Annotated in this window: 32 protein-coding genes; 19 read left to right on the top strand and 13 right to left on the bottom strand. The window is 64.3% G+C overall.

Annotation, left to right across the window (positions count from 1 at the left end; translation table 11 throughout):
* Positions 1-404 precede the first annotated feature (404 nt).
* A complete protein-coding gene (gene tyrS, locus RT460_RS04460) occupies positions 405-1,619 on the bottom strand; it encodes a tyrosine--tRNA ligase (RefSeq protein ID WP_313317398.1) in 1,215 nt (404 codons plus the stop codon).
* Between the two features lie 166 nt (positions 1,620-1,785).
* Between tyrS and RT460_RS04455 the strand changes: the two genes are divergently transcribed.
* Together RT460_RS04455 and RT460_RS04450 are read left to right on the top strand one after the other, a co-directional pair.
* Entirely contained in the window at positions 1,786-3,261 is a 1,476-nt protein-coding gene (locus RT460_RS04455) for a peptidoglycan DD-metalloendopeptidase family protein (RefSeq protein WP_313317397.1), read from the top strand.
* A gap of 74 nt (positions 3,262-3,335) precedes the next feature.
* Positions 3,336-4,460, top strand: coding sequence for an anhydro-N-acetylmuramic acid kinase (locus tag RT460_RS04450; protein WP_313317396.1), 1,125 nt, complete (start codon positions 3,336-3,338; stop codon positions 4,458-4,460).
* A 105-nt stretch (positions 4,461-4,565) separates the two neighbouring features.
* Here RT460_RS04450 and RT460_RS04445 read toward each other — a convergent pair whose 3' ends face one another.
* The 3 genes from RT460_RS04445 to RT460_RS04435 all read right to left on the bottom strand — a co-directional run bounded on the left by RT460_RS04445 (position 4,566) and on the right by RT460_RS04435 (position 7,195).
* Positions 4,566-4,793: a hypothetical protein gene (locus tag RT460_RS04445; protein WP_313317395.1), complete on the bottom strand. Its 228-nt coding sequence runs from the start codon at positions 4,791-4,793 to the stop codon at positions 4,566-4,568.
* Between the two features lie 78 nt (positions 4,794-4,871).
* Positions 4,872-6,398 carry an MFS transporter gene (locus RT460_RS04440; protein WP_313317394.1) on the bottom strand — a complete coding sequence of 509 codons (1,527 nt, stop codon included), beginning with the start codon at positions 6,396-6,398 and terminating at the stop codon, positions 4,872-4,874.
* Entirely contained in the window at positions 6,395-7,195 is an 801-nt protein-coding gene (locus RT460_RS04435; protein WP_313317393.1) for an exodeoxyribonuclease III, read from the bottom strand. The genes RT460_RS04440 and RT460_RS04435 overlap by 4 nt, the downstream gene beginning before the upstream one ends.
* Before the next feature lie 197 nt (positions 7,196-7,392).
* Here RT460_RS04435 and pyrE point away from each other — a divergent pair, with 197 nt between their 5' ends.
* The 8 genes from pyrE (at position 7,393) to RT460_RS04395 (ending at position 17,188) form a co-directional block, all read left to right on the top strand.
* Positions 7,393-8,052: an orotate phosphoribosyltransferase gene (pyrE, locus tag RT460_RS04430; protein WP_313317392.1), complete on the top strand. Its 660-nt coding sequence runs from the start codon at positions 7,393-7,395 to the stop codon at positions 8,050-8,052.
* Positions 8,053-8,100: 48 nt separating this feature from the next.
* Positions 8,101-8,781, top strand: coding sequence for a hypothetical protein (locus RT460_RS04425; protein WP_313317400.1), 681 nt, complete (start codon positions 8,101-8,103; stop codon positions 8,779-8,781).
* Between the two features lie 474 nt (positions 8,782-9,255).
* The gene (locus RT460_RS04420) at positions 9,256-9,348 is read left to right on the top strand and encodes a potassium-transporting ATPase subunit F (RefSeq protein ID WP_054660392.1); all 93 of its coding nucleotides are present in this window, start codon (positions 9,256-9,258) and stop codon (positions 9,346-9,348) included.
* A gap of 11 nt (positions 9,349-9,359) precedes the next feature.
* Positions 9,360-11,078: a potassium-transporting ATPase subunit KdpA gene (gene kdpA / locus RT460_RS04415; RefSeq protein ID WP_313317391.1), complete on the top strand. Its 1,719-nt coding sequence runs from the start codon at positions 9,360-9,362 to the stop codon at positions 11,076-11,078.
* 8 nt (positions 11,079-11,086) lie between these two features.
* Positions 11,087-13,183 carry a potassium-transporting ATPase subunit KdpB gene (kdpB, locus tag RT460_RS04410; protein ID WP_313317389.1) on the top strand — a complete coding sequence of 699 codons (2,097 nt, stop codon included), beginning with the start codon at positions 11,087-11,089 and terminating at the stop codon, positions 13,181-13,183.
* Complete coding sequence (kdpC, locus tag RT460_RS04405; RefSeq protein ID WP_313317388.1) at positions 13,180-13,791, top strand: potassium-transporting ATPase subunit KdpC; 612 nt, start codon at positions 13,180-13,182, stop codon at positions 13,789-13,791. Before kdpB ends, kdpC begins: the two co-directional genes overlap by 4 nt.
* Before the next feature lie 36 nt (positions 13,792-13,827).
* The gene (locus tag RT460_RS04400; RefSeq protein ID WP_313317387.1) at positions 13,828-16,488 is read left to right on the top strand and encodes a sensor histidine kinase KdpD; all 2,661 of its coding nucleotides are present in this window, start codon (positions 13,828-13,830) and stop codon (positions 16,486-16,488) included.
* Complete coding sequence (locus tag RT460_RS04395; RefSeq protein ID WP_313317385.1) at positions 16,478-17,188, top strand: response regulator transcription factor; 711 nt, start codon at positions 16,478-16,480, stop codon at positions 17,186-17,188. Before RT460_RS04400 ends, RT460_RS04395 begins: the two co-directional genes overlap by 11 nt.
* Before the next feature lie 285 nt (positions 17,189-17,473).
* Here the strand turns inward: RT460_RS04395 and RT460_RS04390 are convergent, their stop codons facing one another.
* Genes RT460_RS04390 through coaBC form a run of 3 tightly spaced genes read right to left on the bottom strand, consistent with a single transcriptional unit; the run spans position 17,474 to position 21,543 of the window.
* A complete protein-coding gene (locus tag RT460_RS04390; protein ID WP_313317384.1) occupies positions 17,474-19,816 on the bottom strand; it encodes a phosphomannomutase/phosphoglucomutase in 2,343 nt (780 codons plus the stop codon).
* A 15-nt stretch (positions 19,817-19,831) separates the two neighbouring features.
* Complete coding sequence (dut, locus tag RT460_RS04385; protein ID WP_313317383.1) at positions 19,832-20,305, bottom strand: dUTP diphosphatase; 474 nt, start codon at positions 20,303-20,305, stop codon at positions 19,832-19,834.
* Positions 20,302-21,543 (bottom strand): bifunctional phosphopantothenoylcysteine decarboxylase/phosphopantothenate--cysteine ligase CoaBC, encoded by a 1,242-nt coding sequence (gene coaBC / locus RT460_RS04380; RefSeq protein ID WP_313317382.1) that lies wholly within the window; start codon positions 21,541-21,543, stop codon positions 20,302-20,304. Before coaBC ends, dut begins: the two co-directional genes overlap by 4 nt.
* A gap of 97 nt (positions 21,544-21,640) precedes the next feature.
* Here coaBC and radC point away from each other — a divergent pair, with 97 nt between their 5' ends.
* The 4 genes from radC to RT460_RS04360 all read left to right on the top strand — a co-directional run bounded on the left by radC (position 21,641) and on the right by RT460_RS04360 (position 26,457).
* Positions 21,641-22,315 carry a DNA repair protein RadC gene (gene radC, locus RT460_RS04375; RefSeq protein WP_313317381.1) on the top strand — a complete coding sequence of 225 codons (675 nt, stop codon included), beginning with the start codon at positions 21,641-21,643 and terminating at the stop codon, positions 22,313-22,315.
* 119 nt (positions 22,316-22,434) lie between these two features.
* A complete protein-coding gene (gene argS / locus RT460_RS04370) occupies positions 22,435-24,123 on the top strand; it encodes an arginine--tRNA ligase (RefSeq protein WP_313317380.1) in 1,689 nt (562 codons plus the stop codon).
* 20 nt (positions 24,124-24,143) lie between these two features.
* The gene (locus RT460_RS04365) at positions 24,144-25,025 is read left to right on the top strand and encodes an SPOR domain-containing protein (protein WP_313317379.1); all 882 of its coding nucleotides are present in this window, start codon (positions 24,144-24,146) and stop codon (positions 25,023-25,025) included.
* A gap of 682 nt (positions 25,026-25,707) precedes the next feature.
* On the top strand, positions 25,708-26,457 hold the full coding sequence (locus RT460_RS04360) for an SDR family NAD(P)-dependent oxidoreductase (RefSeq protein WP_313317378.1): 750 nt from the start codon (positions 25,708-25,710) through the stop codon (positions 26,455-26,457).
* 77 nt (positions 26,458-26,534) lie between these two features.
* On the opposite strand, the gene speA is transcribed toward RT460_RS04360, so the two are convergent.
* On the bottom strand, positions 26,535-28,424 hold the full coding sequence (gene speA, locus RT460_RS04355; RefSeq protein WP_313317377.1) for an arginine decarboxylase: 1,890 nt from the start codon (positions 28,422-28,424) through the stop codon (positions 26,535-26,537).
* 233 nt (positions 28,425-28,657) lie between these two features.
* Here speA and speE point away from each other — a divergent pair, with 233 nt between their 5' ends.
* Both speE and RT460_RS04345 read left to right on the top strand, forming a co-directional pair.
* Positions 28,658-29,515 (top strand): polyamine aminopropyltransferase, encoded by an 858-nt coding sequence (gene speE / locus RT460_RS04350; protein ID WP_313317376.1) that lies wholly within the window; start codon positions 28,658-28,660, stop codon positions 29,513-29,515.
* A 267-nt stretch (positions 29,516-29,782) separates the two neighbouring features.
* The gene (locus tag RT460_RS04345; RefSeq protein WP_313317375.1) at positions 29,783-30,439 is read left to right on the top strand and encodes an RIO1 family regulatory kinase/ATPase; all 657 of its coding nucleotides are present in this window, start codon (positions 29,783-29,785) and stop codon (positions 30,437-30,439) included.
* 140 nt (positions 30,440-30,579) lie between these two features.
* On the opposite strand, the gene RT460_RS04340 is transcribed toward RT460_RS04345, so the two are convergent.
* Positions 30,580-30,918, bottom strand: a complete 339-nt coding sequence (locus RT460_RS04340; protein ID WP_313317374.1) for a P-II family nitrogen regulator — start codon at positions 30,916-30,918, stop codon at positions 30,580-30,582.
* A gap of 156 nt (positions 30,919-31,074) precedes the next feature.
* On the opposite strand from RT460_RS04340, the gene RT460_RS04335 reads away from it, so the two are divergent.
* From RT460_RS04335 to RT460_RS04325, 3 genes are all read left to right on the top strand, one after another.
* The gene (locus tag RT460_RS04335) at positions 31,075-31,332 is read left to right on the top strand and encodes an accessory factor UbiK family protein (protein WP_313317373.1); all 258 of its coding nucleotides are present in this window, start codon (positions 31,075-31,077) and stop codon (positions 31,330-31,332) included.
* Positions 31,333-31,342: 10 nt separating this feature from the next.
* Entirely contained in the window at positions 31,343-32,857 is a 1,515-nt protein-coding gene (locus RT460_RS04330) for a YifB family Mg chelatase-like AAA ATPase (protein WP_313317372.1), read from the top strand.
* Positions 32,858-33,057: 200 nt separating this feature from the next.
* Positions 33,058-34,584: a hypothetical protein gene (locus RT460_RS04325; RefSeq protein WP_313317371.1), complete on the top strand. Its 1,527-nt coding sequence runs from the start codon at positions 33,058-33,060 to the stop codon at positions 34,582-34,584.
* Positions 34,585-34,643: 59 nt separating this feature from the next.
* Here RT460_RS04325 and RT460_RS04320 read toward each other — a convergent pair whose 3' ends face one another.
* From RT460_RS04320 to RT460_RS04305, 4 genes are all read right to left on the bottom strand, one after another.
* Positions 34,644-37,760 carry a hypothetical protein gene (locus RT460_RS04320; protein ID WP_313317370.1) on the bottom strand — a complete coding sequence of 1,039 codons (3,117 nt, stop codon included), beginning with the start codon at positions 37,758-37,760 and terminating at the stop codon, positions 34,644-34,646.
* A gap of 703 nt (positions 37,761-38,463) precedes the next feature.
* On the bottom strand, positions 38,464-41,019 hold the full coding sequence (locus tag RT460_RS04315; protein WP_313317369.1) for a GEVED domain-containing protein: 2,556 nt from the start codon (positions 41,017-41,019) through the stop codon (positions 38,464-38,466).
* A gap of 246 nt (positions 41,020-41,265) precedes the next feature.
* Entirely contained in the window at positions 41,266-44,982 is a 3,717-nt protein-coding gene (locus RT460_RS04310) for a hypothetical protein (RefSeq protein WP_313317368.1), read from the bottom strand.
* On the bottom strand, positions 44,979-48,688 hold a 3,710-nt coding region (locus tag RT460_RS04305), incomplete at its 5' end, for an Ig-like domain-containing protein (RefSeq protein WP_313317367.1). The genes RT460_RS04310 and RT460_RS04305, both read right to left, overlap by 4 nt.

The following is a 48,688-nucleotide window of genomic DNA, read 5'->3' as shown; positions in this document are numbered from 1 at the left end:
AGCGAGCCGCCTATTATGTCAGGCTTTTCGTTTCCGTCAACACCTTTTTTCGAGGCGCTGACTGCAAACTTTCCCTTCGCTGCGCCTCTTGCGAGGCCCCTGCGTCGGGGGAGGGAAAGTATGTGCCTCTTTGCGCCCTTTGTGAAGGGGTTGTGCACGATTTCTTGCAACTTTTGTTCATGCCCCCGCTGGCGGGCGCTGAATCGCTCGCTTTGCACCTTATTAGTGTGCGGAAGACCAAGCGCAGGTGGAGCAGCGAGACCTTCCCCCCTCGCTCGCCTCCTCCGGCCACCTCGGCCCTCCCGCCCCGCCCTTTCACCTGCATGAAGGCGCTCAAAGAGAAGCGAACCCATCATTCGTTGCCCTCTGAACGCCACCAGCAAACGGAGGCCTCAAGCGGTCCTTCAGTTGGCCGCAACCAGCAGGACGCGGGCGAAGGTGCGCTTGCCAACCTGCAGCAGACCTTCAAACCCAGGCTGCAGCATGGTCTGTGCGTCTTCTACCACTTCGCCATCTACCTTTACCGCACGCTCCTTGAGCTTGCGCGAGGCTTCGGAATTGCTGGGGGTCAGGCCTGCCGCCGTAAGCAGGGCGCCAATCCGCAGGCCTTCTGCCGGGATTGCTACTTCCTGCAACGGCAACTGGGTGATGTCACCCTGCCCGGTGACGGCGGCGTTCCAGCCAGCGATAGCCTGTTCGGCAGCGGCGGCATCATGGAAGCGCGTGGTCAGCTCCCGGGCCAGGCGGAGCTTGATCTCGCGCGGGTTGATCTTGCCCGCTTCGACGTCGGCGCGCAGCTGCTTGGCCTCGTCGATGGAGATATCGAAGCTGAGCAGGTCGATCCAACGCCACATCAAGGTGTCGTCCACCTTCATGGTCTTGGTGACCATGTCGATGGCCGGTTCGCTGATGCCGATGTAGTTGTTCAGCGACTTGGACATCTTGTTGACGCCGTCCAGGCCTTCCAGCAGCGGCATGGTCAATACGATCTGCGGCTTCTGCCCGTAGTGCTCCTGCAGGCCGCGGCCCATCAGCAGGTTGAACTTCTGGTCGGTGCCGCCGAGTTCGATATCCGCTTCCAGCGCCACCGAGTCGTAGCCCTGCACCAGCGGGTAAAGGAACTCGTGGATGGCGATGGACTGCTGCGCGGCATAGCGCTTGGCGAAGTCGTCGCGTTCCAGCATGCGCGCCACGGTGTGCTGGCCTGCCAGGCGGATCATGTCGGCGGCGGCCATCTTCCCGAACCACTCGGAATTGAAACGGACCTCGGTCTTGGCGCGGTCCAGCACCTTGAACACCTGCTCCTCGTAGGTGCGGGCGTTGGCCAGCACGTCTTCACGGGTCAGCGGCTTGCGGGTCAGGCTCTTGCCGGTGGGGTCGCCGATCATGCCGGTGAAGTCGCCGATCAGGAAAATCACCTGGTGGCCCAGGTCCTGGAACTGGCGCAGCTTGTTCAGCAATACGGTGTGCCCCAGGTGCAGATCGGGGGCGGTGGGGTCGAAGCCAGCCTTCACACGCAGCGGACGACCGCTTTCCAGACGCTGGCGCAGTTCTTCCACTTTGAGGATTTCGTCGGCTCCGCGGCCGATCAGGGCAAGGGCTTCATCAATCGAGGACACGCTAAAACTCCCGGCTTCGCCGTCAAATACATGAATGGTGTTAAGTACAAGTTAACCACGTCGGGAGATCGAAAAGCCATGCGGCTCAATGGTTTGACGCGGTATTGATAGGTGACTATGTTACCTGCGTTTGGGCCCGCGATCCGGGCCGTCAGAGAACTGAGCGATGCCACAACCCGATCATGGCCCCGCGCGCAAACAGCGCTTCCAGGAACGCCTCAATGTCCTGCACGACACCGCCCTGCATCGGAAGCTGAAAGAACACCTGCCGGCCGCGTTCAATGAACGCTGGAACCGGCGGCATTGGATCCACGCCAGCCTGTTCCTCACCATCGGCGCACTGGCAGCGACCATCGTTCCCGGCTTTTCCAACGCAATCGATACGCCCCTGCCCATCTCGCACGCGACGCTGGCCTTGCCGTTGCCGCCGTTGTCGTTGGCGCGCCGCGGTGAAACCCCCGGCGACAGCTGGCAGATCCTGCGCGTTGAGCGCGGCCAGACCCTGAGCGACTTGTTCGAAGCCGCTGGCGTCCCCGCCACCACCATGCAGCGCGTGCTTGACCATCCCGGCAGCCGTGAGGCGCTGACCAAGCTGCGTCCCGGCACCGAGATCGCCTTCGATCTGCCGGTCAACGGCACCCTGCGCACCATCCGCTTCGACCGCGATGGCAACCATCGCGTGGAGCTGAGCCTGCAGAACGACCAGATCCGCGAAAAGGTCACCGAGCGCGCCACCAGTACCCGCACCGTGGTGGCCAGCGGCGAGATCACCAGTTCGCTGTACAACGCCGCGCGCCGCGCCGGCCTCTCGCCTTCGGCCATCGCCACGATGACCGATGAAATCTTCAAGTACGACATCGACTTCTCCAAGGACCTGCAGCCGGGCGACCGCTTCAGCGTGGTGATGGATGAAACCTGGCGCGAAGGCGAACGCATCGATACCAGCAAGATCCTGGCGGCGACGTTCCAGACCGGCGGCAAGACCTATACGGGCTTCCGCTTTGATCGCAACGGCAAGGAGGAGTATTTCGACCTCAATGGCCGTTCGTTGAAGAAGAGCTTCATCCGCTCGCCCATCCAGTTCGCGCGCCTGAGCTCCAACTTCGGTTCGCGCCGGCACCCGATTCTGGGCACGATGCGCATGCACAAGGGCGTGGATTACGCCGCGCGTACCGGCACGCCGATCATGGCCGCCGGCGACGCGCGCGTGCAGTTTGCCGGCAACCAGCGCGGTTACGGCAATGTGGTGATCCTGGACCATGGCCGCGGCCACACGACGCTGTACGGGCATATGTCGCGGCTGGGTTCCTACCGCACCGGGCAGCGCGTGGCCCAAGGCCAGGTGATTGGTTACGTGGGCTCCACCGGCATGGCAACCGGCCCGCACCTGCACTACGAATTCCGCGTCAACGGCGTGCATCGCAACCCGCTGTCGGTGACGATGCCGCCACCGGAGCCCTTGAAGGGTGCCGAACTGGCTGCGTTCCGCGCGCAGACCGCACCGGCAATGGCGCGTATCCAGGGCATGGAAGAACTGATCTACGCCGATGCCGGCGGCACCAAGAAGCCGGCGCAACAGACGCAGACTGCTGCGGCTACGCCGGCAGCACCGGCACCGGCGCCAGCAGGCAAGCGTGGCTGAGCCGGTACGCCAACGTTGACGATAGGGGCAGGGAGCTTGAAGCTTCCCTGCCCTTTTCTTTTCTGGCCTTTGCGATGACGTCTGTTGATCCCCGGCTGCCTCTGTTCCTCGGCCTGATGTCCGGCACCAGTGCCGACGGCATCGATGCGGCGCTGGTGCAGTTTCCGCAGGGCGGCGGATGCCATTTCGTGCATGGGCATACGCATCACTGGGATCCCGCGCTCCGCGAGCGATTGATCGCGCTCGGCCAAGGTGGTGAGCCGGCCTCGATGGATGCGCTGGGGCAGCTGGACGCCGAGGTCGGCATCGCCTTCGCCGCTGCCGCCAATCAGTTGCTGGATGAAGCGGGCATACCACGCACGCAGGTGCAGGCCATCGGCTCGCATGGCCAGACCATCCGCCATCGCCCGTTGAGCACCCCCGCCTTTACCTGGCAGATCGGGGACCCCAATCGCATTGCCGAACGCACCGGCATCACCACCGTTGCCGATTTCCGCCGTCGCGATGTGGCAGCCGGCGGGCATGGTGCACCGCTGATGCCGGCATTCCACCTGGCGATGCTCGGCAGTGCCGACGAGGACCGAGCCGTGCTCAACCTCGGCGGGATCGCCAACCTGAGCCTGATCGCCCGCGATGGCAGCATCCGTGGCTTTGATACCGGCCCGGCCAATGCCTTGCTGGATGGATGGTGCCAACGCCATCTCGGGCACACCTACGATGCCGGCGGCGCGTTTGCGGCCAGCGGCCGGGTGGATGCCGCTTTGTTGGAGCGCTTGTTGAGCGAGCCGTGGTTTGCCCTGCCGCCGCCGAAGAGTACGGGCCGCGAACAGTTCCATCTGGACTGGGTGCAAGCGCAGCTGGGCACGGAGGAACCGAGCGCTGCCGATGTGCAGGCCACGCTGCTTGAGCTGAGTGCAGCCACCGTAGCTGACGCGTTGCTGGCGCACTTGCCGGGTGTGAAGCGGGTATTGGTCTGTGGCGGTGGCGTGCGCAATCCGCAGTTGCTGCAGCGGCTGCAGGCCCGCTTGCCGGGCGTGGTGATTGGCTCCAGTGCCGATTACGGCCTGGACCCGGATTACATGGAGGCCATGGGCTTTGCCTGGTTGGCACGCGAAACCCTGGCAGGGCGAGCGGGCAACCTGCCCAGTGTCAGCGGCGCATCCGGGCCGCGGATCCTGGGCGCAATTCATCTGGCGTGACCGGTAGGGTGAGCCTTTCCTGGGAAGGCTTCTGCCGAGCATGGCTCGGCACTACGGATTGGGCTCTATCGGGAAGGCTTCTGCCGAGCATGGCTCGGCACTACGTCAGAGGTCGCCGCCGGCCGGCATGGATTGCAAGGCCTGGATCGCTTCGGAAAGCACGTCCACTTCCGGTTCTTCAAAACCACCCCGCACCTGGTGCTCGCTGGCAAACAGGCCTTGTTCGAGCAACGCGATACAGGTTTCTTCCCGGGTCCAGCCGCGTGCCACTGACAGGCGACGTATGCGCTCCATCAGCAGTGGATCGATATCCCGCAAGGTCACCTCGACCATGTCCACCTCATCTGCTGTAGGTGGATCCCCCCGGCCGGCATCATCGACGAGCCTGCCGGAGGATTCAATCGGTAGGGCTCAGGCCCGCGGCAACTGGGTGGTGGCGTCCACCTCACGGCGCAGCCACCAGGCCATCAACAGCCCCGGCACACCCACCACCACCGATACCAGGAAGAACACCTGCCAGCCGTAGGCATCGGCCAGGACCCCGGCAAATGGCCCGACGAACACCCGCCCCAGTGTCGCAAAGGCGGAGAGCAAGGCGTAGTGGGTCGCTGAGAACCGCGTTCCACACAAGCCGCTGAGCAGCGCAACGAATGCCGCTGTACCCATGCCGCCAGCAAAATTGTCCAGGCTCAGGGCGAACAGCAGCAGGCCATCCATGGGCGTTGGCTGGTCCAGATGCACGATCAGCAGATTGAAGGCCGGCACCTGCACCGTCCCCCAGGCCCCTGCCCCTTCACGGGCAAGCAGGTAGAAGCCGAGGTTGGAGACCAACTGCAGCACGCCAAAGGCGATCACCGCCGTGGAAAGCCGCAACCGCAACAGGAAGAACCCACCCACGATGGCGCCCACGATCGTCATCAACAGGCCGATGGTCTTGTTGGCCAGGCCCACCTCCGCCTGGCTGAAGCCCATGCCCTTGAGCAGGAAGGGAGTGGACAGGCTCAAGGCGAAGGCATCGCCGACCTTGTACAGCACCACCAGCGCCAGGAAGGCACCCGCGCCCCGCATGCTGAAATAGCTACGCAACGAGGCGTTCAATGTTTCAAAGGGTACCCAGCGGGTGACGCCCAGGCCCAGCACCATGGCCGCGGCGATCTGGGTCACGACGAAGACCAGCCGCACCCAGCGATCGCTGCTGTCCGGGTCCAGGCCGACCAATACCAGCGCCTGGTGCGCCAGCCATGCGCCCAGCGCCACACCGGCCACCAGTGCAAGGAAACCACGCAGTTCACCGCCCGCCTTCGATACCGGCGCCTTGAAGCGCTCAGGCAACTGCGGCATCAAGACCAGCGCCAACACGCCGACAGCAACCGACAGGCCCGCCATGACGCGGTACACCTGCGGCCAGCTCTGCCATTGTTCGGCCCAGATCAGGGTGATGCCACCGGACAGAACCATCGCCAGCCGGTAGCCGAGCACGGTCAACGACCCGCCCAAGCCGCGCTCGGCCGATGCCAGCAGGTCGGTGCGGTAGGCGTCGATCACCACGTCCAGCGTGGCGGACAGACACGCCACCAGTACCGCCACCGACGCGAACAGCGCCAGGTTGCGCGAGGGCGACAAGGTGCTCATCAAGGTCAATGCCGCGCCCAATGCAAACAGCATCAGCACGATCCAGCCCCGCCGCCGGCCCAGCACCGGCAGATCGAAACGATCGATCAATGGCGCCCACAGGAACTTGAAGGTGTAGGGGATGCCGATCAACGACAGGAAGCCAAGCGTGACCAGGTCCAACCCATCCACGGTCAACCAGGCCTGCATCGCACCACCGGTCAACGCCAGCGGCAAACCGGAGGCAAAACCGAGCAGCAGGATCACGAACAACCGGCGCAGGCGCTGCAGCCCGGCCGGCGGGGCATCCACCACCGCCTCGGTCACAGGTCGTAGTCCACGGTGAACGGTGCGTGGTCAGAGAAGCGCTGGCCGGTGTAGATGGATGATCCACGCAGGCGCTCGCGCAGCCCCGGGGTCACGAACTGATAGTCGATGCGCCAACCGACATTGTTGGCCCGCGCCGCGCCACGGTTGCTCCACCACGTGTAGTCCTGGCCTTCCGGGTGCAGCGCGCGGTAGGCATCCACCCAGCCGCGGCCCTTGGCCACGTCCGCCAGATCGGCCTGGTCGGCGCAGAAGCCGTTCATCCAGTCGCGTTCCTCCGGCAGGCAGCCGGAGTTTTTCTGGTTGGATTTCCAGTTCTTGATATCCAGCGCGCTGCGCACGATGTTCCAGTCACCGCACAGCACGTAGTCGCGACCACTGGCCAGCCATTCGTCCAGAATCGGCTTCAGCCATTCCATCACCTCGAACTTGAAGCCTTGGCGAAGTTCGCCCGAGGAACCGGACGGAATGTAGAACGACACCACGCTGAGGTTGCCGAAGCGGGCCTCGATATAACGCCCTTCGTCATCGAACGGTGCCCAGCCCAGGGCGGTACGCACTTCGTCGGGTTCGCGCCGGCTCCAGATTGCCACCCCGCTGTAGCCCTTCTTGGTGATGGCATCGCGGTAGAAGCAGTGATGGCCATCGGGCCTGAACAGGGCATCGGTCAACTGCGACTCCTGCGCCTTGGTCTCCTGGATGCAGAGCACGTCGCTGTTCTGGCCCAGGAACCACTCGCTGAAGCCCTTGGTGGTAGCCGAACGGATGCCATTGGCATTGAAACTGGTAATACGCATGAGGTACCGCAGGTGAAAGCTCAGGATCGGCACAGCATACCGCCAGGATCGCTCGACAGCGTCAGCCCAGGCGGGCCTGCGGGGTGCGCCGAGCGGGCCAATGCCAGCGGTACTGGGCAGCCCGTGGCAGCGGGCAGCATTCGCTGGAGCCATGCTTTACCCTAGACACCTCAATAAACGACAAGAAACGTAATTTCATGAGTGACCACCGTTCCCGTTTCCTGCAGCTGGCGCTGAACGCCGATGCGCTGCGTTTTGGCCAGTTCACCCTCAAGTCCGGCCGGGTAAGCCCGTATTTCTTCAACGCCGGCCGTTTCGACACCGGTCTGGCCCTGGCCCAGCTGGGCAACTGCTATGCCGATGCCGTCGAAGACGCCGGTATCGCCTTCGACCAGTTGTTTGGGCCGGCCTACAAGGGCATCCCGCTGGCCACCGCCATTGCCTGCGAGTTTTCGCACCGCGGCCGCAACCTGCCGCTGACCTTCAACCGCAAGGAAGCGAAGGATCATGGCGAGGGCGGCAGCCTGATCGGCGCCGACATGGCCGGCAAGCGCATCCTGATCGTCGATGACGTGATCACCGCCGGCACGGCCATCCGCGAGGCCCTGGCCATCATCCGCGAAGCCAAGGGCATCCCGGCCGGCATCGTGGTGGCCCTGGACCGCCAGGAGATCGCCTCCGAAGCCGACCCGCGTTCAGCCGCGCAGGCCGTGTCCGCCGAAACCGGCATACCGGTGATCGCGGTCGCGAACCTGGCGGATCTGCTTGCATTCGCCTCCGGGAACCCGGAACTTGTCGGCTATCGCGAACCGTTGCTGGCCTACCGTGGCCGCTACGGGAGCAATCCGACAGGCTGATAGCAGGGGGCTGCCAAGGTGCCGAATTCGTCCAAAACCGCTGCAACGATGCTGTTGATGGTGGCTGCGCTGGCCTTGCCGGCGCTGGCCCAGAACAAGCCGTCCGATCCCGGCAAGAAGCTGTATTGCTGGGATGAGGGCGGCAAGCGCATCTGCTCCGACACCTTGCCACCGGAAGCGGTGAACAAGGCGCGCGAAGAGTTCAGCGCGCGCAGCGGCACCCGTAGTGCGGAGGTGCAGCGCGCGCTCAGCGCCGAGGAACGCGCCGATGCGGCCCTGAGCGAGGCCCAGGCCCAGGTGGACGCGGCTGCCGCGGAAACCCGCAAGCGCACCGAGCAGGCGATGCTGTCGACCTATGGCAGCGAGGATGCGTTGAAACGGGTATTTGCCGAGCGCACTGCCATCGTCGACAACAACATCAACACCGCTGCCTACAACGTCACCAGTTTGCGTGAGGCGCTCTCCACCCAACTGCTGTCGGCCGGCAACAAGGAGCTGGCCGGAAACAAGGTGCCCGACAAGCAGGCCCAGGATATCCGTCAGCGTCACAACGAGCTGATGGCACAACTGCGCTTGCAGAGCGCATTCCAGACGCAACGGGTGGCCCTGGAAGCGGAGATCGCCGAATCCTTGGCGCGCTACCGGGAATTGAAGGGAATCACCGCGCCTGTGGATGCTCCCGCAGCCCCTGCGGCGACACCCGCAGCCGGCACGCCCAGCAAAGGCTGAGCGGTTGTTGGGGTGAGATTGGAAGCGGCCTTCGGGCCGCTTTTTTTTGCCTCAAGGACACCCCTCCTCCGCCAACACGGCCTCCCCATCTGCGCGGGGACAGGCGCGTGCCTGGCAGGCGGCGAAGGATGGGCTACGTGCGCTGGGAAGCTCGCGCGGCCCGGGTGAGCGCAACCGGGGACGATCGGCGTGCAATCGGCACACTCATCGGCTCCCCGGTCCCCGACTGCGCTGCACGTACCCGGGCTACCGACGGACTGGCAACTGGCTGTCGCGGTTTCGCACCTGCGCCGGGTGCGGCCATTTTTATGCACTTTTTACGCCTGGCCCCTCGCCTTGGCGTCGATCGTTTACGCCCCTCGGGCGGACGATGCCGGGCCTGATCAGGGCGTTCTGGCGTGCACCCGCACCCCCGTCACCCTGCCCGCCCACCGGCGCCCTGAAGGCGCCCCGATATCGTTCCCGAGGTTTTCCATGCCCGGCTGGCTTGCCCTGTTGTGCGGCGTAGTGGTGCTGATCGCCGCTGCCTATCTGTTGTACGCGGTCCTCCGACCCGAGTCGTTCTAAGGAGCGCCACCGTGATCGAACCCCTTGTCATCCTCCTGGCCAGCCTGGCGCTGGCCTGGCCGCTGGGCCTGTACCTGGCCCGCCTGATGCGCGGTACCCCGATGCGCATCGATGTCCTCTTCCACTGGATCGAGAAGCCGCTGTATCGCGTGCTCGGCATCGACCCTGCTCACTCCATGTCCTGGCGGGGCTACGTCGTCGCCTTCCTTGTCAGCAACCTGGTGCTGGCCGTACTGACCCAGGCGGTGTTCATGACCCAGGCCTGGTTGCCGTTCAATCCGGACCAGATCCCCAACATGCGCTGGGACACCGCCCTGCACACGATGGTGTCATTCCTGACCAACACCAACCAGCAGCACTACAGCGGGCAGGCGCAGCTGTCCTATCTCTCGCAGATGACCGGTATTACCGGCCTGCAGGTGATCACGCCGATGATGGGCCTGGCGCTTGCGGTGGCCACGCTGCGCGCCTTGTTCATGAAGCCGGCAAGCAATCAGGCCAGCACCGCGCCGGTGCGGGTCACGGTCGGCAACTACTACGCTGACGTCATCCGACTGTGCCTGCGCTTCCTGTTGCCGCTATGCCTGCTGTGGGCGCTGCTGCTGGGCTGGCAGGGCGTGCCGTCCACGCTTGCCGCCGGGCCGCAAGCGACACCGATCGATGCCAGTGCCGGCATGGAAACGCAGAAGATCCCGCTCGGCCCGGTGGCGGCGATGGTCGCGGCCAAGCAACTGGGTGCCAATGGTGGCGGCTGGTATGGCCCGAACAGCAGCTTTCCGCTGGAAAACCCGACCCCGCTGTCCAATGCGCTGGAGCTGATCGGCATCTTGCTGATCCCGATGGCCATCATCTGCATGCTGGGCGCGTTCACCGGCCGGCGGCGCTTTGGCGCACTGGTGTTCGGCTGCATGCTCGGCATGTCCCTGCTTTCCACTGGCGCCAGTCTGTGGCTGGAAGGCCATGGCAGCAGTGCCGCCAGCCCGCTGCTGATGGAAGGCAAGGAGGCACGCTTTGGCGCCGATGGCACGGCGCTCTGGTCGACCATCACCACCCAGGTGCAGAACGGCTCGGTCAATGGCATGCACGATTCGCTGAGCCCGCTCGGCGGTTTGGTACCACTGGTCAACATGTTGATCAGCGCGATCTGGGGCGGCATCGGCTGCGGCATCCAGCAGTTCCTGGTCTATCTGATGATGTCGGTCTTCCTGGCCGGGCTGATGACCGGGCGCACACCCGAACTGTTCGGACGCAAGCTGGAAACCCCGCAGGTTCGCCTGTTGGCAGTGCTGGTGCTGCTGCAGCCGATCACCCTGCTCGGCCTGACCGCGCTGACCCTCGCGGTCCCCGGCCTGGCCGGCACGTCCAACCCCGGCTTCCACGGCATCAGCCAGGTGTTCTACGAGCTCACCTCGGCGTACGCCAACAATGGTTCGGGGTTTGAAGGCCTGGCCGACGGCACGCTCTGGTGGAACCTGAGCTGTTCGCTGGTACTGGCGCTGGGACGCTTCCCGATCCTGATCATTCCGCTGGTCATCGCCACCCAACTGGCCGCAAAACGGCAGGTGCCGCAAAGCGTGGGCAGCCTGCAGATTGAAACCCCGACCTTCGCATTGACGCTGGTCTGCGTGGTCATCGTCCTTACCGTGCTGCAGTTCCTGCCGGCATTGGTGCTTGGCCCGGTGGCCGAGCACCTGAGCCTGCTGACCCTGCAGGGAGCCCCCTCACCGTGAACGTCCCCATGAACCGCTCTGCCACTGCCGCGGCCTCACGCCGCCCCGCCCTGCTGGATGCTGCCGGCCTGCGTCGAGCCCTGCTCGATGCGGTACGCAAACTGTCCCCCATGCACCTGCTGCACAACCCGGTGATGGCAATCGTCATGGCCGGCACCTTGCTGGCGCTGGTTGTCACCCTCAGCGGCAACGCGCCGATGGGGTTTGGCCTGGCCATCACCGCGATCCTGCTGGTGACGGTGCTGTTCGGCAATTTTGCCGAGGCGGTGGCCGAAGCCCGTGGCCGTGGCCAGGCCGCGTCGCTGCGGCGTGCACGCCAGGATCTGGTGGCACGACGCATTGATTCCCTGCTGGCTGGCGCCAACGAAACCCGCGTCGCCGCCGCCGAGCTGCATCCCGGTGATCACGTCATCGTCAGCGCCGGCGAGTTCGTGCCGGCCGATGGTGAGATCGTGCAGGGCCTGGCCACCATCAACGAAGCCGCCGTCACCGGTGAATCGGCACCGGTACTGCGCGAGGCCGGCACTGACCGCTCCGGGGTGATCGGCGGGACCAAGGTGTTATCCGACACGATCATCGTGCGGGTCAGCGCCGAGTCGGGCCACAGCTTCCTGGACCGGATGATCGCGCTGGTGGAGGGTGCCAATCGGCAGAAGACGCCCAATGAGATCGCCTTGACCCTGTTGTTGGCTGCAATGTCGCTGACCTTCCTGGTGGTGGTGGCAACCCTGCCGGCGATCGCGGGCTTTGTTGGCGTGACGGTTGATCCGCTGCTGCTGATCGCGCTGCTGGTATGCCTGATCCCGACCACCATCGGCGGCCTGCTGCCGGCCATCGGCATCGCCGGCATGAACCGTGCGCTGTCGGCCAACGTGCTGGCCAAGTCCGGCAAGGCGGTGGAAGTAGCCGGTGACGTGGATGTCCTGTTGCTCGACAAGACCGGCACCATCACCCATGGCGACCGCCAGGCCACGGCATTCCATCCGCTGGCCAGCATCGATGCCGGGCAGCTGCGCGAGGCCGCACTGCTGTCCTCACTGGCCGACCCGACCCCCGAAGGAAAATCCATCGTCCGCCTGGCCCGCGAACAGGGCTGCACCACCGCCGAGCCGGACCACGTTGCGGCGGATCCCTCCGCAAAAACCGGCACATCCACGTACGCGGTTCAGAATTATCTGACCTTCACCGCACAGACCCGCATGTCCGGCGTCGATCTGGACAACGGTCGCAGCATCCGCAAGGGTGCTGCCGATGCGATCACCGCACATGTACTGGCGCTGGGTGGCAACGTACCCAACGAGCTGCAGGCGCGGGTGGACCAGGTGGCGCGTGGTGGCGCGACCCCGCTGGTGGTCTGCGAAGGGCGGCATGTGCTGGGCGTGGTCGAGCTGTCCGACGTGGTCAAGCACGGCATGCGCGAGAAGTTCGCGCAGTTGCGGGCAATGGGCATCCGCACGGTGATGATCACCGGCGACAACCCGCTGACCGCCGCCGCCATTGCCGCCGAGGCCGGCGTGGATGACTACATCGCGCAGGCCCGGCCCGAGGACAAGTTGGCGCGCATCCGTGCCGAGCAGGCGGGTGGCCGGCTGGTCGCGATGGTGGGCGACGGCACCAACGATGCGCCGGCGCTGGCACAGGCCGACATCGGCCTGGCGATGAACTCCGGCACGCAGGCGGCCAAGGAGGCCGGCAACATGGTTGACCTGGACTCGGACCCCGCCAAGTTGCTGGCGGTGGTGGAAGTGGGCAAGCAGCAGCTGATCACGCGCGGCGCCTTGACCACCTTCTCGCTGGCCAACGATGTGTCCAAGTACTTCGCGATCCTGCCGGCACTGTTCGCAGCCAGCATTCCGTCGATGGCGGCCTTGAACGTGATGCAGCTGTCGAGCCCGCGCAATGCGGTACTGGCGGCGCTGATCTTCAACGCGCTGGTGATCCCGGCATTGATTCCACTGGCGCTGCGCGGCGTGCGCTTCCGCCCGGCAACCGCCACCGCATTGCTGCGGCGGAACATGTTGGTGTACGGCCTGGGCGGCGTGCTGCTGCCGTTTGCGGCCATCAAGGCCATCGATCTCCTTCTTGTCCTGGTAGTCGGCGCATGAATACTTCCGTGAAAACTTCGTCCCGTGCCGCCGGCAATACGCTGTGGCGGCCAGCTGTTGGCCTGTCCCTGTTCGGCCTGCTCGGTACCGGCTTGGTCTATGCGGTACTGGCGACCGGCCTGGCCGGCGCGCTGTTCCCGGACCAGGCCGATGGCAGCCTGATCCGCGACGCCCATGGCCGCATCCGCGGCTCGCAGCATCTGGCACAGCCTTTCGTTGGCGATGGCTATTTCCAGGCACGCCCATCAGCGGCGAACTACGACCCGATGGCGGCGGCCGGCAGCAACATGGCGCGCAGCAATCCGGATCTGGCCAAGCGTGTCAGCGAAGCCACCGCTGCGGTGGTTGCGCGCGAGAACATCCGTCCGGCCGATGTGCCTGGCGACCTGGTCACGCAGTCGGGCAGCGGGCTGGACCCGGAGCTGTCGCCGGCCGCCGTACAGGTGCAGGTGCGCCGCGTGGCGGCTGCCCGCAACTGGTCCCAGGCGCGGGTACAGGCGGTGGTGGATGCGCAGCTGCAAGGACGGCAGTGGGGCGTGTTCGGCCAGCCACGCGTCAACGTGCTGGCCCTCAACCGGGCGCTGGACCATGACAGCCATGCGCCCTGATGCACGGCGCTGGCTGCGCGGCGCACAATCGCCGCCATGAACGATTCCCGTAGCCGCCAGGCCGATGCGCTGGCCGAAGGCATGCAACGTGATGCCGGGGGCAAGCTGACGGTCTTCCTCGGTGCCGCGCCCGGCGTTGGCAAGACCTTCAGCATGCTCAGCCGCGCGCAGGAGCAGCTGCGTCGCGGTGTGGACGTGATGGCCGCCGTGGTCGAGACCCATGGCCGCAGCGATACTGCGGCCTTGCTTGATGGGCTGCCGCGCATCGCGATGCGCACGTTGGAGTACCACGGCCATCAGCTGCAGGAGCTGGACCTGGACGCGGTACTGGCACGGCGTCCGGCGCTGGTGCTGGTCGACGAGTTGGCGCATCGCAATGCCCCTGGCAGCCGCCATGAACGACGCTGGCAGGACGTGATGGAACTGCTCGATGCCGGCATCGACGTCTGGACCACAATCAACATCCAGCATCTGGAAAGCCTCAACGACGTGGTGATGCGCATCACCGGCGTACGTGTCAGTGAAACTGTGCCCGACGTGGTGTTCGACCGTCTGCACGACATCGTGCTGGTCGACCTGCCGCCGCGCGAACTGATCGAGCGCCTGCAGCAAGGCAAGGTCTATGTGCCCGAACAGGCGGCGCATGCACTGCAGGCGTTCTTCTCCCCGGCCAACCTGACCGCGCTGCGCGAACTGGCCATGCAGGAGGCCGCCGACCGCGTCGACAGCAGCCTGCGTGAAACCCGCGCCGCGCGTGGCGAAGGCAACCTGCCGCTGCGGCGGCGGGTGCTGGTGGCCATCGATGGCAGTGGCCAGAGCGAATACCTGGTGCGGGTGGCGCGACGCATCGCCGAGCGCCGTGACGCGCCGTGGACGGTAGTGACGGTGCAGCACCGGCGCCACGATGAAGCCACCCGCCGCGAGATCGATGCGGCATTCGCCCTGGCACGACGGCTGGGCGGCGATGCCGAGCTGCTGCACGGCCCGGGCATCGCCGATGCCCTGCTCGACTACGCCGCACACAACGCGGTGTCGTCACTGCTGCTGGGGCGCACCCGCGAGCGGCCACTTGCCCGGCTGTTCAACCAGACCCTGACCCAGCAGTTGATACAACGCGGTGCGCACTATGAGATCACCATCATCAGCACCCCCCAGGCACGCGCACGCGCGCGTCGACTTGGGCGGGCACTGACGCCTGACAGCTCCGCCCAGGATGCCGGCCTCGCCGTGGCGGCCACGGCCCTCGCCTGCCTGGCGGCATGGCTGGGCGAGCGCTGGCTGGGCCTGAGCGACCTGGCGATGGTGTTCATCGTCGCAGTGGTGCTGGTTGCCGCGCGCACGCGGATGAGCGCGGCGGTACTGGCAGCCACGCTGTGCTTCCTGGCCTACAACTTTTTCTTCATCGCCCCACGTTTCACCTTTGCGATCAGCGCGCGCCAGGGCGTGATCACCGTGTTCCTGTTCCTGGCGGCTGCGCTGGTGGCCGGCCGCTTGGCGTCGCGGTTGCGCATGCAGGTGGTGGCGCTGCGCGCCGCCAATCGCCACGCCACGGTGCGCCAGCTGCTGGGCCGGCAATTGGCTGGTGCCGTCGACAACGCGCAGGTTGCGCATGCCGGCCGGGTAGCGCTGGAGCAGGCGCTGGATGTACCCGCCTGGGTGCGCCTGGGGCGTGACACCAGTACCAGCGGCAGCTCTGTGCCAGGCGATACCGACCTGGCGGCCGCCGACTGGACGCTGCGCCACGGCCAACCCGCCGGCCGCTTCACCGATACCTTGGCCGGCGCCGACTGGTGGTTCGTGCCACTGCTCGATGGCGATGGGCATGGCATCGGTGCCGCCGGCCTGCAGTTCGACCGTCAGCATCCGCCGCTGGCGCCTGAGCAGCGGCAGCTGGCCGAAGCAATGGCCGACGACATCGCCCAGGCGGCGCTGCGTACGCGCCTGGTTGCAGACCTGGAAACCGCCCACCTCCACAACGAAACAGAGCGGCTGCGCTCGGCGCTGCTCTCGTCGGTGTCGCACGACCTGCGCTCACCGTTGGCAGCGATGATCGGCTCGGCCGACAGCCTGTCCAACTATGCGCAGGCGATGGATGCCGGCGACCGTCGGGCGCTGCTGGATACCATCGTGGTCGAGGGCGAACGGCTGGACCGCTACATCCAGAACCTGCTCGACATGACCCGCTTGGGCCACGATGGCCTCAAGCTCAATCGCGACTGGATCGGCGTGGACGAGCTGATCGGGTCAGCGGCACGGCGGCTGCAACGCTACCAACCCGACGTGCACCTGCAATTGGACATCCCTGCTGCGCTGGCACCGATCTGGGTACACCCCGCACTCATCGAACAAGCGGTGTTCAACGTGATGGAGAACGCCGCCAAGTTCTCGCCGCCGGACGTGCCGGTGCAGGTGCGGGCACGCCAGCACGATGGCGAACTGAGCATCGACGTGATCGACGCAGGCCCGGGTATTCCCGACGCCGAGCGCGCGCGCATCTTCGACATGTTCTACAGCGTGGAACGCGGTGACCGTGGCCGCCACGGCACCGGCCTGGGGCTGACCATCTGCCAGGGCATGATCGGCGCCCATGGCGGCCGGGTGGAGGCACTGGCGGGCCCGGACGGACGCGGTACCCTGATACGCATGAGCCTGCCGATGCTCCAGCCACAACCCGAGACCCCGCGCGATGATGGCTGAAGCACCTGCCATTCCGCCGCCGCGCGTGCTGGTGGTCGATGACGAAGTGCAGATCCGGCGCTTCCTCGACATCTCCCTGCGTGCGCAGGGTTATGCGGTCAGCCAGGCCAGCAACGGCGCTGAAGGGCTGCAGCGTTTGGCCGAGGATGGCGCTGACCTGGTGGTGCTGGATATCGGCTTGCCGGACATGGAAGGCCACGACGTGCTGGCCGAATTGCGGCAATGGAGCCAGGTACCGGTAATCATGCTCAGCGTGCGCGCCGGCGAAGCCGAAAAGGTCCGGGCGCTGGACAACGGCGCCAATGACTATGTGACCAAGCCATTCGGCACCCAGGAGCTGATGGCGCGCGTGCGCGCCCTGCTGCGCAGCCGCAGTGCCGACAGCGAAGGCCAGGTACCGGTATTCGACGATGGCCACCTGCACATCGACCTGGCACGCCGCGAGGTGCGCCTGGAAGGTGAAGCGGTTGCATTGACCCGCAAGGAATACGCTTTGCTGGCGCTGCTGCTGCGCAATGCCGGGCGGGTGGTGACGCAGCCGCAGATCCTGCAGGAGATCTGGGGCCCCACGCATCGCCACGACACCCATTACCTGCGCATCCTGGTAGGCCGGTTGCGACACAAACTGGGCGATTCGGCCCTGCAGTCGCGCTATCTGTTCACCGAGCCGGGGGTTGGTTTGCGGTTTGGTGGCAGCTGAAACGCCGTTTGGCAGGGGTGGCGGTAGCTACAGCTACAGCTACCCCTCCCCAGCCCTCCCCTTGGCTGCGCCCAAGGAAGGGGGCGCATTACGCACCGTCTTTCAGATCACAGCGCCGCCGCTTTTCCCCCTCCATTGGGCGCAGCCAAAGGGAGGGCTGGGGAGGGGTGCTCTTCGCGGCAAACCACGCCCCCAACCAGAACCCACGCCCCCAGCAATCATCCGGAAAAACAAAAGGCCGCCACGCAGCAACGCGGGCGGCCTTTCGCCAGACAGCACAGCCGATCAGAAACCGAGTTCAGTCCCCGCCGGCAATACCTGCCGCAGCTGATCGCGGAACAATGCCTTTATCCGCGCCAGCGCAACCTCGTCATTGCCTTCAAAGCGCAGCACCAGCACCGGCGTGGTGTTGGACGCACGCACCAGCCCCCACCCATCATTGAAGTCCGCACGCAGGCCATCGATGGTGGAGATACGGGCACTGGCGAACGGTGAATCCTCCGCCTGCGCCGCAGCCACGATCAACGCGACCTGCGCATGCTGGGTGCCTTCTTCCACCGGCACTTTCAGCTCCGGCGTGGACAGTGCATCAGGCAGCTCGGCCAGCACTTCGGAGGGGTCCTCCTCACGCTGCCCCAGGATTTCCAGCAGTCGTGCCGCCGCATACAGCCCATCGTCGAAGCCGTACCACCGCTCCTTGAAGAAGAAGTGGCCACTCATCTCACCGGCCAGCTCGGCATCGGTCTCGCGCATCTTCGCCTTCATCAGCGAATGCCCGGTCTTCCACATCATCGGGCTGCCGCCGTTGCGCAGGATGTAGTCGGACAACCTGCCGGTGCACTTGACGTCATAGATGACCATCGCGCCGGGGTTGCGCATCAGCACATCGGCGGCGAACAACATCAGCAGGCGATCGGCAAAGATCACCTTGCCTTCCTTGGTCACCACGCCCAGGCGATCGCCATCGCCGTCGAAGGCCACGCCAATGTCCGCATCGAAGCGCTTGACCATCTGTGCCAGGTCTTCGAGGTTGCGTGGGTCGCTGGGGTCCGGGTGGTGGTTGGGGAAGCTGCCATCCACGTCGCAATACAACGGGATGACCTCGGCGCCGATGGCTTCCAGCAGCTGCGGCGCCACCGCGCCGGCCACCCCGTTGCCGGCATCAGCCACCACCTTGAGCGGGCGATCCAGCTGCACGTCGTCGGCAATGCGCTGCACGTAGTCGTTGACGACATCACGCTGCTGCAGGTCCCCCGGGCTGTCGGCGCGCTGCAGACGGCCTTCCTGGATGCGACGGTAAAGGTCGGTGATGGCATCACCGGACAGCGTTTCACCGCCGATGACGATCTTGAAACCGTTGTAGTCCGGCGGGTTGTGGCTACCAGTCACCGCCACGCAGCTGCCCGCACGCAGGTGATAGCTGGCGAAGTAGACCACCGGCGTCGGCGCCATGCCGATATCCAGCACGTTGCAGCCGGCGCGGCGCAGGCCTTCGATCAGTGCGTTGGTGAGCTCAGGGCCGGAGAGTCGGCCGTCACGGCCAACCACCACGTCGCGCAGGCCCTGCTCCTGGATCTGGCTGCCGATCGCCTGACCGATCAGCCCGGCCACGGTTGCGTTCAAGTCAGGCCCGACCACGCCACGGATGTCATAGGCGCGGAAGATACCTGCCGGTACCGCCTCCGCACCGGGTTCGACCACCGGCGCCGGCGCCTGGCTGGACGCGATATCGGCGACGGGCAGCGGATCCTGGGCCAGCGATTCCTGCAGGGTCAGCCCACTGCCGACGTCCTCGGTATTCTGCTTGCGGCGGATGGTGGGCAGGCTCAGGCGCTTGCGCCCGAACAGCAGCAACAGCGCGGTGGCGGCCAGCAACACGGCCACCACGGCCGAGGCCACTACGCCCAGGCCCAAGGCTCCGGTATTGGCATCGGGAAGTTCAGCGACGACGCGGAGGCCGGTTTCGCCGACCGGACGCGCCAATGCATCGGCGCCGTTACCCAGGGATTCGTTGCCCTTCTTCAGGATGGTGAACCCTCCTTGGCGCAGGCCAAGGAATGCACTTTGCGGGGTGTCGATGCTGTCAAACACCGAGGTCAGGCGAAGCAAGGGCTGCCGGATATAGACCACCGCGGCGCGGCCCTGCAGTTGCACCGGCGCCGCCAGGCCCAGACGGGGGCTGCCGCCATCGCGCACTACCAGCGCCACCGGCTTGCCTTCGGCCAAGGCCTTTTCCAGCAAGGCCAGGCGCGCGTAGCCGAACGTTGCAGGGTCGGCGTAGGCATCGGTCAAGGTAGCGTCCAGCACCTGGGCATCTTCAACTCCGTTCCACTTGTCGCGCAGCGCAGTCGCCGCTGCAGCTGCATCGCCACTGCCGAGCGCAGCCGTCACCGGTGCCAACGCCAATTGCTTGCTGAACTGCGCCAACTGCGCGTCGATGGCCTTCTGGACGTCGCCGACGGCCTGGTTGCGGGCAGCTTCCAGGCGCGTGCCGGTACTGGACTGCAGCCACTGGTCCACCGCGCTCCAGCCGAACCAGCCGGCCAACAGCAACAGCAGTACCGCCAGCAGCGGTGTTGAACGACCCAGCGCAACGCGCGGGCGTCCGCTCTCATTCCCTTGGCTCATCGTGCGTTTCCCCTGTCAGCGCACCCCGGTGTGGCCGAATCCACCCGTTCCACGCGCACTGTCCACGAAAGTATCTACTACCTGCAACGCAACGCGTGCAATCGGCAGCACCACCAACTGTGCGATCCGGTCACCGGGTTCGATCGTGAATGCGTCACGGCCACGGTTCCACACGCTGATCAGCAATGGGCCCTGGTAGTCGGCATCAATCAAACCCGTGCCGTTTCCCAACACGATGCCGTGGCGATGTCCCAGCCCCGAGCGCGGCAATACCACGGCGCACAGGCCGGGGTCTGCCACGTGGATTGCGATACCGCTGGGCAGCAACGCGGCATCCCCGGGCGCCAAGGTCAGCGGCACCTCGATGGCGGCGCGCAGGTCCATGCCAGCGCTGGCTTCGGTGGCGTAGGCCGGCAACGGCCAGCTGTCGCCGAAGCGCGGGTCCAGCAATTTCACCTGCAAGGGCTGCAATCCGACAGCGTTGCTCATGCGTCCAACCTCTCTGCGATAAGGTCCAGCAGTTGTTCGGCCAACTGGGTCTTGGCGGTGCCCGGGAATTCACGCAGCCCGCCATTCCAGTAGGCAACCGCGGCATTCTGGTCACTCTCGAAGCCACCACCGGCGATGCCGACCTGGTTGGCGATGATCAGGTCCAGATGCTTGTCGGCCAGCTTGCCGCGCGCGTACTTCTCCACGTCATGGGTTTCGGCGGCAAAGCCCACTACCAGCTTCAATGCCTGCTCCTGCACGGCAACTTCGGCCAGGATGTCGGCCGTACGTACCAGTTCCAGGGTCAGGGTCTGGCTACCGGCGGTCTTCTTCAGCTTTTGCGGTGCGACCTGGCGCGGCGTGTAGTCGGCCACGGCGGCCGCACCGATGTAGATGTCGGCCGGCAACGCGCCCAACACGGCTTCACGCATCTGCGCGGCCGATCGCACGTCAATGCGCTGCACGCCCGCCGGCGTAGCCAACTGCACCGGGCCACTGACCAGCACCACGTGTGCGCCCTGACGGGCGGCAGCGGCGGCCAGGGCATAGCCCATCTTGCCGCTGCTGCGGTTGCCGACGTAGCGGACCGGGTCCAGGTCTTCATAGGTGGGGCCGGCGCTGATCAGCACGCGCAGACCGTTGAGGCGTCCCGGCTTGGCCGGCGCCGCAGGCCCAAGGTTGTCCGCCAGCGCGGCAATGATGGTCGGTGCTTCGCTGACCCGGCCAGGGCCGGACTCGCCCTCGGCCAGCGGGCCATCTTCCGGCCCGACCACCTGCACGCCACGCTCGCGCAGCAGGCTGATATTGGCCTGGGTGGCCGGGTGCAGCCACATGCGATGGTTCATGGCGGGGCACACGGTCAACGGCGCGGTCGTGGCAAGGCACAGCGTGGTCACCAGATCATCGGCATTGCCATGTGCCAGCCGCGCCAGCAGGTCGGCAGTGGCCGGGGCGATGACGATGCGGTCGGCCCAGCGTGCCAGCTCGATATGGCCCATGGCCTGCTCGGCGGCGCTGTCCCACAAGGTGGTGCGCGTGGGATGGCCAGAGAGCGCCTGGAAGCTCAACGGTGTGACGAACTGCTGTGCGCCCGCGGTCATTGCCACCTGCACGATGGCACCGGCATCACGCAGCCGACGCACCAGTTCCAGCGACTTGTACGCGGCGATGCCGCCGCCGACACATAGCAGCAGCTTCTGTCCTTCCAAAGATCGGGAAGTAGGGGAAACGGCGGTCACGGGGAGAATTTCCTAGGTACAGAAGAATGATTAGCTTAACCGAACGCTTGCGTGTGACTGATCCAGCTTCTGGCTGATGACGTTGAATCTTGGACTCATGCACATCCGTCATTGGCCCGCCGCTGAACGACCGCGCGAGAAGCTGCTGGCACGTGGTGCAGCCGCGCTTTCCGATGCTGAACTGTTGGCGATATTCCTGGGTTCAGGGCTGCGCGGGCGCGACGCGGTGCAGACTGCACGCGAGCTGTTGCAGGCACATGGCCCGCTCCGCCGGCTGCTGGATTGCAGCCCTCGCGAACTGGCACGGCTGCCCGGGCTCGGCCCCGCCCGCGCCTGCCAGCTCAGCGCAGCACTGGAGCTGGGCCAGCGCCATCTGGCCGCCGCATTGGAACGCGGCCAGGCGCTGAACGACCCCGCCGCCGCTGGCCGCTACTTCGCCCAGCGCCTGCGTCACCGCGCGCAGGAGGTGTTTGCGGTGCTGTTTCTGGACAACCGCCACCGGGCGCTGGCGTTCGAAGAGTTATCCACAGGCACGGTGGACAGTGCCGAAGTGCATCCCCGTGAGGTCGTACGGCACGCATTGGCGCACAACGCGGTGGCGGTGATCGTTGGCCACAACCATCCGTCCGGCAACCCTGAACCGTCCAGCGCGGACCGTGCCATCACCGAGCGGCTGCGCCAGGCCCTGGCATTGGTGGACATCCGCCTGCTGGACCATTTCGTGATCGGCGATGGCGTGCCAGTCTCACTGGCCGCGCGGGGATGGGTATGAGCCGCCGCGTCGGTTTTCCGATTTTTTGACATTCCTGAGCCCCACCTGCGGGCCGGCGGGGCGGCCTCGGCGCAGGTCAGGTAAAATGGTCAGTTCCGCGCTTCAAGCAGATTAGTCACGTGAAACCCCAACTCCGCGCCCTCATCGGCCAAGGCATCGAAGCCTTGCGCGCCAACGGCACCTTGCCTGCCGACACCCTGCCGCCGGATTTCGTGGTCGAACGACCCAAGACCCGCGAACATGGTGACTTCGCCACCAACGCCGCCATGCTGCTGGCCAAGGCCGCGCGCAGCAATCCGCGCGCGCTTGCGCAGGCACTGGTTGCCGCGTTGCCGGCCAGCGACGACATCGCCAGTGTCGAGATCGCCGGCCCCGGCTTCATCAATTTCAAACTCGCACCGGTGGCTTACCAGCGCGAGGTGATCAGCGTGCTCAAGGAAGCCGAAGACTACGGCCGCAACCTGAGCGGCAACGGCCGCAGCGTCGGCGTCGAATACGTGTCGGCCAACCCGACCGGTCCGCTGCATGTCGGCCACGGCCGCGCCGGCGCGATCGGCGACTGTATCGCCCGCGTGCTGGAAGCCAACGGCTGGAATGCCAAGCGCGAGTTTTATTACAACGACGCCGGCGTGCAGATCGAAAACCTGGCCAGGTCGGTGCAGGCGCGTGCGCGCGGCTTCAAGCCGGGTGACGAGCAGTGGCCGACCGAAGCCTACAACGGCGAATACATCGGCGACGTCGCCAAGGCCTATCTGCTGGGCCAGACCGTGGACCTGGAAGGCAGCCAGATCGTCGGCGCCAAGGATGCCGAGAACCTGGAAGAAATCCGCCGTTTCGCCGTGGCCTACCTGCGCAACGAGCAGAACCTGGACCTGGCCGCGTTCGGCGTGGACTTCGACATCTACTTCCTGGAAAGCTCGCTGTACAAGGATGGCAAGGTTGCCGAGACCGTGCAGCAGCTGATCAGCTCCGGCCACACCTACGAGGAAGGCGGCGCGCTGTGGCTGCGCTCCACTGACTTTGGTGACGACAAGGACCGCGTGATGCGCAAGTCCGACGGCACCTTCACCTACTTCCTGCCGGACGTGGCCTACCACATGAGCAAGTGGCAGCGCGGTTATGAACGCGCCATCACCGAGCTTGGCGCCGACCACCATGGCTCGCTGGCACGCGTGCGCGCCGGCCTGCAGGCGCTGGACGTAGGCATTCCCAAGGGCTGGCCGGAATACGTGCTGCACCAGATGGTGACGGTGATGCGCGGCGGCGAGGAAGTGAAGCTGTCCAAGCGTGCCGGCAGCTACCTGACCCTGCGCGACCTGATCGACGAGGTCGGCGCCGATGCGGTGCGCTGGTTCCTGATCGCACGCAAGCCCGACTCGCAGCTGACCTTCGACATCGACCTGGCCCGCCAGCAGAGCAGCGACAACCCGGTGTTCTATGTGCAGTACGCGCATGCCCGCGTCTGCTCGCTGCTGCGCCAGGCGCAGGAGAAGGGCCTGGACTACAAGCAGGCTGAAGGCCTGGCAGCAGTGTCACAACTGGGTGACGAACTGTCGCTGGAACTGATGAACGAGATCTCGCGTTACCCGGAAGTGGTGGAAGCCGCCGGCATCGCGCTGGAACCCCACCAGATCGCGCAGTATCTGCGTGAATTGGCACACGCTTTCCACACGTGGTATCACGGCACCCCAGTGCTGGTGGATGATGCAGCCGAGCGCAACGCCAAGCTCACGCTGGCCAGCGCGGCGCGGCAGACATTGGCAAATGGTCTGGGCATCCTGGGCGTCAGCGCCCCGGAAAAGATGTAAGTCAAGGAGACGTAGTAGACATGGCAGCACGACGCGGCAAAACCCAGGCACGGCGCAACAATGACAACGGCACCCCCGGCTGGGTGTGGCTGGTTGCCGGCGTGGCGATTGCGGCCGTGGTGTTCCTGGCGGCGCCCAACCTGTTCAAGAAGGACGGCGACGGCTTTCTGCGCGTAGGCCCGCAGCCCAACCCCGACGCACAGCCGGCACCCGTCGCCGATGCCGACGTCGACGCCGGTGTGGAATCGAACAAGCCAGCCACTCCGAGCGCCGCCAAGGCCGAGGACAAGCCAGCCACCCAGTACGATTTCTACACCCTGCTGCCGGGCACCGAAGTGCAGATGTCCGACGCTGAATTGGCGGCCAGCGCCAAGGCCGAGGAACAGCGCCGTGCTGCAGCCGCCCGTGCAACTGCAGCTGCGACACCGACCACGCCCGCCACGCCGCCCACCGAGGCGCAACGTGCCCAGGCCGCCTTGGAAGGCCGCCCACTGCCAGCACCGGTGAGCGAAACCGTGCGCCAACCGGCGCCGATAAGCGAAACCACCGCGCGTCCGGCGCAGGTGGCAAGCACCACTCCAGCAGCAGCTGCGCCGGCAGCCAAGCCCGCCACTGCAACGCCTGCACCGGCTGCGGTAGCTGCAGCAGCACCGGCGGCGGCCAGCGAGAACGTGCGTTACATCCTGCAGGCAGGTGCGTTCGGCGCTTCTGGTGATGCCGAATCCACCAAGGCCAAGCTGGCGATGATGGGATTGGCTGCACGTGTGGAACAGGCGCAGATCAACGGCAATACCGTGTATCGCGTGCGCATGGGGCCTTACGGCACCGCCAGCGAATTGGCCGAAGCCAAGGCCAAGCTCAACGGCACCGGCCTGCAGGCGATGGCGATCAAGGCGCAGTAACACCGCTGATGGCGGTGTTACCCCAAAGTTTGCTGTGCAAACTTTGGGCCCCGTGCCCGTTTTCTCCACAACCCTGCGCCTGTCGGCGCGCCCCCTTTACTCAAGGGGGGAAGTGAAACCGCCGATGGCGGCTTCACCCCAAGATTTGCTACGCAAACCTCGGGCCCCACTCCCATTACATCCATATCCCCGCGCCTGTCGGCGCGCCCCCTTAACTAAAGGGGGCTATTGCGACTGATGGGTCGCTCGAAAAGCTCTTTGAACATTCAGGCCGTGACATCACTTGATGTTGGGGCTTTTCGTTTGCGCCGTTGTAGCCCCGGGTAAGCGGAGCGCACCCGGGGCTTTGGCTTTGGCCGACGCAAGAAATATCGAACAACTCCCTTCTCCCGCTTGCGGGAGAAGGTGCCCCGAAGGGGCGGATGAGGGGGCTTTGGGGTTTGCGGTAAAGCTCCTGCCGAGCATGGCTCGGCACTACAGATGAGGCTTGGCCTTGCTTTCATCCCTTCCCGTTTACCGGGGAAGGTGCCCCGCAGGGGCGGATGAGGGGGCTTTGGGTTTTGCGGGAAAGCCCCTGCCGAGCATGGCTCGGCACTACAACGGCAATGCTTGGCTTTGTCCCTTCTCCCGCTGCCGCCGCCACAGTGCGAAAATCTTCTTCCCCTGCCCCAAGGATTCCGCAATGTCCAAGACCGCCCTGATCACTGGCGCCACTTCCGGTTTCGGCGCCGCCGCCGCCCGTCGCTTCGCTGCTGCGGGCTGGAAAGTGATCGCCACCGGTCGCCGCGCCGAGCGCCTGCAGCCGCTGGTCGAAGAATTCGGCGCCGACAAGATCCATGCCGCCGCCTTCGACATTCGCGACGCCGCGGCCATGGAAGCTGCCCTGGCCGCGTTGCCGCCTGCCTTCCGTGACATCGACCTGCTGGTCAACAACGCCGGCCTCGCCCAAGGCACCGCCGCCGCCCAGCACGCCAGCCTGGAAGACTGGCGCACCATGATCGACACCAACATCACTGCGCTGGTCACGCTGACCCACCACCTGCTGCCCAAGCTGGTCGAGCGCCGTGGCGCCATCATCAACATCAGCTCCACCGCTGCCCTGTATCCCTACCCGGGCGGCAATGCCTATGGCGGCACCAAGGCTTTTGTCAGCCAGTTCTCGCTGGGGCTGCGCTCGGACCTGCACGGCACCGGCGTGCGCGTGACCGCGATTGAGCCGGGCATGGCAGAAACCGAATTCACCCTGGTGCGCACGCATGGCAACCAGGCTGCGTCAGACCAGCTTTACGGCGGCGCCAGCCCGATGACGGCCGAAGACATCGCCGAGCAGATCTTCTGGGTCGCAACGCTCCCGGCACATCTCAACGTCAACCGCATCGAGTTGATGCCGGTGAGCCAGTCGTTTGCGGGATTTCAGGTGTTTCGAGGTTGAACTGGTGGGCGCTTGAGAACCTGCCCCCACCCCAACCCCTCTCCCGAAGGGAGAGGGGCTTTGATTACCGCTTACTGTCAGGCCAGCGGTTCGTCTGACAGGTAGGTGTAGCCCGTCAGTCCGGCTTCCAGCGCGGCATCCAGCTCCGCGGCACGTTCTGCCGACAGGTCGGCGGCAGCCACTCGCTCTCGGTACGCGGTGCGCAGGTCGGCCAGGTTGTAACCCACGTAGTCCAGCATCACGTCGGTGGTGTCGCCGCGGCGCTGCTGGGTGATCACGTAGCCGTCGGCGTCGACCACCACTTCCACCGCGTCGGTATCGCCGAACAGGTTGTGGATGTCGCCGAGGATCTCCTGGTAGGCACCGACCAGGAAGAAGCCGATGCGGTAGCTCTCGCCATGGCGCACCGCGTGCAGCGGCAGCGAGCTATCCAGGCTTTCATTCTCGACGTAGGTCTTGACCATGCCATCGGAATCGCAGGTCATGTCGGCGATGATGCCGCGACGCTCCGGGCGCTCGTTCAGTCGCTCGATCGGCACGATCGGGAACACCTGGTCGATGGCCCAGGCATCCGGGATCGACTCGAACACGCTGAAGTTGACGAAGTACTTGTCGACCAAGCGCTCGTTCAACTCATCCAGTGCCGGACGGTGGCTTTTTTCGTCATAGCTCAGGCGCGCACGCACGCCGCTGGCAATGGCGTAGAACAGATCATCGATGCGCGCACGCTGCGGCAGGTCGATCTGGCCCAGCGCATAGGCGCTCAAACCCTCGGCATGGAAATGCTGGGCTTCCTGGAACAACTCCACCGCCGGACGCTGGTCCAGCTCATCGTGGATCTCGCGCAGGTGGCGGATTGCCGCCGGCTCGTCGTCATGCGCTTCCGGCACGCGACCTTCGGCAGCCTGCTCCACTTCCGATACGTTGGCGATCAGCACCGCATGGTGCGCGGTCATCGCGCGACCGCACTCGGTGATGATGCGCGGCGGCGTCAGCGCGTGCTCTTCGCAGGCTTCGGCCAGCGGCTGCACGATGTTGCTGGCATACGAATTGAGGCCGTAATTGATCGAGCAGTAGCTGCGCGAACGGGTGCCTTCGTAATCGATACCCAGGCCGCCGCCCACGTCAACGTGACTGATCTTGGCACCCAGCCGCGACAACTCGACGAAGTACCGGGTGGCTTCGCGCATGCCGTTGGCGATGTCGCGCACATTGCTGATCTGGCTGCCCATGTGGAAATGCAGCAGGTTCAGGCAATCGGCGTATTCGGTGTCGCGCAGGCTCTTCCATAGGTCCAGCAGCTGGCGCGGCGACAGGCCGAACTTGGCCTTGTCGCCACCGCTGTTCTGCCACTTGCCAGCGCCCAGCGAGGCCAGGCGCATGCGCACGCCGATGCCCGGCTTGACGTCCAGTGCCTTGGATTCCTCCAGCACCAGTGCCAGCTCCGACGGCTTCTCGATGACGATGTAGGTCTGCAGGCCGAGCTTGCGGCCGATCAGTGCCAGGCGGATGTATTCGCGGTCCTTGTAGCCGTTGCAGACGATCAGCCCGCCCGGCCGGCTCAGCGCCAGCACTGCCATCAACTCAGGTTTGGAGCCGGCTTCCAGGCCAAAGCCCTCGCCGTGGTGGCTGGCCAGGGTGCCGGCGACGCCGCGATGCTGGTTCACCTTGATCGGGTACACGGCCGTATAGCCGCCCGGGTAGTCCCAGTCGGACTGGGCCTGGGCGAAGGCTGCCTGCAGTTTGCCCAGGCGCTGGCCGAGGATGTCCGGAAAGCGCACCAGCAAGGGCAGCTTGGCGCCGGCGGCGCGTGCCGAATCGACGATCTGCGGCAGCGATACCGCTGCCCCTTGGGCACCGGCAGGGCGGACCACCACGTGGCCTGCGGCATCGACGTCGAAATACCCGTCGGACCAGTGCGGGATCGAATAGGTCTTGCGGGCCTGTTCGAGGGACCAATCGCTCATCGGCGTAGCAACTCTCAGCTGTGGATAAATAAGGACGCGCATTCTAACGCTAGCGGGACAAGGGTCCGTTACAATCCGCGCCCTCACTACCGCCCCTCTCCCCCGGGAGAGGGGTCGGGGGTGAGGGCAAGCGTGAAACCTGACTGTGACAGGCTTCGCCCTTACCCTCATCCGCCCCTCCGGGCCACCTTCTCCCGAGGGGAGAAGGAAAGCCCCAGCACCCAGGAATCATCATGACCTCCAACGAAAACTGGTTCATCGAACACTTCCAGCCGACCGGTTCGGCTATTGGTTTCCGCATCACCGGCAAGCTGGACGAGGTGCAGTCGCCGTTCCAGAAGATCGAGATCTACGACAGCACCGACTGGGGCAAGTTGATGGTCATCGATGGCGCCATGATGCTGACCACGAAGGACAACTTCTTCTACCACGAGATGATCAGCCACCCGGTGCTGTTCACCCATCCGGCGCCCAAGCGCGTGGTGATCATCGGCGGCGGTGACTGCGGCACCCTGCGCGAGGTGCTCAAGCACCCGGGCGTGGAAAGCGCCACCCAGTGCGATATCGACGAGCAGGTCACGCGCATGGCCGAGAAGTACTTCCCGGAGCTGTGCGAATCCAACGGCGACGTGCGCGCCGAGCTGCTGTTCGACGATGGCGTGGCCTATATGGCCAACTGCGCCCCGGGCAGCGTGGACGTGGTGATCGTGGATTCCACCGATCCGGTTGGCCCGGCCGAAGGCCTGTTCAACAAGGCGTTCTTCGAAAGCTGCTTCCGCGCCCTGAAGGACGACGGCCTGCTGGTGCAGCAGAGCGAGTCGCCGCTGGCCCTGCTGGACCTGATCAAGGACATGCGCGCGGAAATGGGCAAGGCCGGCTTCCAGTCGTTCAAGACCCTGCCCTTCCCGCAGCCATGCTACCCGACCGGCTGGTGGTCGGTGACCGTGGCCAGCAAGCAGGCCGGTTTCGGTTTCGGCTTCCGCGAGGCCGATTCGGCCGCCAAGCCCTTCGACACCTTGTACTACACCGCGCCGCTGCACACCGGCGTGCTGGTCAGCCCGCCGTTCGTGGCCAAGGCACTGGGCGAATAAGCCCCCTGCCAGGGTTGTGAACACGACCCCGCGCCAGGCATTGGCGCGGGGTTTTTCGTTTCCAGGAAACGGTGCACAGGGTGCCTTCGGGCGACAGGTGTGAAAACGCAACAATCATTTCCGTCACATCTTTCCTACATTTTTTTTACATTCAGCAATTCGTGGACTGTTCAGTTTTATAATTCCTTCCATACCCCGCCCGCTCGGGCAGCAAGACCGGCTTTGCAAGACGCTTTCCGCGCCGTTGCCCGCGTCAGGAAGGTTTTCATGAACACATTGCCCAGCTTCGACGGCGAACACGCTGTTGTTCCCGACAATCAATTGCTCAAGCGTGGCGAACGCCTGCTGGAGCCGGATGTCTACCGCACCGAATTGGACGGACGCCCGGCTGTGGTCAAGGACTACCGCCGCTACCGCGGCACGCCGCTATCGCCGGTAGCACGCCTGTTGGTCCGGCGCGAGGCCAAGGTGCTTCAGCGCCTGCAGGGCTGGAAGCATGCGCCGGCCTTGCTGGGCTCCTTGGGGGGCTTGGCGCTGGGCATGGAGTTCATCCCCGGTGACACCCTGAGCGCCGGCGTACAGGGCGTCAGCCAGGAAGTCTTCGACCAGTTGCAGAACGCCCTGGCGCGCCTGCATGCAGCCGGCATCACCCACAACGACCTGCATGGCACCAATGTGGTGGTCAGCGCCGGCGTGCCGGTGCTGCTGGACTTCACCTCTGCACTGCGCGCGCCGCGCTGGCTGCGCAACTGGCCAATCTTCCGCCAGCTACGCCGCAGCGACATGAAAAACCTGGTGAAGATGCGCCAGCGCCTGACCGGACAAAAGCCCAGCGCCGAACAGGCCGCGATGCTGGCCGAACCCGGCTGGGTGCAGGCGGTACGTAATGCGTGGAAGCGGCTTTACCGGCGGATCAAGGGCTGAGCCTACCCCTCCCCAACCCTCCCCTGGCTGCGCCAAGGGAGGGGGCAGAAGCCAGGCTCCGCTCCCTCCCTTGCGCCGAAGGCGGAGGGGAGGGCTGGGGAGGGGTGCTTTAAAGCTCTAAAGCCTCAAAACCTCAAATCTCAAAGCGCATCGGCATCCACTTCGCCGGTGCGGATCCGCACCACGCTACCCAGGTCGCAAACGAAGACCTTGCCGTCACCGATCTTGCCGGTGCCGGCTGCCTTGACGATGGCTTCCACCACGTCGTCAGCCTGCGCATCGGTCACTGCCACCTCGATCTTCACCTTGGGCAGGAAATCCACCACGTATTCGGCACCGCGATACAGCTCGGTGTGGCCCTTCTGGCGGCCAAAGCCCTTGACCTCGGTGACGGTGATGCCGGCCACGCCGCGCTCAGCCAGCGCCTCGCGCACGTCGTCCAGTTTGAACGGCTTGACGATGGCCATGATCATCTTCATTGGTCGGCTCCTTGAGTGATGGCTGAAGCATACCCCGAGACGATGGGGTGCCACCCGCCAGCTTCCGGACTATCCTTACCTTCAGTCAAAACGGATACCGATGCCCGCCACCGGCGGCCAGCTTCCACGCTAGGCCCAACCCTGCGGAGAAACCCCATGATCGACCTCAACCACATCGATGCGCTGGCCCGCCGCCTGAGCGACCTGGTGCCGCCGGGCCTGCGTGAATCACGCGAAGAACTGCAGGCCACCTTCAAGACCGCGCTGCAGGCCGGCCTGAGCAAGCTGGACCTGGTCACCCGCGAAGAATTCGAGGTGCAGCGCGCCGTATTGCTGCGCACCCGTGAAAAGCTCGACGCGCTGGAACAAGCCGTCGTCGCCCTGGAAAACCGCGTCTCCGACAAGAACGCCTGAGCGCCGGGCCGTGAGCCTGGCACTGGTGCACAGCCGCGCCCGCGCTGGCGTGCACGCGCCGCCGGTGCAGGTGGAAGTACACCTGTCCGGCGGCCTGCCCTCGACCCAGATCGTGGGCCTGCCCGAAGCAGCGGTGCGTGAATCACGCGATCGCGTCCGCGCCGCCATCCTCTGCGCCCAGTTCGATTACCCGGCACGCCGCATCACCATCAATCTGGCACCGGCGGATCTGCCCAAGGAAGGCGGCCGCTTTGACCTGCCGATCGCGCTGGGCATCCTCGCCGCCAGCGGTCAGATCGATCGCAACGCGCTGGCCAACCATGAATTCATCGGCGAACTCGCCCTGACCGGCGAACTGCGTGCAGTCGACGGCGCCCTGCCTGCCGCCATCGCCGCCGCGCAGGCGCAGCGGACCCTGATCATCGCGCCCGGCAATGCGGATGAAGCCGCGCTCGCCCAACATGCCGATGTGCGCGTCGCGCGCACGCTGCTTGAGGTCTGCGCCGCGCTGGCAGGCGACAAGCATTTGCCCGCCGCGCAGATGCCGACCGCCTTGCCGCTGCAACCGGCTGACCTGTCCGACGTACGCGGACAACAACAAGCCCGTCGCGCCCTGGAGATTGCCGCCGCTGGCGCCCATCACCTGTTGCTGCTCGGGTCACCAGGCTGTGGCAAAACCCTGCTTGCCTCACGCCTGCCCGGCATACTGCCCGAGGCCAGTGAAGCAGAAGCATTGGAAACGGCCGCCATTGCCTCGCTCAGCGGCCGCGGTGTGGACCCGGCACGCTGGCGGCAGCGCCCCTACCGCGCCCCGCATCACACCGCCAGCGCGGTGGCCTTGGTCGGCGGCGGCTCGCATCCGCGGCCGGGCGAGATTTCCCTCGCCCACAACGGTGTCCTGTTTCTCGATGAATTGCCCGAATGGAATCGCCATGCGTTGGAAGTGCTGCGCGAGCCACTGGAATCCGGCACGGTCACGGTCTCACGTGCCGCTCGCAGCATCGAATTCCCGGCACGCTTCCAGCTGGTCGCGGCCATGAACCCCTGCCCCTGCGGCTGGGCCGGTGACAGCAGTGGTCGCTGCCACTGTTCGGCCGACGCCGTGCGCCGCTACCGCGCCCGTATTTCCGGCCCCTTGCTGGACCGCATCGACCTGCACCTGCAGGTGGCCCGCCTGCCGCCGCGCGAGCTACGCGGCGACGGCAATGCCGGCGAAAGCAGCGACGCTGTACGCGAACGCGTCAAACAGGCACGCGCGCGCCAACTGCAACGTGCAGGCAAGGCCAATGCCCACCTCGGGCAATCGGAAACACTTCGTGATTGCACACTCAGTGCAATCGACAACGATCTGCTCGAACAGGCGATGGAACGGCTGCAACTGTCGGCACGGTCGATGCACCGGATCCTGCGGGTGGCGCGGACGATTGCCGATCTCGACGGACATGTTGCCATCCTGCGCACACATCTGACCGAGGCGATTGGCTATCGGCAATTGGATCGCGGTCAGGTTGGGGGTGAGGGCTAGGTTGCTGGGGACAAAATGGCAGGGCTTACCCCCTACCCAGCCCTCCCCCGCACAAGACGCAGGCGAGGGCCAAGCTGCGCCCCATGCTTTTGGCACAGCCAAGGGGAAGATTGAAGAAGGACCACACGCAACGCGCCAGATTCAGGACAAATCCCCAAAACCCGTTCACCATCACCGCTAAACCTCGCAGAGAACGGCCCATGGAACGCGTCCAACGCCCCTACTTCCCGATCATCTACGTGCGCGGTTATGCCATGACACGCGACGAAATCGTGGAGACCACCTCCACCCCGTTCATGGGCTTCGAGGCCGGCTCCACCAAGATGCGCCAGGCGCAGGACGGCAGCATCGTCAAATTCGTGTTCGAGTCGCCGCTGGTGCGCTTGATGAAGGACTATGACTACCGCGACGTCTACGAGTTTGGCGCCGAACGGCGCGACCGCATCTCGCCACGCTGCATCGTCATCCACCGCTACTACGATCCCGCGGACCCGGCCTTCGGCGACGGCAAGACGCCATCGATCATCGACGCCGCCACCGCACTGGGCAAGCGCATCGAACAGCTGCGCGACAGCATCTGTGGCAACAACGCAGCCATGCGCAAGGAGTTCCGCGTCTACCTGGTAGCGCACTCGATGGGCGGTTTGATCTGTCGCTGCCTGCTGCAGAACCCAGACGTAGCCAGCGCCGAGGTACGGTCAATGGTGGACAAGGCCTTCACCTATGCCACGCCACACAACGGCATTGAAGTAGGCGGCATCAACCTGCCCAACCTGCTGTCGATCAACGATCTGAACAACTTCAACCGGACCAACATGGGCAAGTACCTGAAGGTGCCCAAGGACAAGGTCAATACTCTGGGCAGCTCGGGCTTCCCGCCGGAGCGGCTGTTCTGTCTGATCGGGACGAACAGCCGCGACTACGCCGCCGCGCATGGGCTGTCATCGTTCGCTGTAGGCGCGCTCAGCGATGGCCTGGTGCGGATCGCCAACGCCTATGTGGAGGGCTCGCCACGTGCCTTCGTCAACCGCAGCCACAGCGGCTATTTCGGCATCGTCAATTCCGAGGAGGGCTACCAGAACCTGGTGCGGTTCCTGTTTGGCGATACCTGTGCCACCGCGCAGCTGGACATCAGTGCGCTGCCTTTCCCGCCGGAAATCGAGGCGGCGCGAAAGCGCGGCAAGAAAATCGAGTCTTCATACTACATCGAGGCCACGGTGGCACCACGCGGCGCTTATACCTATGAACTCACCTCACGTACCCAGGCCAACCAGTGCGCGATCCGTCGCGAATATGGCGACATCTTCGATGCGCAGGGCAACCTGCTCAAGGACAAACGCTCCACCGTGCTGTTCTCGGTATTCCTGGACAGCAGCAAGATCATGGCCGGTAGCGAGATCGCCTTCTCGATCGACCTGGCGGTCAGCAATGCCGGTTATGAAGTGGACGGTGCGCTGTTCCTGAAAAGCCACATCCCCGGTGAGTTCCTGTTCCGCAACACGCTGGTCGTTTTCGCCAAACCCGATGACGCCGGAGGTTGGCGCCTGCGCTATGTCTGGAGTGACGACCAGTGGGCCGGTGGCCCCAAGAACGAGGCCGAGCTCGATGGTGCCCGCAACAAGGCCATCGGCATTGCGCAGCAGGCTCCCAATGTCTTCGCAATACCACTGCAGTCGGCCAAGGGCTTTGCTGCGGAGCTGAAGCTGTCGCTCTCAGCTTGGCAGTAAACAGAATCGTCCCCGGCCGGCTACCGGGGACACGCTCATGCCGAGCAACCAAACTCCACTCAGTTCACGGTGCAGCTCAGAGTGAAAATCAACTTGCTATCTTTCGGAAAGCTCGGGATAGCCAGACCCGCCTGCAAAGCCGCCACATCCACGGCGGGGCAACCGGTGTTGGTGGCAGCGCATTGCACCGGATTGACACAGCTCATTCCGCTCACGGCCGGATCATGAACTACTGCACCATCGGCCGATTGCGGTCCTTTGTTGCCGATTTCGATCGTATAGGTAAAGGCAACACCCGAAACTACCGTTGCCGCAGCGTTGGTCTTGGTGATGTAAAGATCGGCAACGTTCTTCTCGTTGACGAAGTCACACTCGATGATCGCACCATTCACTACCGCCGCTGCCGCGATCGTATAAGTCGACCCGGCCAGCACACCCACCTCCGCGCCACCGGCCGATTTGCAACTGGCACTTCTCAGTACCCATCCCAGTGACGCAGCAGAGGCTTCGGTAATGGTGACATCCTGCCCCCCAGTAAGCACCGAGAAGGCCTGTTCACCCGCAATCGAGGCATCACCATCCACCACCGTGGCAACGTTCGGGGACACGGTCGTTACCGCGGCACTGCTGTCGGACGCATTCGTCAGCGTGTAATTGAAGGCTCCGCCGACGCCATCAACGGTCGTCTTGCGCAGTAGCAATGCCGGAGGCACCGGTGATGCCGCCGCCGGGCAGCGTGCACCATCGAGGTTGACTGATGAGTCGGCGTTGTCCGTCAGCAGATCGTAGGCCCAGGTGTTGGATGCCGTTTTGAACACCCGATAGACCATACCGCGTGCGGTCTCCACCCCACCCACCGTTCCAGACCGATACGCATACACGCTGCCGGCGTCATCCAGGAACACCGCTCCCCAGCCGCCGCTACCCGGTTGCATGGGCAGCATCGCTAGGGTTTCCTCGCTACCAAGGCTGCTACCGTTCCATGTCCTGCGGAAAACCTTGCCCGTGTTGTTTTCCACCGAATACAGATAGCGCACTCCACCAGGGTTCTGCCCTGGTTTGTCGAACGCGATATCCGTGCTCTGACTGAGCGACACAGAGATCGGGCCCGCGACCAGGGTATTGGTCGCAACGTTGACCACGTAGAGTGCGCCTCCTGACGACAACACCAGAAATCCGGTCACGGGATCGATGTCACCCGCGTAAAAGGCAACCCCGGCCAACCCCGCCGGTGCCACCCCGTAAGGCAGATCCGCCCGGCCGTTTTGCCCGATCCTGGCCAGCTGGCGATCCGGACCAACGCCGTTGTACCAGCCCCAGATGTAGCCGTTGGTGCCGAAGCCAATACCATTGACTGTACCTCCGCCGGCTTGCAGGACCGGACTCGAACCCAGGCTGGCAGGCACGCCCGATTGAAGATTCAACGCGTATAGCGCGGTATCGCGGGTTACGAATGCCTCGGTGGGGCAGGTCGCGAATGGTGTGGGCGGGACAAGATTGGTGAAAACGCAATTGATGACAGCGTCTTCCCGCATCACCGCCGCAGGAAGGGTCAATTGCCCACTGCCACCGGTCAAGGGCACCACTGGATTGGTGTTTCCGCTGACTGAGGCATTGCTGTCAGTGCAGATCACGCTCTTCTGCGCCCAGGTCGCTGGCGCTGCCTCGGACACGGTGACCGCGGTGTTTGCCACGGATGCGGCTATGGCTACCGGAGCGAGCGGCTGCGCGATATTGGCCGCTGTTGTGGTGATATTGGCGAACGCACCACTCAGGTTGGTAGCAGTGAAAACGAAAGGGCCGCCTGCAGTGTTCTCGGTCACCTTCTGCACACTGACTGTAGGCATCCGACGCAGACCGAAATTGAAATTGGGATGGGTCGCATTCGGGGCGCTGGTCAGGTTTTCAACGCCGTCATCCATCTTGCTGCCCTTGTCGCCGAAAGAGGGATTCGGGGCTTCGCTGACCACGGTCCAACCGGCGGGGATGGAAGCATTCGGTGCTGCGCCGCCACTGACGATGGCACCAACCACCGGTTGTGCGTTCATCAGCACCAGCTTCTGACCGATGTCATCGGTCGACCAGGCAACCGCCTGCACCGTATACGCACCCGTTCCTGGGTTGACCAAGGCCCAATCGATAATCTTGCCGACAGCGCTGACGGATGCCACCCAGATAGGTGTGCTGAACACCACCTCAGCACCGTCGCGCTGCCCATTCTCGTTCTGATCAATGAAGACCACGCCCGAAATAGTGGCCGTAGCCATCTCGATCTTGATGTCGTCGATGGCGATGTCGTTGCCGTTGCTGGTAACCGTACCCCGCGGTTCTTCGTTGGACGAGTTATACCAATTGAAGTAGAGAGCTGAGGCGGCGTAGGTCGAACCAAGCTTGAAGGTAAAGCCACGTGACTGCCACGGGATGGTGCTGTTGCTCGAGGTTGTGGTCCTGGGCAGGAACCCTGGCACGGCATAGGTTCCGTTTGCCGGGTAGTTCGCACAGGCACCTCCGGACGTCCCACATGTCGCAGGCCTTGTGTAGACCACCTGCTGCACTGGATCCTCGCCGTACAAGGTGCCAGTGCTTTTGCTGCCACTGCGAACGCGCAGGTTGATATACCCCTCATAAAACCCGTTGTTATCCAGCGCGCCGGTTTTGTAGTTGCCTAGGGGAGCGGCGTTGTAACGAAGAATGTTTGCCGCCCAGTACGATATGCGATAAGTCGCGCCGGGAACGTCGGCGGTACTGGTACTGAACTCGTAGTAGCTTCCATTCAGTTCGCCGCCCTTTCCAGGATTGGCATTGAACAGGGCCATGTAGCCGTTGGTATCACCAGTCGTGTGATCCAAGCCATGCTGCCACTGGTTGTCGTAACCGTTGCAGAAATCATCCGCGCTATCGCTGTTTGAGGTAACAGCATAGGAACCATCACTCAGCCCGTTGGTCAGCTGAGCTGTATAGGTCGTGCTGCCCGGGATCAACTCGGCCGCCGGTGATTGGCTTATGTTGGCTCTGCCGCTGGCGCCACAGCCCGCTGTGGCTCCCGCGTTGGTTGTAACCCCCTGTACGCCGAACGTCTCGTTGATCAATGTCTTCCATGTTGATTGAGCCAGCGCAGGTCCACTGAAGGACAAGGCAAGTAACGCTGCCGCCAACTTCTTCAACCTGTTGTCCATGGCCTTTGTCCTGTCGGGCATGCTCCCCCCTGCAAATCCCTGCAACCTGTCCCTGACCATTTGATGTGAATGGCACTATCAAGAAGGCCATCGGTGTTCCCCCGCCGCGTCTTGCCACGACGCACAGCGACTCCCTCGACGAGTAGTAGCCGAGTCCCGGATCGCAGTCCGAGACGATGATCACGATTGCGATCCAAAGAAGAGCCGCGTTGGGTGCAGCCCCCAATCGCAAGCCTTTACCGCACGGCGCCTGGCGATCCTTCGGGTTGGACCTGTTCGCCTACGTAGGCTGTTGCAGCCGCATAACGAGCTTGGAAGCCACCCACTGCGCACCCAAATGCTGCAGCTCTGCTGCTCCCGACTCGGACAACCAAATCATCAACCAGCGCCAGCTTCGGCGGGTACGGGACCACAGGCTGATCCCATGCAGATACCGTGATCGGCCTGCGCGGCGACATTGAATGTCAGACCTGGCCAGGAGCGCATGCTCGTCGCGTGACCCAGGCAATAGCTTTCAACGTGAAAAACCTGACTCTTGCATGCTTCTGCGAAACGCTTCACATGCAAGAGCCAGTCCCCAAAACAACACTCCCCAAGAGCGATTCTGGCGCCACGTACATTCCTTCGCGACCAGGAGATTATGTGACAGGGTGCGTATTTAAGTTGTGAAATACGTAGCCATTCCGGGGCGCCTCAAACCACCTCAGTTGACGGAGCAGTTCATTTTTATCGTCCAGGTGTCGCCATTGGGCAGCGGCGTCAACACAATCCCGGCATTCAACCCCGCCACGGTAATGGCGACCGGGCAATTGCCTGCGGTGGCAGAACTGGTGCAGGTAACCGGACCGGTACAGGTAAGCGTGCTCGGAATCGAGTCCTGGATGACGCTGCCATCGGCCGCATCCGGCCCAGCATTCTTGACCACGATTGTGTATTGGGCGGTCCCGCCCTTCACCACACTGGTCGCATTGTTGGTCTTGCTTATCGACAGGTCAGCCTGCATCTGTGCATTGGTGAAATCGCACTCGTACAGTTCGCCGTTCGCGGTAGAAGGAAGGGTGTAGGCTGCACCGCTGAGGCTACCTACGGCAGTCCCCGCGCTGTTCTTGCAGCTGGCAGCTGTCAGTTTCCACCCAGCAGGCAGCGTCGACTCGGTGATGACCACCGGCTGGCCCGTGGTGGTTACCTGGAACGGGCTCAGCCCATTGGTCGTATCCGCATCACCCTCAACCTGCACCGGCGTTCCGGCGACGGTCGTGGTGACCGTGCCACTGGCGACCTTGGTATTGGTCAAGCTGAAACCAAATGCACCGCCCACACTGCCTGTCGTGGTCTTGCGCAACACGATTGCGGGCGGCACGGCCGGAGCCGGCGCCGCCGAGCAACGCGCACCATCCAGGTTGGAAGAAGTCGGCGCGGTACTGCTCAACCGGTCCGTCAGCAAGGTACCGGTATCCCCGGCCCCAACATTGAAAATTCGATCCACAGCGCCGGTAGTACCGATGCTGGAGTTGTAGGCATACATCGTGCCCTGGCTGTCAAAGAAGATCGCTCCCCAGCCGCCCGAGTTTCCCGCAGGCAGGGTTACGTTCAACGGAGTGATTGAGCCGGTATTGGGATCGATACGGATTACCTTGCGGGATGTCTTCACCACCGAGTAGAGATAGCCATCATTCGGATGGAAAGCCATGTCCGTGGTATCGGACAAACCATCCGCCGGTGAGGGCTGCACTACCTTGACCACGGTATTGGTCGAGACGTCCATGAAGTACAGGTAGTTGTTGACCGACGCCACGTAATAACCCGTGTTGGGCTGCACATCTGCGTTGTAGACCTGCGTCGTGGCATCCAGCGCGGGCGCGGAGGTCACCAGCCCAGCAGCAAAGACCGGTTGCGTTGCAAACGGGACATCTGCTGCTCCACCTGCTCCGATGCGCACCAGACGCCGCTGTGCCGAAGGGTTGCCCCAGGCCCAAAGATATCCATCTGCCTGACGGAAGCCCGCACCATTGACCTCGGCAATCGTCGTATTGGTCCCGAGCAGCGTCATGTTGCCGGTTGCGATATCCATCGTATACAGACCCGTCGCACCGACTCCACCGACCTTGCTGGTAACGAAAGCGCCGGTCGGACAGGCGGCAAACGGTGGCGGCGCCGCCACCAAAGTCACGGCATAGTCCTCCACCTCGCCGCTGTCTGCAGCACCGACCGGGCTTTGCACCTGAGCCGCCGTATATCCCAGACGCAGCCGCATGTAGCTGGCACCGGCAGACACGTTGACAGGTACTGACCAGGTCAACGGAGCGCTTGTGGCGCCAGCGGCGACCGTTGTGCACGCCATCTCACCCGCATCGGCGAAATCCTGGTCTCTGTTGAAATCCATGTAGCCGCAAAGTCGAGCCAATTTGCTGACGTTCGATACCGGTACTGTGATCGAATAACTGGTTCCGCCTGCGGCGGTCGGCAATGCCGCCGAGAACGCGTTGTCCGCATCCCCGACTGCCCCGCTCGCTGCGGAATAGGGGCTGGCCTGGCCGTTTACGCTGATGATGGTTTCAGCGAACTCCGGCGTCACCAACCCACCCGTACCAAGGGCAAGGTCACTAAGCACATGGGAGGCAGGCCGCCCTTGGTCGTAGCTGGCCGGGGCATCGCCGAAATCGTTGTCCACGCTCCACCGCATGCGATAGCCATCGTTGCTTGCCTGCGAGGCGGTTGTGCCCCCATCGTAGTAGACGCCGATATCCACCGGAATGACCGCGGCCGTCAGCGTCGTTGCCGCTGAACCGCAGACCGCTGTTGGATTCTCTCCTGAACAACTCGCGCCGGCACCCGCCGCGCTCGACCGCTGGAACGATGCCGTGCCAACGCTCATGTTGACGCGCGCCGCCGCTGGCGCTGTGGTGTTGAACACATGCCCAACGGTCACCAGGTTGTGACCTGCGCTGACCTTGTATCCCGGGACTGGACTACCACCGCCGAGCCCGGCGACGTGGAACCTCGGATTTCTGACCGGATGCGCAAATGTGATGGTCAGGCGACCACATGGACGCAAGGAGCCGCTTTGCGTCTGCGCATTCAATGCGCAACGAGTGGTCAGGAAATTGGGGTTGGTACTGATGCCTACCGCACCACTGCCGAGGGGCATCGACGCTGGGTAATACATCGCCGCCGTCCCCGACGTGTCTGCAAGACCTTGCCCGGTACCCTGCGGTTGGAAGATCACCGTGTCAGCGCCCCCCGAAAGATCGACACGCACTCCCAAACCCGAAGGCAGCGTAGTGCCAAGGGACTTGGAGGAATCTGTTGCACCACTGGGCAAGGTCCACAAACCCGTCGTGGTTTCCGCTGCCGAGCCCGACAATGGCAGCAATGCCACCGTGACGATAGCCAGTGGCAACACCGCCCGACCCAGTAGCGAACGCGCCCGTCCACCAACATTCCGTGCCAATCCAGTATCCAAACTGCACCCCTGATTCGCAGCCATTCTCATCGCCATAGCCAATCAATAACTTCCCACGACGTTCAAGAACCATCCGCGGTGGTCGTAATCGAAATCGGTGAGCTTGTCGCTGAAGTCGGTGAAGTTGTAGCCGACACCCACGCGGAAGTTCTTGCCGATGTCACGATCAATGCCCACCAACGCGCCCTGCCTGCGGCCGCCCTGCTTGACGATCAAGCTGCGGTACTCGGCCAGCGCATGCCAGTCGGTGGTGATGCCGTAGCGCACCTGTGCGGCCAGCAGCGTTGCCGCCGAGTCAGCCCAGGCACCGGTCATGCGACCCATGCGCACCTCGCCTTCGCGGCGTGCGGCCTTGAGCGCGAACTCCCAATTGTTGAGCGGGCGGTAAACACCTTCGAACGACAACACCTGGCTGCGCTGGTCGTAATACGCGCTGCTGGTGTCCTGGGCCAAGGTGGAGACGTCATACAGATAGGTATAGCGGCCCAACAGACCCCAACGCGTACTGTTGAAAGGACGATACGCAAAGCCGACATTGCCTTCGATGAAGCGCGCACCGGCCAGCGGATCCAGCTCATCGTCGGTATCAGAGTAGTTGAAGCGGGCAGCGATGCGGAAGCTGTCGTTGAACTTGTGGGTCAGGTTGTTGGTGGTGACCCACTGCTCGCGACGTTCGGCACCGCTGTCCTGACGCCATTCGATCTTGCTGCTCCACTGGGTGTCGGCCGAGGTACGGCCGCCGTTGACGCTCACCGCGCGACGGTTGATGTTGCCGGTGCCACGATCGAGCTCCGCATCCTGCAGCTGGAAGCCCAACGTCCAACCCACGCCAGGATAGAAATCCATGCCAAAGGTGTGCGCCAGGCCGGTTTCGTTGCGCGCCTTCAGGTACTGGCTTTCATTGAACACGTTGACCTGGTTGGACAGGCGCCAGCGCTGGCCCAGCGTCCAACCATCACGCTGCACCGGATTGAACAGCGAGTCATAGTCGCTGCTGGTGGCATTGGTGAAGGTGTAGTTGCCGTAGATGGAGTGGTCGGAGGTCAAGCGGTACTCGGCGTTGACCTGCGCGGCATCACCGCGGTCGCCGCTGGTAACCTCCGCGCCGACGCTGGACAGATTACCGAACTGGTAATTACCGCCCACCGTGATCGCGTCGTTGTCGCGGTACTTGCCACCGTCATCATCCAGCGTGGCCTGCGCCGTGCCGTACATGTCGAAGCTGGTGCCGAAGCGGTGCTTGTACTGCAACGCCCCCAACGTGCCGATACCCTGGCTGGTCAAGCTGCTTTCGTCGACACGGCGCAGCTCGGCGCTGAGCGTATTGTCCTCGTTGATGCGCCATTCGCCGGTCAGCTGGCTTTGTTCCAGGTACTCGGCACCGCGTTCTGCGCGGCTGTAACGGCCGTAGATATCGAAGTCCGGCGACAGCTGGCCGCGGAACTCGGCGCCGTGCTCGCGCACTTCTTCGCCGGTGTCGTAGCGGGCAATGGAGTAGCCCGAATCCACCCGGCGCATCCACGCGCCGGCCGACCAGTCCAGTTGGGTCCAGCCCAGTTCCTTGAAGTTGGCCCGCGCTTCGACCGAGGTCGCATCGCCCTCGCGGCGCGCACCCAGCCCGGAGTTGAGCTGATCGAAGGTGAGGCCGCCGTTCTCCGAGTAGAACACCGGTGCGCTGGTGCTTTCGGTACGCGCCTGCTCCACCTTCAGGTAGGTGCCGCGACCGGCCTGCAGGGTGAGGTCTGCCGCTGCCAGGGTGTAGTCGTCGCCTGCGCGGTTCTCATCCACATAGGTGACACCAACGCCGACGTGATCGCCAAACCAATGCTTGCCACGCACGCCTGCGGTGACCTCATCCGGGTTGAAGCCGGTCGGCAGGTACTCGTAGTCGACCAGCAGCACCTGGGTGTAGCCGTCCAGCGGGGTATCGCGCGACAGACGCGGCAAGCCATCGCGGGTGACGATGGACAGTGCGTCGGACAGGATCAAACGGCCCTGGAATTCATCGATCTGGTAGTCAGCGCCGGATTGCAGCTCAACGCGCTTCTCGACACGACCGGTGGTGGCGTCGCGGATTTCGATGGCGACTTTTTCCGAACCCGGCAGGATGTCGTTGTGGCGCAGGTAGTAAAGGCTGCCGCCGGTGCCCAGGAACTCGCTGTGGCCCGGCGCACTCTGCGCTTCGGAACCGAATGCGCGAACCTCGGAGGTCGCATCGCCCCACGGGTTGGTGCCACGGCTGCGCCAGCTCAACGCACCGCCGTAGAGCGAACGCGAGTACTGGCCATTTTCGGTACCGGTGATGCCGGTATTGAAGTTGCCCCACAGCGCCTGGCTCTTGTCCCAGTCCACGCGCACGTACAGGCGACCCTGCGTGTCCACATCACGGTAGGTGGTGGAGTCGTCACCGTAGACCGGATAGTACTGGTCCGGGTCCAGGCGGCGGAAGATGTCCTGCGGGTCTGCATCCCAGAAACCCTTGAACATCTCGTTGACTTCATGCTCCTGGGTATCTGCCTGCGCTGTCACCAGGTACTTTCCCTTGACCTTGCCCTTCAGATAGAACGCCAGGCGGCCATCGACCACCAGGTCTTTCTCGTAGCGGTCATCGTTGCCCAGCGGCTCCAGTGAGCCGGACACGCTGCCACCGGACAGAGTGAAGTCGGCCAGGGCCACGGCAAACATGTAGCGGCCGGTGACATCCACGTCCAACTGGTCGCGGATCGCCGGCGCATCCTTGCCTGCGGCGATGTCGATGTCGAACTTGTGCTCACCCACCGGCACCAGGTACTCGGCAACCAGTTTGCTTTCCATATCCACCGGCTGCATCTGGCCGTTGATCTTTACGCTGGCGCGCTCGGGCAGGTTGCGCCCCTGAATGCGGATGCGCGAGCCATAGATGGCGATGTTCTGCTGGCGCAGGCTGTCGCGGCCAAAGCTCTGGTCCACCAGGCTCTGCAGTTCCGCATCATCGGTATTGAAGGCGGTGCCCTTGCTCTTCTCCACCGAGTTGCGCAGCAGCTGCGCACCGCGTTCGGCTTCCTCCGGACGCACCAACTGCAGGCGGCTGGGATAGGTTTCATCGAAAGCGCCATCGGCCCCGTAGGCGCGGGCGATGTAGACCAGTTCGTCACCGACCTTGGGCTTGTAGCCCGACGGCAGGCTGCCATCCCATTCCAACGTGGTCGACGCGGCCACCGGCAGCGGGATCACCGCGACCGGATCCACCAGATCGGTGTCGCTGGCGCGATACACCAACACCTCGGCGCGTTGCATGAACGCCGAATAGTTGTTGTACGCATAGAACTGCACCGGCTTGGTGACACGACTGCCATCGAAGGGCACCAGCGACGGTGCCGACAGGCTGAACGACGGCTGCCCCAGGTTGGGATCTTCCGTTGCCCAGATCACGCCGCCATTGGGCAGCTGCAGCGACCACTTGCCAATGGCGATGGCCTGCCCCGGCTGCAGATCGCGTTTCCAGTCGCTCTGGATCTTCTCCGCCTCAACAGACACACGACGGTCCGGCGCCAGCTGTACCGACGACGTGGCATCGGCCTGCGGCACCACTGTTTCCTTTTCGCCCCGGGTGATCAGCTTGAACAGCATGCCGTCGTCGCTGTCACAGCCAGCGTCGGTGCACGATGCAGCCTCTTGCCCGGCGGCAGCCGGCGACGTACTCACCGCCTGCGCCTGCGCCGAGGCAGCCATGCCCGACAACGCACACAGCAACGCGTAATCCAATAGTTTCATTTTCATGGCGTGATCTCCTTGGCAGCCTGCCCAGATGAGGCGGTGGGCTCGCCAGGGACGGTCTCAACTCTGATGCTGTCGCGCTGCGACGCCGGCAGATGCGCGGTGATCGCGTCGTAGACGGCCTTGGCACGACGCATCCCCAGTGCGTCGTTGTAGGCATCCGATGCGCGGCGGTCGGCATGGCCGACGATCTTGATGATGCGGCTGTCCATTTCCACCAGGTAATTGGCGATGCGGGCCAGCAGTGCGTCGTACTCGGGCTTGATGGTGGCCTTGTCGGTATCGAACAAGGCGTTGCCCAGCACCGGCCACGACAGCAAGCCCACCACGGTGGTCTGCTCATCGATGGTGTTGGTACGCAGGCTGACCTGGGTACGCGCAGCGATATCGGCCGGCAATGCCGCCACCAGCGCCTTGCGCACCGCTACCGCACGGTCGAACGCCAGCAGCTCGTCCTCTCCGTGGGCACCGATCACCACTTCACCGCCGCCGTGATTGCGCACCTGCTCGGCCATCTTCTCCACGGCCGGCAGGTACTGGCTACGCACTTCAGCGCTGGCCGGGGCGAACATCACTTCGCCCAGCTCCATCTCCACCTTCTCGATGGACTGGCCCTCCACCAGGCCGGGCGGCAGCTTGACACCGAAGTCAAAGCGTACCGGCAGCCCCGGGGTGATACGGCGTACCAGCGGGTTCTTGGTGGTGAACACGCTACCCGGCGGCAAGGTTGCCGGGTCCACCTTCAGGATGAAGTTGCGGCCGCGATCATCGCGTCCACCTTCAACACCAATCAGGTTGTAGCGACCGAACTGGTCGGTTTCGACCAGCAGGCCTTCCACCGATGCGATACGCACGCCCGGGATACCACGCTCATCCACGCCTTCATTGGCGATGACGTAGTCAACGCGGTAGCCACCATCGGCCGGGCTGACCTTGCGCTGCACGCTCGGCAGTGCCGCGCTCAGACCCTTGGCGGCATCGCCACCTTCAGCCTTGACCGTGGTGTTGCCAGCAGCATCCATGCGCAGGGTGACGCCTTGCTTGGTGGTCAGCACAAAATCACCGGTGAAGGTTGGCGAACGCAGCAGCTGGCTCACCACGACCTGGCGGGCGCTGGCCGGATCTGCATCCGACTGACGGCCACCAATGCCGCCGATGGCAATGCCATGCAGCATCGGCGAGCTGGCATCAGCTTCCGGCTGCGGGCCATTACCGCGATCAACCGTGGTCGAGTTGGCCACGTAGGCACCGGCATCGAAGCCGCCCTGCACACGGATATCCGACATGTCGGCGTTGTCCTGCCAACCATCACCATCGCGATCATCGAACACGCTGCCCAAGATGGTGGATTCATCCATCATCGGGTCGGACACCATCTGCACCGTGGCGGTAGCCACGTTGGAGATGCGCTGGCCGTTGTCGTGGACTTCAGCCGAGTTGGTATGGGTACCGCCACGCACCCCTGCCCCGACACGCAGCAGATAGGTAACGGTGGCACGGTCGCCCTTGGCGATGTCCAGCTGGTCCACGCGGATCGGATAGCTGCCCGCCAAGCGGCCGGCACCATCACGATCAGCCACTTCCAGCGAGCCGGTCACCAGGGTGAAGCCCGGCGGCGGCGTGTCGACCAGGGTGCCATCGACCACGTCGGACTCACCCACGTTTTCCATGGTGACGGTGTAACGCACCAGGTCACCGACCTTCACGTCACGCGGGCTGGCCTGCTTGGTCACGCGCACCTGGGTGTCACCTTCGACCTTGATGGTGGCGGTGGCGGTGTCACATACCGGGGTCGGCACCGACACGTCACAGACGCGGTACACGAAGCTGTCGTTGCCCACGTAACCCGGGTTCGGCGTGTACACGCAGCTGCCTGCGGTGCACACCACCGTGCCATTGGACGGTTGCGTCACGACGGTAACCGAGGACGGATCCAAGGGAACCTTGACGGTGGTGTCGTTACCGATGACATCCAGCGTGACCGGCGTACCAATAGGCGTAGTCGCGCTGTCGTCGATGGCCTCGATGCGGTTCGGGGTGACGATGATGGTCACCGTCGCCGTATCGCAGCTGGCCGTCGGCTTGGACACATCGCAGATCTGATAGACGTACGTATCCGTGCCCGAGAAGTTCGGGTTCGGCGTATACGTCACGCTGCCATCGGTGTTCACCACGGTGCTGCCATGTGCCGGCGGGGTGACGATGGTCAACGCACCTGGATCCAGGCGAGTACCGGTGGTGGTGTCGTTGCCGGTCACCGGCGTGGTCACCGGCGTGTTCTGCTCGGTGGTGCCGCTGTCGTCAATGGCTTCGATGGTGTTGGGCAGCACGGTGATGGTCACCGTCGCCGTCGCACAGTTGGTCGGGTTGAGGTTCTCGCAGATCTGGTAGGTGAACGTATCCGTGCCTGCGAAGCCGGTATTCGGCGTGTAGGTCACGGTGCCATCGGTATTGATCACTACACTACCGTTGGCCGGCGGATTGACCTGGGTAACGGTTACCTTGGCCGGGTCGGCCGGCACACCATCCAGCGTGTCGTTGCCCAGCACCGACACCGTCACCGGTGTGTTCTGCGGCGTGGTTGCCGAGTCGTTGTTGGCAACGATCGGCGATGCACCCACCACGACGGTTGCCACGGCGGTGTCGCAGTTGCTGGTGTTGAGCTTCTCGCAGATCTCGTACGTATAGGTGTACGTGCCCGCCGTGGTACCCGGGGCGATGGTCAGCGTGCCATCCGGGTTCATGGTGATGCTGCCAGCGGTCGGCGGCGTGGTCAGGCCCAGGGCGGTACCGGTGCTGCTGGTGCCGGTGCTGTGCAGGTCCACGGTACCGGTGGTGACCGGCGTGCCGTTGAGCGTGTCATTGACCAGCACGGTCGGCGTATTGCCGCCGGTGCTGCCGCTGACCGGCGCCATGGTGTCGTCGTTGGCGACAATCGGGGTCGGCTGGGCAGTCACCGTCACCGTATCCGTAGGCGGCGTCAGCGTGCCACCGGTCGGGGTGCCGTTGGCCGTTGCCACGTTGGTCACCTTGCCCGCGTCCATATCGGCCTGGGTGATCGTGTAGGTGGCCGTGCAGGTGGTGCTGGCGCCCGCGATCAGGGTAGCCACCGGGCAGCTGACGCTGGCGATCTTGTCATCGGCCACCGAAATGGCATCGATGGTGACGTTGCCAGTGTTGCTTACCAGATAGCTGTAGGTGATCACTTCACCAACGGCCGCATACGTCGCCTTGTCGGCGGTCTTGTCGATGCTCAGCTTCGGCGTCTGCGTGATCGGCGTGGTCACCGTCGGCGCACAGTCAGCGGCCACCGCACACGCACCCGGCGTGGTTGTGGTGATCGCAGCGGTGTTGATGACGTTGCCGGCATCCACATCGGTCTGCACGACGGTGTAGCTGCCGGTCAGGGTGCACACCGCACCCGGGGCCAGGCTGGCACAGGTGGTGCTGGACGGGCTCAGCTTGCTGTCGCTCACCACCACATCGGCCAGGGTCACATTGCCGGCGTTGGTTGCGCTCACGCTGTAGGTGATTGCACTGCCCACGGTGTACGGACCGGTCGAGGTCACCACCTTGGTCGAGGTCAGCTTCGGCGTCTGCGTCACCGGCGTGGTCACCGTCGGCGCACAGTCAGCCGCGGTGGCGCAGGCCCCCGGCGTGGTTGTGGTGATCGCAGCGGTGTTGATGACGTTGCCGGCATCCACATCGG

The sequence above is a fragment of the Stenotrophomonas sp. genome (assembly GCF_032061965.1).
Taxonomy (GTDB): domain Bacteria; phylum Pseudomonadota; class Gammaproteobacteria; order Xanthomonadales; family Xanthomonadaceae; genus Stenotrophomonas.
Note: the sequence above shows the minus strand (reverse complement) of the source record. Positions and strands in the feature narration are given on the sequence as shown.

Bases quoted from the DNA above. Each gene is read 5' to 3' on its own strand.
- RT460_RS04445 (WP_313317395.1), bottom strand. From the start codon at position 4,793: ATGGTCGAGGTGACCTTGCGGGATATCGATCCACTGCTGATGGAGCGC.
- RT460_RS04390 (WP_313317384.1), bottom strand. From the start codon at position 19,816: ATGAGCCAAGGGAATGAGAGCGGACGCCCGCGCGTTGCGCTGGGTCGT.
- radC (WP_313317381.1), top strand. From the start codon at position 21,641: ATGCACATCCGTCATTGGCCCGCCGCTGAACGACCGCGCGAGAAGCTG.
- pyrE (WP_313317392.1), top strand. From the start codon at position 7,393: ATGAGTGACCACCGTTCCCGTTTCCTGCAGCTGGCGCTGAACGCCGAT.
- kdpC (WP_313317388.1), top strand. From the start codon at position 13,180: ATGAATACTTCCGTGAAAACTTCGTCCCGTGCCGCCGGCAATACGCTG.
- kdpB (WP_313317389.1), top strand. From the start codon at position 11,087: ATGAACCGCTCTGCCACTGCCGCGGCCTCACGCCGCCCCGCCCTGCTG.
- RT460_RS04365 (WP_313317379.1), top strand. From the start codon at position 24,144: ATGGCAGCACGACGCGGCAAAACCCAGGCACGGCGCAACAATGACAAC.
- RT460_RS04360 (WP_313317378.1), top strand. From the start codon at position 25,708: ATGTCCAAGACCGCCCTGATCACTGGCGCCACTTCCGGTTTCGGCGCC.
- RT460_RS04335 (WP_313317373.1), top strand. From the start codon at position 31,075: ATGATCGACCTCAACCACATCGATGCGCTGGCCCGCCGCCTGAGCGAC.
- RT460_RS04420 (WP_054660392.1), top strand. From the start codon at position 9,256: ATGCCCGGCTGGCTTGCCCTGTTGTGCGGCGTAGTGGTGCTGATCGCC.
- RT460_RS04320 (WP_313317370.1), bottom strand. From the start codon at position 37,760: ATGGACAACAGGTTGAAGAAGTTGGCGGCAGCGTTACTTGCCTTGTCC.
- speA (WP_313317377.1), bottom strand. From the start codon at position 28,424: ATGAGCGATTGGTCCCTCGAACAGGCCCGCAAGACCTATTCGATCCCG.
- RT460_RS04325 (WP_313317371.1), top strand. From the start codon at position 33,058: ATGGAACGCGTCCAACGCCCCTACTTCCCGATCATCTACGTGCGCGGT.
- RT460_RS04455 (WP_313317397.1), top strand. From the start codon at position 1,786: ATGCCACAACCCGATCATGGCCCCGCGCGCAAACAGCGCTTCCAGGAA.
- RT460_RS04450 (WP_313317396.1), top strand. From the start codon at position 3,336: ATGACGTCTGTTGATCCCCGGCTGCCTCTGTTCCTCGGCCTGATGTCC.
- RT460_RS04400 (WP_313317387.1), top strand. From the start codon at position 13,828: ATGAACGATTCCCGTAGCCGCCAGGCCGATGCGCTGGCCGAAGGCATG.
- RT460_RS04310 (WP_313317368.1), bottom strand. From the start codon at position 44,982: ATGAAAATGAAACTATTGGATTACGCGTTGCTGTGTGCGTTGTCGGGC.
- dut (WP_313317383.1), bottom strand. From the start codon at position 20,305: ATGAGCAACGCTGTCGGATTGCAGCCCTTGCAGGTGAAATTGCTGGAC.
- RT460_RS04340 (WP_313317374.1), bottom strand. From the start codon at position 30,918: ATGAAGATGATCATGGCCATCGTCAAGCCGTTCAAACTGGACGACGTG.
- RT460_RS04345 (WP_313317375.1), top strand. From the start codon at position 29,783: ATGAACACATTGCCCAGCTTCGACGGCGAACACGCTGTTGTTCCCGAC.
- RT460_RS04425 (WP_313317400.1), top strand. From the start codon at position 8,101: ATGCTGTTGATGGTGGCTGCGCTGGCCTTGCCGGCGCTGGCCCAGAAC.
- RT460_RS04435 (WP_313317393.1), bottom strand. From the start codon at position 7,195: ATGCGTATTACCAGTTTCAATGCCAATGGCATCCGTTCGGCTACCACC.
- RT460_RS04395 (WP_313317385.1), top strand. From the start codon at position 16,478: ATGATGGCTGAAGCACCTGCCATTCCGCCGCCGCGCGTGCTGGTGGTC.
- speE (WP_313317376.1), top strand. From the start codon at position 28,658: ATGACCTCCAACGAAAACTGGTTCATCGAACACTTCCAGCCGACCGGT.